Consider the following 57093-nt stretch of genomic DNA (forward strand, 5'->3'; position numbering starts at 1 on the left):
GCCGCCACGTCGACCTGATGCGGGTCGCGGGCGCCACCTGTCGGATCTGACCGGCGTCCTGCCGGGCGCCCCGCCCACCCGACCCGCCCCGGCCGTCCACGACGGCCCCCGTCCCGGCCGCCGCGTTCCGCGCCGCCCCGACGTCCTTTTCGTCCCGTCGTGCCCCCCCCGGGCGACGAGAAAGCGATGCCGTATGTCCACATCGGACACCACCACCGGTGGCCCCCTGCACCTGGCCGTCGCCCTCGACGGCGCCGGCTGGCACCCCGCCGCCTGGCGCGACCCCGCCGCGCACCCCCGTGCGCTGTTCACCGCCCGCTACTGGACCGACCTGGCCCGCACCGCCGAGCGCGGGCTGCTGGACCTGCTGACGATCGAGGACGCACTCGGCCTGCAGTCCGGGGACCACCTGAGCGGCGCCGGGCGGCGCACCGACCGGGTGCAGGGACGCCTCGACGCCTCGCTGGTCGCCGCCTTCCTCGCCCCGACGACGTCGCGGATCGGTCTGGTCCCGACCGTCACCACCACCCACACCGAGCCGTTCCACGTCGCGTCCGCGCTGTCGACGCTCGACCACGACAGCCACGGCCGCGCCGGGTGGCGGGTGCAGACCTCGGTCCGCGCCGACGAGGCCGCCCACTTCGGGCGCCGCACCGTCCCCGGGGTCCGCCGCGAGGACCTGGGCACCCCGGCCGGGCGCGAGCTCGTCGCCGAGCTGTTCGGCGAGGCCGCCGACGCCGTCGAGGTCGTGCGCAGGCTCTGGGACTCCTGGGAGGACGATGCCGAGATCCGCGACGCGCTGACCGGGCGTTTCGTCGACCGGGACCGGCTGCACCGGGTCGACTTCGCCGGGGAGCACTTCGGCGTCGCCGGGCCGTCGATCGTGCCGCGCCCGCCGCAGGGCCAGCCGCTGGTCGTGTCGCTGGCGCACGGCTACGACCCGGCGCTGCTCGCCGCCCGCGTCGGCGACGTCGTGTTCACCAACCCGCACGACGCCGACGACGCCGCCCGCATCGTCGCCCAGGTCCGGGCCGCCGAGGCCGCCGTGGGCCGCACCGCACCGCCGCTGCGGGTCCTCGGCGACGTCGTCGTGGTCCTGGAGGCGACCGAACGCGCCGCCCGCGACCGGCTCGCCCGCCTCGACGCCCTCGACCCGCTCTCCTCCGACGCCGCCGTCCTCGCCACCACCCCGGCCGGGCTCGCCGACACCCTGCTGTCCTGGCGCCGTGCCGGCCTCGACGGCTACCGCCTGCGCCCGGCCGTCCTCCCGACCGACCTCGACGCCGTCGTCGACGGCCTGGTGCCCGAGCTGCAGGCGCGCGGCGCCTTCCGCACCGCCTACGGCGAGACCACCCTGCGCGCGCGGTTCGGCCTGACCCGCCCGGTCAGCCGCTACGCCGCGGGCGCCCGGGTCGACGCCGTGACCGCGTTCAACCCCGCACTCTCCGGAGCGACCGCATGACCAGGACCGGCAGGAAGCAGATCGTGCTCGGCGCCTACTTCCCGGGCGTCAACCACGACACCGTCTGGAGCGACCCCGCCTCCGGCAGCCACATCGACTGGGAGTCCTTCGAGCACTGGGCGCGCACCGCCGAGCGCGGGAAGCTCGACCTGCTGTTCCTCGCCGAGGGGCTGCGCCTGCGCACCCGCGGCGGCGAGGTCTTCGACCAGGACGTCGTCGGACGCCCGGACACCTTCACCGTGCTCGCCGCGCTGGCCGCGGTCACCGGGCACATCGGTCTGGCCGGGACGATCAACTCGACCTTCAACGAGCCCTACGAGCTGGCCCGGAAGTTCGCGACGCTGGACATCCTCTCCGGCGGGCGCGCGGCGTGGAACGTCGTGACCAGCTCCGACGCCCCCACCGGCGAGAACTTCCGCCGCGGTGCCTACCTCGGCCACCACCAGCGCTACGAGCGCGCCGGGGAGACCCTCGCCGCGGTCCGCGCGCTCTGGGACTCCTGGGGTTCCGACGCCGTCGTCGCCGACCCCGCGTCGGGCACCTTCCTGCGCGACGGCCACGTCGGCGACTTCGCGGTCGCGGGCAACCAGTTCGACATCGCCGGGCGCTTCACCACCCCGCACAGCCCGCAGGGCCACCCGGTGGTGCTGCAGGCCGGCGAGTCCCCGGCCGGTCGCGACTTCGCCGCCGCGTCCGCCGACGCGATCTTCTCCCGGTACCAGAAGTTCGACGAGGCCCGCGCCTTCTACGACGACGTCAAGGCCCGGGTCCGCAAGGCCGGCCGGGACCCCGACGAGGTGCGGATCCTGCCCAGCGCCGGCGTCGTGCTCGGCGACACCGACGCCGAGGCCCGCGAGCGTCACGAGCACATTCACGACCGGCAGGTCGACCCGTGGACCTCGATCGTGCTGGCCGAGATGGTCTGGAACCGCGACCTGTCCGGCTACGACCCGGACGGACCGCTGCCCGACGTCGAGCCCACCCCCGAGGCCCCGACGTGGATCGAGGGCCGGGCCCCGCTGACCCAGGACGCGCACGCGACCGTCGCCGCCTGGCGCGAGCTCGCGCAGGCCCACGGGTACTCGCTGCGCGAGACGGTCAAGCACGTCTTCGACCGCGCGGTGTTCGTCGGGACCCCGGAGCACGTGGCCGACGAGATCGACCGCTACGTGCAGAACGACGCCTCCGACGGGTTCATCCTCGGCTCCCACGTCAGCCCGTCCGGGCTCGACGAGGTCGTCGACCGGGTCGTGCCGATCCTGCAGGAGCGCGGGGTGTTCCGGACCGACTACACCCCGGGCGCCACGCTGCGGGAGAACCTCGGGCTCGCGCACCCGTCGCGTTTCGGCGAGCGCCGTGCGGCGGTGGCGTCGTGAGGCGCCGGTTCCGGCTGTGGCGGGACCTGCCCGCCGGCCGCTCGGCCGTGCTGCTCGCCGCCACCGCGCTCACCCTGACCGCCTGCGGCTCCGGCGCCGGTGGCGCCGCCGCCGACGCGGGCCCGCCGCAGCCGGGCGGGACGCTGGTGTTCGCGGTGTCCTCGGACCAGGGCTGCGCCGACCCGCAGCAGGTGCAGAGCAACGACTCGATTTACTCGCTGCGCCAGGTCGTCGACTCGCTCACCGACCAGGACCCGTCCACCGGCGCGATCGTGCCCTGGCTGGCGACCCGCTGGTCGTCGAACGCCGACGCCACCGCCTGGACGTTCACCCTGCGCCCCGGCGCCACCTTCTCCGACGGCGCGCCCGTCGACGCGGCCGCGGTGAAGACGAACCTCGACCGGGCGGTGCAGCTGGGCGCCCGCGGCAGCCTCCCCAAGGGCTACCTGGCCGGGTACACCGGCACCGACGTCACGAGCCCCACCGAGTTCACCGTCCGGTTCTCCAAGCCCAACGTGCAGTTCCTGCAGGGCACCTCCACCCACAGCCTCGGCCTGCTCTCCCCGGCCAGCGCCGTCCGCTCCGACGACGAGCGCTGCGCCGGCGTCGTCGGCTCCGGTCCGTTCACCCTCGAGCGCTACGCCAAGAACGACGTCACCGTGCTCGTGAAGCGGGCCGGCTACGACTGGGGCTCGCAGCTGTTCACCCACCCCGGCGAGGCCTGGCTCGACCGGGCCGAGTTCCGCGTCGTCCCCGAGTCCGGGGTGCGGGCGGGCAGCGTGCAGTCCGGCGAGGTCGACGCGATCGCGAGCGTCGGCCAGCAGGACGAGGCCCCGCTCACCGGGGCCGGGGTCCAGCTCCCGGCCCGGCCGAACCCGGGCCTGCCGTTCGGGATCACGTTCAACCAGGGCACCCCGCTCGGCGCCGACGCCGCCGTCCGCGAGGCGGTGAGCCGGGGCATCGACCGCAACGAGGTCGTCGCCGCGGTCTACCCGACCCAGACGCGGGCGGCGACGAGCCCGCTGTCGTCGACGACGCCGTCCTACGCCGACCAGTCCGCGCTCGTCGGCTACGACCCGGCCGCCGCGACCGCCGCGCTCGACCGCGCCGGGTGGGTGCCCGGCCCGGACGGCATCCGCGCCAAGGGCGGGCAGCGCCTGACCGTGCCGCTGACGTTCGCCCAGAACATCGGCACCACCAAGCCCGCGCTGGAGCTGATCCAGCAGCAGCTGCGCCGGATCGGGATCGACGTGGCGCTCCGCGAGATCCAGATCGCCGAGACCCAGGCCGTCCTCGACGGCGGGGACTTCGTCGCCGCGTGGGGCAACCTGACCCGGGCCGACCCGGACATCCTGCGGTCGACCTACGGCACCGACGGGACCAACCGCTACCGGCTGCCCGCCGGGCCGCTGCAGGCCCCGCTGGCGGAGCAGGCCGCCACGGTCGACCCGGCGCGACGCGCGGCACTCGCCGGGCAGGCGCAGAAGCTGCTCGCCGAGCGGTTCGACACCGCGCCCGTCGTCGAGCTCACCACCGTGCTCGGCGTCGGCCCGGACGCCCACGGCGTCGCGTTCGACGCGTCCTCGCGCATCCAGCTGCACGACGCCTGGAAGTCCGACGCGCGATGACCGTCCCCTACCTGCTGCGCCGCCTCGGGCTCGCCGCCGTCGTGCTGTGGGCGGCGTGGACGGTCAGCTTCATCGTGCTCTACCTGCTGCCCGGCGACCCGGTCGCGACCATGGCCTCGGGCGACGGCGAGCCGGTGTCGCCGTCCGAGCTGGACGCCCTGCGTGCCCGCTACGGCCTCGACCAGCCGCTGCCGGTGCAGTACGTGACGAAGCTCTGGGCGGCGCTGCACGGCGACCTCGGCACGTCGTTCGCCAGCGGGCAGGACGTGCGGACCGCGGTCGCGCAGGCCCTACCCCCGACCCTGCAGATCGCCGCCGCCGGGCTGCTCGTCGCCGTCGTCGGCGGCACCGCGGTCGCGCTCGCCGCGACCTGGGCCCGGACGCCGTGGCTGCGGCAGGTGCTGGCGTCGCTGCCGTCGCTGGCCGTGTCGCTGCCGGTGTTCTGGGTCGGGCTGATGCTGGTGCAGCTGTTCTCGTTCTCCTTGGGCTGGCTGCCCTCGGTCGGCGACCGTGGACCGGAGTCGCTGATCCTCCCGGCGGTCACCCTCGGCCTCCCGACCGGCGCGCTCGTCGCCCAGGTGCTCGCGAAGAGCCTCACCCAGGCGCTGGACTCGCCGTACGTCACGACCGCCCGCGCCAAGGGGGTCGGCGCGGCCGCGGTGCACCTGCGCCACGCGCTGGGCAACGCCGCGATCCCCGCCCTCACCGTGCTCGGCTACGTCGTCGGGAACCTGCTCGCCGGGTCGGTCGTCGTCGAGACGGTGTTCACCCGGCCCGGCCTGGGCCGGCTCACCGTCGCCTCGGTCGGGGCGCAGGACATCCCTGTCGTACAGGGCATCGTCCTGTTCGCGGCGCTCGCCTTCGTCGTGGTCAACCTGCTCGTCGACCTGGCCTACCCGCTGCTCGACCCGCGGGTCGCCGTCGCCCCCGGGAGTTCCCGATGACCCTGCTCGACCGCGCCCCCCTCGCCGCGCCCGGCGTCCGTGACACACCGCCTCCGGCCGGTCGACGGCCGCGGGCCCGGCTCGGGCGGTTCCTGCGCTCCCGGCCCGGGCTGGTGCTCGCCGGGGCGGTCGTGCTGCTCGTGCTGACCGCGGCGTTCGTGCCGTCGCTGCTCGCGCCCGGCGACCCCGCGGTCGGTGACACCGCACGCCGGCTCGCCCCGCCCGGGCCCGGCCACTGGTTCGGCACCGACCACCTCGGCCGCGACGTCTGGACCCGGGTCGTGCACGGCGCCTCGCTGTCGCTGCAGGCCACCGTGATCGCGGTCGCCGTCGCGCTCGTCGCGGGCGGGCTGATCGGGCTGCTCGCCGGGTTCGCCGGCGGCTGGGTCGACGAGGTCCTCATGCGCGGCGTCGACGTGCTGCTCGCGATCCCCGCGATCCTGCTGTCGCTGGCCCTGATCACCGCGCTCGGCTTCGGGACGGTGAAGGTCGCGATCGCGGTCGGCGTGGCGAGCGTCGCGAGCTTCGCCCGGGTGATGCGCGCCGAGACCCTGCGGGTGCGCCGCGCCCTCTACGTCGAGGCCGCCCGCGCGGTCGGCACCCGCTGGTACGTCTCGCTGTGGCGGCACGTGCTGCCGAACGCGGCCGGGCCGGTCGTCGTGCTCGCGGTGCTGGAGTTCGGCCTGGCGATCCTGGCGGTGTCCGCGCTGAGCTTCCTCGGCTACGGCGCCCCGCCGCCCGCCTCGGAGTGGGGCTCGCTGGTCGCCGACGGCCGCAACTACCTGGCCGTCGCCTGGTGGGTGTGCGCGATGCCCGGCCTGGTCATCGCCGCAACCGTCCTGTCGGTCAACCGCATCTCCCGCGCCCTGGACGGCGAGTGGGGGCGGTCCGCATGAGCGCCCTGCTGCAGGTCGAGGGCCTGGAGGTCACCTACGCCGGGAGCGGGGGGACGGTGCACGCCGTGCGCGGGGTCGACCTGACCGTCGCACCCGGGGAGGTCGTCGCCGTCGTCGGGGAGTCCGGGTCGGGCAAGACCACCCTCGCCGCCGCGTTGCTGGGGCTGCTGCCCGCCGCCGGTGCCGTCGCCGCGGGCACCGTCTCCCTCGACGGCACCACCCTCACCGGGCTGTCCGAGCGCGCGTACCGGTCGGTGCGCGCCGCCCGGATCGGGCTCGTCCCGCAGGACCCGGGCGTCGCGCTGAACCCGGTCCAGAAGGTCGGCGTGCAGGTCGCGGAGGTGCTGCGCACCCACGGGCTCGCCGACCGCCGCTCCGCACCGGCCCGTGCCGTCGAGCTCCTGGGGCAGGCCGGTCTCGACGAGCCGGGGACCCGCGCCGGGCAGTACCCGCACCAGCTGTCCGGCGGGATGCGCCAGCGCGTGCTCATCGCGATCGCCATCGCCGCCGGGCCCGCGCTGGTCGTCGCCGACGAGCCGACCAGTGCGCTGGACGCGACCGTCGCCCGGCGGATCCTCGACCACCTCGACACGCTGCGCCGCGACCTCGGCACCGCGCTGCTGCTGATCACCCACGACCTCGCCGTCGCCACCGACCGGGCCGACCGGATCGTCGTGATGCGGCACGGGCGGGTCGTGGAGCAGGGCACCCCGGCCGAGCTGCTCGCCGGGGCGCAGGACCCCTACACCCGGGAGCTGCTCGCCGCCGCCCCCGGTCTCGCGCTCACCGCCCCGCCGGTGCTGCCGCCCGTCGACACCGCGGGCACCCCGGTCGCCGAGGTCCGCGACCTGGTGAAGGAGTTCCCGCTGCCCCGCGCCCGCGGCTCCTGGACGCGGCGCACGCACCGCGCCGTGGACGGGGTGTCGTTCACGATCGCCCGCGGCGAGACCGTCGCGCTGGTCGGGGAGTCCGGATCGGGCAAGTCGACGACGGCGCGGCTGCTGCTGCGCCTGGAGGACCCCACCTCCGGGCAGGTGCTGCTCGGCGGCCACGACGTGACCCGCGTCCGCGGTGAGGCGTGGCGGGCCCTGCGCCGCCGCGCCCAGCTGATCTACCAGAACCCCTACGCCTCGCTGGACCCCCGGTTCACCGTCCGGGAGATCGTCACCGAGCCGCTGCGGGCGTTCTCCGTCGGTTCGGCCGCCGAGCAGGCCGATCGCGCCGCGGAGCTCGTCGACCGGGTCGCGCTCCCGTCCGGGACGCTCGACCGGCGGCCGGGGGAGCTGTCCGGCGGGCAGCGTCAACGCGTCGCGATCGCCCGGGCGCTGGCGCTGTCGCCGGATCTCGTCGTCGCCGACGAGCCGGTGTCCGCGCTCGACGTCTCGGTGCAGGCCCAGGTGCTGGAGCTGCTCGCCGAGCTGCAGGAGCGCGACGGCCTGTCCTACCTGTTCATCTCGCACGACCTCGCCGTGGTCCGGCGGGTCGCGCACCGTACCGGCGTGATGCGCGACGGCCGGCTCCGCGAGCTGCGGCCCACCGCGGAGCTGTTCGACGACCCGCGGGACGAGTACACGCGAGAGCTGCTCGCCGCGATCGCCGGTAGACGGGCGGGGGTGGTGCAGTGACCCGCACCGTCCTGTCCCGGCGGCGTCACATCGACTACGTGCGGATCTCCTCGACGCTGTGTCGGCCGGTCGATCGACCCGACGGATCGACACCGACACCCTCGTCACCAGGAGACACCATGAGCGTTCCGACCCTGCCCTCCACCGATCCGGGCACCCAGCTGCTCGACGGGCTCGACGCCCTCGTCCGCCGGCACCGCGCGCTGCGCGGCGGCGGCGACCCGGGCAACGACGCCCTGCACGCCGAGCTGATCACCGCCGAGGTGGCCCAGCAGCTCGCGGCGGCCCGCACGGCGCTGCGCCGCCGTCCGCGCGTCGCCTGACCCGTTCCGCCGGGACGCGGCACACCCCGCCGTGCCGCGTCCCGGCGGATCCGGGCGCGCGTCCTGGTGCCGGTGTGCGGATCACCGCGCGCCCGGACGTCATCGAGATGCAGCGCAGGGCTGCCCGGGGCGGCCCACGACAGCCCTGGGCTGCATCTCGGCGCGCTGCTCAGGACGTCGCGATCCGGCCCAGGACGGCGACGGTGCGGGCCCGCTCGGCGGCGTCGCCCAGCGGGCTGACGAGCAGGTCGGTGGCGCCGGCGTCGGCGTAGCGGGCGATCCCGGCCGCGATCACGTTCTCGTCCCCGGCGACGACGAGCCCGCCCGGCGAGCTCAGTCCCTCGCGTTCCAGCACCCCCTCGTAGGACGGCAGCCGGGCGTAGCCGGCGTAGTCGCGGGCCGCCGCGGCCCGCACCCGGTCCGGCTCGGCCGTCGCCGACACCGGCACCCCGACCACGACCCGCGGCGACGGCCGCCCGGCCGCGGCGGCGTCGAGCAGCGGCCGGACGTGCCCGGACACCGTCCGCGGCCCGGTGAGGAAGGTGATGGTGCCCGCCGTCCGCTCGCCCGCCAGCCGCAGCATCCGCGGTCCCAGCGCGCCCAGCAGCACCGGGACCTCCGGCTCCGCGCCGGGCACCGCGGTGTCCGCCGGGTCCGACCCCGGACCCGACGAGCCGGGGACCCGCTCGCCGCGCAGCAGCGGGGCCAGCACGTCGAGGTGCTCCGACAGGGCCGACACCGGCCGGGCGAACGGCAGCCCGTACACCTCCAGCAGCCCCGGGTGGCTGACCCCGAGCCCCAGCGTGAGCCGCCCGCCCGACGCCGCCTGCACGGTCAGCGCCTGCGCGGCCAGCACCCGCGGGTGCCGCGGCTGCACGACGACGACCGACGCGCCCAGCTCGACGTCCGGGACCTCCCGGGCGAGCGCGGCGTACAGGGTGAGCGCGTCGTAGCCGTAGCCCTGGGGCAGCCACACCGACCGCAGCCCGGCCGCGGCGACCGCACGGGCGCGACCCACGATCTCCTCGACCAGGTTCGCCGACCCGGAATCCTCGAGCCCGGCCGCGAGGTTGACACCGATACCGATCATGGGCCCACCGTGCGACGACGGCCGGGCCCGGACCAGGAGCGAACCGATGGGGGTACCCGTGGTGACAGGATCGGCGGCCCCTCCGCGGGCCACGACGGCGGACCGCCGCCGGGAGCTCGGCGCCTGCCTGCGCTCCTACCGCGAGCGCGTCGCCCCGGCGACCCTCGGACTGCCCGACCGGGGCAGGCGGCGCACGCCGGGGCTGCGTCGCGAGGAGGTCGCGGTGCTCGCCGGGGTGGGCCTGACCTGGTATACGTGGCTCGAGCAGGGCCGGGTCACCGCCTCCGACGAGGTCCTCACCGCGGTCGGCCGGGTGCTGGGCATCGACGCCCCCGGCGTCGCGCACCTGATCCGGCTGTCCCGCGACGGGGGACCGGCCGTGGGCGCCGCACCGGAGGAGCTGGCCCCGGTGCTCGCGAGCTGGCCCGCCCACCCGGCGGTGCTGCTGGACGCCCGGCTGGGCGTCGTCGCCGCCAACGACGCGTGGGAGGCCGCGGTCGGCCGTCCCGCCGACGGCGACCCCGGCCGGCGGCACGTGCTGTGGCAGCTGGCCGCCGACCCCGCGGCGCGGGCCCGGTTCGGCCCCGGCCCGGACCCGGCGGTGCCGAGGTTCGGGCCCGGCCCCGACGAGCTGCTCGCCGCGCTGCACCGCCGGTTCCGGATGGCCTCGGACCTCGACCCCGCCGACCCGGGCACCCGCGGGGTCCGCGACGCCCTGCGCACCGACGCGCCGGAACGGGCGCCGCTGTGGGAGTGCCGCGGCGTCGGCGCGTTCGGGCGGCCCCGGGTGCGGCTGGGCGGTGCCGACCGGACCGCCTACCTGCTGGGCGAGGCCGGGGCGCCGGGCGCGGCGGTCCTGGTCCTGCTGCCGTCCTGACCCGGCTGCTCCGTCGCACCGCGGCCGTTCCCGGACGGCGCGGTCGGCCGCCGCACCCCTCGTGGGGCGGCCGCGCCGCGACGGCGGTCGTCGCACCCGTCGCGGCGGGTGCGACGACCGCACGCGGGGTGCGACGGGGCTACTCCACCTCGGTCAGCCGCCCGGTCGCGACGTCGAACACGAAGCCGCGGACCGCGTCGGTGTGCGGGACGAACGGGTTCGCCCGGATCCGGGCGACCGACTGGCGGACGTCGGCGTCGAGGTCGTCGAACGCCTCGGCGGCCCACTCCGGCTTGATGCCGGTCTCGTCGCGGATCGAGGCCTTGAACGCGTCGTCGGTGAAGGTCAGCATCCCGCAGTCGGTGTGGTGGATGAGGATGATCTCCTCGGTCCCCAGCAGCCGCTGGCTGATCGTCAACGAGCGGATCTCGTCGTCGGTGACGACACCGCCGGCGTTGCGGATGACGTGGGCGTCGCCCTCGGCCAGGCCGAGGATGCGGTACACGTCGAGCCGGGCGTCCATGCAGGCGACCACCGCGATCTTGCGGGCGGGTGGCAGCGGCAGCGGGCCGGAGAAGCTCTCGGCGTAGCGGGCGTTGTTCTCGAGCAGTTCGTCGGTGACGGACACGGGGTCCTCCGGAGTGGGCGGTCGGTGGCGCGGGCGTCGTACCCGCGCACGGGGCACGGGGCGGCCACGCGGCGACCCCACGGGGTCGCTACGCGGCCCACCGACAGAGCTCGTCGAACGCCACGACGCGCCGGCCCGGCCAGAACGGCTCCAGCAGCGTGCGCATCACCGCATGATTCGATCGCGATACCCGGTCCGGAGCAAGGAACCGTCCACCGGCTGGGCGGGGTGCGGGGCGTGTCCGGACACTCCCCGCACCGGCTCACTCCGGCCCGGTGAAGAACTCCAGGGCGATGTTGTCCGGGTCGCGGAAGGAGACGCCGCTGCCGTAGTGCGCCTTCTTGACGCCCTCGTGGGCGATGCCCAGGTCGGTCAGCTTCTGCGCCCACTGCTCCAGCTCGGCGTGCGAGCCGACCGCGAAGCCGACGTGGTCGAGGCCGGTGCGCTCCTCGCTGAACGGCTCGCCGGACTCGCGGCCCTGGTGGGTGTGCAGACCGAACAGCATCCCACCGTCGAGGGCGAAGACGGTGTGGTGGAAGCGGCCGCCCTCCTCGTCCTCGTCCAGGACGGGCTCGGCGCCGAACAGCGCCGCGTACCAGCGCGTGCTGCGTTCGAGATCGCTGACGGTCAGGGCGACGTGCTGCAGACCGGGGAAGGCCACGGTGTCCCTCGCTTCGTTGCGTGCGGGTGTCCGCATGTGTCTATCAGCCGGACGCGGCCGCGGGGCCCCTCCGACCGGAGGGTCGTCACGGTGCCGGAAGGGCCGGGTACCCGACCGGGGTCCGGTCGCCCTCCCAGCCCCAGCGGCGCACCGGGACCGAGGAGACGTCGTAGGCATCCACGGCGAGGTCGGTGTCGATCCGGGTGACCGAGCCCCAGTCGGCCTGGTCCGGGTCGTCGGCGGTGTCGATCCGGGTCGCGACGACCTGCTCGGTGGTGGTGCGGCGCATCGCCGCGAAGCTGCCCCCGGCGACGTCGGCGAACGACACGTCCACGGCGAACCCCAGCGACGACGGGCCCAGCACCAGGTAGCGCGGGGTCTGCACCAGCCCGGCCCGGACGGCGGGCAGGTCGCGCAGGCAGGGGGCCGACCAGAGGATCGACCAGTCGACGTAGACCGGGCCGTCGGCGTCGCGCAGCATCGGCACCACCGGCGCCGGGGTGATCATCCGCGGGGCGGCCGCGGCCACCCAGCCACCCGGCCCGACGGCGGTGTCGACGGCGTGCACCCGCACCCGGTCGACGTCCGCCGGGAACGCGGAGACGGGCACCCGCACGGTGCGCCAGCCCGGCCGGTCCAGCGGCACGGCCTCCTGCACCCGCTCGGTGGGGTAGGTGCCGCGGGCACCGGTCGCGGTGTCGTCGAGCGACACGCGCCCGTCCGGACCCGGCGACCCGGCCCGGGCGTACTCCAGCTCCAGGGTGTTGCCCTGCCCGGTCCGTCCGGCGACGTCGACCGACAGGACCCGCTCGCCCGGTCCCGGCGCGACGGCGAACCAGCGGGTGCGGAGCTCGCCGGTGGTGCCCGGACCGCCGTCGAGACTGCCCCAGGCGAGCCCGCCGCGCGGCGGGGCGTCGACCCAGCCGCGGCCCTCGGTGAACCCGGTGCGGGTGTCGGCGCCGCCCGCGGCGGGCAGCGCGCCCGCGTCGACCGGGACCGTGACGTGGTCGAGGATCCCGCAGGTGTCGCGGCCGGTCAGCTCGCTCCACATCTGTCCGCCGACGCTGTAGCCGCCGCCCTGGCGCACCGGGGCGACGACGAAGGACGCCACCACGACCGACACCCCGGTGACCAGGGCGATGACCACGATCCCGGCGGGCAGCGCCGCCGCGGCCCGGGCCGCGGAGTCCCGCCGTGTCCGGTGTCCTCGGCGTCCCGCCCGGTGTACCGCGACGGCGGACACGGCCGGCACCGCCGCCGCCACCACGGCCCACACCGCGGGGGAGTTCAGCGGCGCGAACGGCCCGTCGGCGCGCGGCACACCCCAGCCCGACCACAGGAACCACTCGTTGCGTCCGGAGAAGGCCAGCGCGACCAGCACGACCGCCGCCAGGGTCCCGGCGGCGGCCGCGCCGCGCACGGTCGGGTCGGCGGGCCGCCGGGCCGCGGTCACCACCAGCACCGCCCCCGCGGCGACGGCGAGCGCCCCGGTCCCGGCGAGCGTCCCGAAGTAGTGGGTCCACTTCGACGGAGCCGGGGTGAGCAGCACGAACCCGAGTGCGAGTCCGGCCAGGGGGACCGGTGTCCACCGCAGACCGGGACCCCACCGGTGCGCGCCGCGCGCGACCAGCGGCAGCGCCGCGACCAGCATCGCGACGGCGAGCAGCACCGGCACCCGGCGTCCGAGGCCGCCCTGCTCGGTGCCGAACCCCAGCAGGTAGCTCCAGCGGCGCAACTCCTGGAACCACGGTGTGGCCGGGCCGTAGAACCGGTGCATCTCGGTGGCCCGCGCGACCGTGTACAGGCTCTGCCCGGTGAAGACGGGGGTGAGCCCGGCCGCGGCGATCCCGGCCGCGGCGACGGTCGCCGCGACCCCGACGGCGAGCCCCCCGCCGCCGTGGCGGGTGACCCGCCGCCACAGCGCCGGGAGCAGCAGCACCAGCGGACCGGCGACGGTCACCGCCGACGGCGTCACCGCCAGTGCCAGCCCCGAGGCCAGGGCGGCGGCCGCGGTCCACGTGCCGCCGCGGCGCCCGGGCCGGGCGGCGGCGCGCAGCGCACAGCACAGCGCCGCGGTCGTCGCGAGCGCCGCGAACGGCTCCGGGCGGACCCCGAGGTTCAGCGGTAGCCACCACGCCAGCAGCGCGACGCCGAGCGTGCCCCGCACCCAGGCCCGGCGGTGGTGGCGTGCCAGCACCGCGGGCAGCGCGACCCGCGACAGCAGCAGCCACACCGTGATCCCGGCGAGCACCGAGGGCACGCGCAGCACCAGCGGCCCCACCCCGGTCTCGGCCAGCGCCCGGACCAGGCGGATCACCAGCGTGTACGGCGCCTCCGAGGCGTTGCCCCAGCGGTAGACGTTGCCGAAGTCGCCGGTCGCGGTGCCGGTCGCGTTGCGCGCGATCGCCTCGGTGAAGCCGTCGTCGGTGGACAGCGGCCCGAGCACCGTCCACACCGCGAGGGTGACGACGACGAGCACGTCCGCGGCGGCCCGCCCGAGCCCGGCCGGGGTGCCCACCGCGGCCAGCCGGGCCCGCCGGAGCCGGGCTGCGCCACGGCGGCGCCGGAACCGGTCACCGGCCAGGCGGGCCAGCAGCACCGCGGCGACGGCGGCGGCGAGCCACTGCAGCCCGATCAGCACGGTCTTGGCCGGTGACGACGCGGCGGCGAACCAGTCCGCGGTGCGCGCGGTGACCCGCAGGCCGTCGGCGTCGGCGGGGGAGAGCTGGGTGGTGAACGCGGCGACCGCGCGCACGACGTCGCCGGGGAAGGCACGCGGGGCGCCGTCGCCGAGGGTGACCCGGGACCCGGCCTCGTCGGTGTCGAGGACCAGCCCGCAGTCGTCGCCGGGCGGGACGGGGGCGCGCAGCAGCTCACGGCCCCCGACCTGGACCCGCAGCTCCCCGCCCGGTCCGGTGAGCACGGCGAACCCGATCCCGGTGGCACCGGGCCGCTCCGAGGCCACGACGGTCGTCGCCGTCCCGGTGTCGGCGGAGCGGGCCTGCGCGGCGCGCAGCACCCGGCAGCCGACGTCGACGCGTACCGCCTCCGGTGCGTAGGGCTGGAACGCCGCCGTCGTCGACACCGGCTGCTCGCCCGCCCGGGGCCAGGTCACGGTCGTGCTGCGGGTGTCGACGGGGGCGAACGGCACCAGCGCGGCGAGCAGGCCCGCGAGCAGGCCGGCGAGCAGGGTCGCGACCACCAGGCGGCGGGGGACGGACGGCGGGGCGGGGTGGTCTGAGGGGTGCATCGACTTCCGGATCGACTCGGCGGGGGAGCGCGGCGGGGCCGGCCCGCCCGTCAGACCGCGGTGACCGGCACCGTGTGCCGGCCGGTCGCGCCGTCGGGGATCGAGACCTGTTCCCGTTCCGTCTGCACCGTGCCGGTCCGGTCGGTCGCGCGCACGCGCAGGGTGTGCTCGCCGGGTCCCAGTTCGATCTCGGTGCGCCACATCCGCCAGGTGTCGGCAGCGACGTCGGCGCCGAGGCGGGCCGGGACCCAGGTCCCGCCGTCGACGGCGACCTCGACCCGGGTGATGCCGACGTGCGGCGCCCACGACGTCCCGGCGACGACGACCCGCCCGGCCGGGACCGACGCCCCGGCCGCCGGGGTGTCGATGCGGGACTGGGTCTTCACCGGGCCCTCGCGGGCCCAGCCGCGCTCGGCCCAGTACGGGGTGGCCGCGTCCCAGGTGGTCACCTCGATGTCGGTGATCCACTTGCAGCCGGAGACGTAGCCGTAGAGGCCGGGGACGACCATGCGCACCGGGAAGCCGTGCTCGACCGGCAGCGCCTCGCCGTTCATGCCGAACGCGAGCAGGGCGTCGCGGCCGTCGGTGACGACGTCGACCGGGGTGCCGGTGGTGAACCCGTCGACGCTGGTGGACAGCAGCTGCTGGGCCCCGGGTCCGACCCCGGCCTCGGCGAGCAGGTCGGCCAGGCGCACCCCGGTGAACCGCGCGTTGGAGATCAGCGCGCCGCCGACCGGGTTGGACACGCACACCATCGTGATCGGCACCTCGACGACCCGGCGGGCCCGCAGCTGGTCCAGGGAGAGCGTCAGCTCGCGCTCGACCATGCCGTGCACCCGCAGGGTCCACGACGCGGTGTCGACCCGCGGGACCTGCAGCGCGGTGTCGATCCGGTAGAAGTCCGCGGTCGGGGTCAGCCAGGCCGGTGCGCCCGGCAGGGTCGCGTCCGGCGGGAGCGCCGGTACCGGCGGGGCGGGCGGCAGCGCGAGTGCCGCGGGCCCGGACGTCGACGGCGCGGCGGCGAGCAGCCGCCCGGCGACGGTCGCCCCCAGCGACACGACGGCGACCCCGCCGGCCAGCGAGAGGGCCCGCCGGCGCGACAGCGGCGCGGCGGCGCCCAGGCCGTCCCGGGCCGCCCGGGTGAACGCGGCGTGCACCGCGAGGAACACCGTCGGCCCGACGAGGAGCGCCACGGCGGGGGCGAGCAGGTCGACCGGCCGGAACGCGGGCGCGAGCACCGTGGTGACCAGGGCGGTCACCCCCATCGCGACGACGACCGCCACGCCCGGGGCGGGTCGTCGCCGGGCCAGGAGCCCGGCGGCCACGGCCAGCCCGGTGATCACCAGCGCCATCCCGGTCAGCAGCGCGAGCTTGTCGGCGGTGCCGAACGTGGCGATCGCGAACTGCTTCAGCCACTCCGGGGTCAGCCGGACGAACTGGTCGCCGACGGTCAGGAACGGCGACGACGCCGGCGCCACCAGCCCCGCGACGAGGTCGCCCACGGCGAGGGCCGAGCCGACGCCGAGCAGGCCGGTGACCACCGCCCGCGGCCGGGTGAGGGACGCGGTGGGGCGGATCGGGGTCGCGGTCACACCAGGGTGTTCGTACGACGACGGGCCCGGGGTTCGCACCCCGGGCCCGTCGTGTCGTGCCGGCGGTCGTCAGCTCGTGGGCATGAGGACCTTGTCGATCACGAACACGGTGGCGTTCGCGGTCGGGATGTTGCCGCAGAGGATGTTGGCGGTGTTGCCCTGCCCGTCGGTGACGGTGGGGGCCTCGGCGGTGCCGCCGATGGTGAGGTCGCCGCCCGCCAGCTGGGTCAGGGTCTTCTTCTCCACGAGGCCCGCGGCGTCCAGGCGCTCCGGGGTCACGTGGTAGGAGAGCAGGCCCTGCAGCTGGGTGGTGTCGGCGAGCAGGGCGTTGAACTTCTCCTCGCCGAGCTGCTGCTGCACCGCGGTGAAGGCGTCGTTCGCCGGGGCGAAGACGGTGATGCCCTGCTGCTGGTTCAGGGTGTCGGCCAGGCCGGGGACCTTGCCGACGGCGGTGACCAGCGTGGTCAGCAGCGGGTTGGTGCTCGCGGCGGTGGCGACCGGCTGCGGGCCCATCGAGTTCAGCGAGCCGGGCTCGTCGCCCTGCGGCAGCTGGCTGCAGGCCGGGCCGAAGACGTCGTCGTTGGTGGTGACGCCGTCGGCGGCGGCGGTGGTCGCCGGGGCCGAGGAGGAGGCCGGGGCCGCCGCGGGCGGGGCGGAGGTGTCGCTGCCGCCGCCACAGGCGGTGAGGCCCAGCGAGAGGGCGGCGAGCAGGCCGACGGTGGCGAGGGTGCGAGAGGCGCGCATGGCTGATTCCCTTTCCAGGAAATTGTCTGTCCTGTATGGATTTCACTGAATTGTTCGGGCGGTGGGTCCGGGCGGTTCGGCGGTTCCGGAAGTTTTTTCGGATATTTCTTCCGGGGGGCGTGGAACGATTCAGACGACGGTGATGATCGTGCTCGGCCACCCCGTCGCGCCGTCCGGGATCGGGTCGACGCGGACGTCGGTCTGGACGAGCCCGCGGCGGTCGGTGGCCCGGGCGGTGAGGGTGTGGCTGCCGGGGGACAGGTCGAGCTCGGCCCGCCACATCCGCCAGGTGTTCGGGTTGACCTCGGTGGCCAGCTCGGCCCGCACCCACGGGCCGTCGTCGGCGCGGACCTCGACGGCGGTGATCCCGACCGGTTGCGCCCACGCGACCCCGGCGACCTGCACACGTCCGGCCGGGAGCCTCGAGAACCCGACCGGGGCGTCGATGCGGCACTGGGTCTTGATCGGGGCGCGCTCGGCCCAGCCCCGGTCGCGCCAGTACACGCTGCGCTCGGCGAAGGTCGTCAGCTCGATGTCGGCGAGCCACTTGGTGGCCGAGACGTAGCCGTAGAGACCCGGGACGACCATGCGCACCGGGAAGCCGTGCTCGACCGGCAGCGCCTCGCCGTTCATGCCGAGTGCGAGCAGCGCGCCCCGGCCGGGTTCGAGCACGGTCGCGGTCGGGGTGCCCGCCGTCCAGCCGTCGCGGCTGGTGGAGACGATCTGGTCCGCGGACGGGTCGACCCCGGCTTCCAGCAGCAGCGGGGCCAGCTCGACGCCGACGAAGTCCGCGGTCGACACCAGGTTCCCGCCGACCGTGTTGGACACGCAGGTCATCGTGATCGTGCGCTGCACCAGCGGGCGTCGCAGCAGGTCGTCGACGGTGAGGACGAGCTCGCGCCCGACCCGGCCGTGCACCCGCAGCGACCAGTCCTCGGCCCGGACAGTGGGGATCGTGAGGGCGACGTCGATCCGGTAGAAGTCGGCGTTCGGCGTCACGAACGGGAGGGTGCCGAGCTGGGGGAACGCGGCCGAGGCGGGTACCGGCGGGGCGGTCTCGGCGAGCGTCGCCGCGGCCAGCCTGCCGGTCAGCGCGGCCCGCGAGGCCGCGATCCCGCTGCCCGAGGAGGAGAGCGCCAGGCCGGCCCCGCCCGCGACGAGCGTCCCGGCGACGGTCGCCGAGGCCCCCGCGAGCACGGTGCGCCGGGGGACCCCGGCACCGCTCCCGCCGCTCCCGGTGCGGGTCCCACCGTGACGGCGGGCGAGGCGGTCCAGCCCCCGCTGCACCACCACGCCCACCACCAGCGCGACGACCGGGGCGGCCAGGTCGGTCGCGGTCGGCGCCGGACCCGTCAGCACCGCGGCCACCGCGAGCAGCCCCAGCGCGGCGACGACCGCGGTCCCCACCGCGGGCCGTCGCCGCGCCGCGAGCCCGGCCAGTGCGCCGAGCAGCACCAGAAGCACGCCGATCCCGGCGAGCAGGACCGGCTTGTCGGCCGTCCCGAACGCGGACTTGGCGAACTCCACGACCGGCTGCGGCGAGAGCCGCACGACCGCGTCGCCGACGGCCACGAAGGGCGACGACGCCGGTGCCACGAGGGCCGACACGAGGTGTCCCGATGCCACCGCCGCGGAGATCGCCAGCAGTTCCACCAGGATCGCCACGGAACGCGACGGAAGGGCCAGGGGCCCGTTTCCCTCGGTCCGGTTCTCGGTCAGCACGACCGTTCTTCGGAACCGGCGGCGGAAACGGTTCGACCGGGTTCCGACGATTCCTCCGCGGAACGGGTCAGGCCAGGCCGAGCGAGTCCGGCTGCACCGGGATCGGGGCGTCGGCGCCGAGCCCCTTCTGCGCCGCCGCGGTCCGGACGGCCTCGATCACCAGCGGCAGCGCGGCCCGTCGTGCGGTGGTGGTGCGGTAGGCCAGTGACACCGTGCGGGTCAGGGCGTCGCCGAGTGCGACGATGTCGACCCCCGGCGGGCGCAGCGCCAGGCCCAGGTCGGTCACCAGGGTGACGCCGAGCCCGGCCGCGACCATCGCCATCGCGGTGGCCTGCTCCTCGACCTCGTGGTCGATCCGCGGCTCGAAGCCCGCGCTCTGGCAGGCCAGCCGGGCCGCCTGCCCGAAGTGCGACCGGGCGGGCGACACGATCCACGGGTGCTCGGCCAGTTCCGACAGCATCACGCTCGCGGCCGGCACGGCCCCGGCCGGCACCGCCGCGTAGACCCGCTCGACGGCGATGACCGCCCGCTCCAGGCCCTTGTCCCACGTCATCGGGTAGTTCGAGTAGTCGATGACGAAGGACAGGTCGAGCTCGCCGTCGCGCACCGCGGCCGCGGTCTCCTCCGGGGCGAGCTCGCGGGTGCGGACCTCGACACCGGGGTGGGTACGGGCCAGCGCGGTCAGTGCGTCGGGCAGCAGGCCCGAGGCGACCGAGGCCCACACCCCGGCGGTGAGCTTGGCCGCAACGGTCTCGCCCGCCCCCTCCAGGGCCTGGGTGGCGCGCTCGACCGAGGCGAGGATCTCCTCGGCGTGCTCGGCCAGCAGGACCCCGAGGTCGGTGAGCTGGACCCGGCGACCTCTCCGTTCGAACAGGCGGGTCCCGACGTCGCGCTCGAGCTGCGCGAGCTGCTGGGACACCGCCGACGCCGTGTAGTGCAGCGCGGTCGCCGCTGCCGTGATGGTTCCCCGCCGGTGCAGCTCGCGCAGCATCCGCAGCCGAGACAGGGACAGCTCCATGTGGCCGAGCCTATTGCGCTGTGCAGGAACGGTGAACAGCGCCGTGAATGATCCGTAAATGGACGCGGGGCCGGGTGCGACCCCAACCTGGGGCCACCGGTCGGGAACGACTGCGGCCGGGGGACGACGAGGTCCGCGATGTCGACGAGACCGGAACGGCCCCTGGCGGCGACGACCGGTGCAGCACGAGCAGGAGGTGGGTCGCCATGACGACGATGCAGAACCCGGCCGGGAGCACCCCGCAGACGGCGGCCACGGCCGTCCCGTACGTCGCCGGCGCCCCGGCGCCCACCGTCGCTCCGGTCGTCCGCCGCCCCGAGCCGTACATGCGCCTGCAGTGGAACGACGCCGTGACCGGTGCCGTCGGCTACCTGGTCGTGCACACCCTGCGGGCGGGCCTCGCCACCGGCGGCACCCGGATGCGGGCCGGCTGCACGTTGTCCGAGGTCGAGGACCTCGCACGGGGCATGGCCAACAAGACCGCCACCTTCGACCTGCCGATCGGCGGGGCCAAGGGCGGCATCGACTTCGACCCGAAGGACCCGCGCGCCGTCGAGGTGCTGGAGCGGTTCTGCGAGGCCATGCGCCCCTGGATCGACGCGCACTGGGTGACCGCGGAGGACCTCGGCGTCCCGCAGCACCTGATCGACGAGGTCTTCGAGAAGATCGGCCTCGGCCAGAGCTACCACGCCGCGATCAGCCGTGCCGCCGACCCGGCCGCCACCCTGGAGCGGGTGCGCACCGGGCTGACCGCCGAGGTCGACGGCGGGTTCGAGCTGGGCGACGTGATCGGCGGCTACGGCGTCGCGCACGCCTGCCTGGCCTCCGCGGTGTCCTGGGGCCAGATCCCGGCCGACACCACGGTCGCGATCCAGGGCGTCGGCACGATGGGCGGTGCGGCCGCCTACTACCTGCACGAGGCCGGGATGCAGGTCACCACGCTGGCCGACGCCGCGGGCACCCTGCACTGTGCCGACGGGCTCGACGTGCCCGCGTTGCTGGACCTGCGCGACGGCTTCGGCGAGATCGACCGCGCCCGGCTGCCCGCCGGTGTCGAGCAGCTCCCGCGCACCGCGATCCTCTCCGCCGAGGTCGACATCCTGGTGCCGGCCGCGATCTCCTACGCGATCACCCCGGACAACTCCTACGACGTCCGCGCCCGTGTGGTCGTCGAGGCCGCGAACGCCGCGACCACCCCGGAGGCCGAGGCCATGCTCGCCGCCCGCGGCGTGCCGGTGCTGCCGGACTTCGTCGCCAACGCCGGTGCGGTCGCCTGGGCCTGGTGGCTGCTGCTCGGTGAGGTCGACGACGACCCGCAGAACTCCTTCGACCGGCTGCGCACCGTGATGCACGCCAAGGTCGCGCAGCTGCTGGCCGCGTGGTCCGAGGACGGCGTCACCCCGCGCGAGACCGGGCACCGCTGGGCCGACGACCCCGCCCCGACCACCGGGCCGGTCGTCATCCCCTGACCCGCTCCACCCGCGGCGCCCCGTGACGTCGCGCGGCACCCCGTGCACCGGGGGCCGCGCGCCGGGACGGGGAGCCGCGGCGTGCCCGTCAGCCGGCGAGGGCGGCGATGCGGGCGGCGAAGGCGCCCAGGTCGTCGAGACCGCCGTCGCGGATGCTGCGGGCGAGCAGGTCCCGGTAGCGCTCCAGCATCACCAGCAACCGGCGCACGCGATCGGCGTCGACCATCAGCGCAGCCCCTCCCGCGCGACACGGGCGAGGAAGGAACGGGTCATCTCCTCCAGGACGGGGCGGAACTCGATCCAGCGCATCCGGGCGTCCACCTCGAACCGGACCCGTGCGACCTCGTCGGCGCTGAACAACAGCCGGCCGGACTCCGCGACCCGGCCGCGCAGCTCGAGGCCCGCCCGCCCGAGGTCGACGACGTCCACCCCGGTCCCGAGCCGGGCGGCCAGGTCGGCGGCGAGCAGCTCGGTGGCGACGGGAGCCGGCTCACCGGCGAACAGCACCGCCACGTCGTGGTCGCTGTCCGGCCGCGCGGTCCCGGTGGCGCGCGACCCGAACAGGTAGGCCACCGCGACGTCGTGCGCGGTGAACACCGGGCCGAGATCGGGATCCACGACGGTCATCGTGGCACACCCCCGCGCCCCGACGTGGGCATCGACCCGGACCGGCCCGGCCCGACGGCGCGGCGGGACCGCGGCCGGGGCGCGCCGCGGCGGGGGTGCTCAGCCCCGGCGGTCGTCCCGGTCGCGGTCCGCCCCGAACTCCCGGTCGTGGCGCAGCCGGGCGTCGACGTGCTGTTCGGCGCGCCGCGCCTCCCGGGTCGACGCGGCCGCCCCCACCGGGTAGCCGGCCTTCATCACCCGGGTCTCGCACGCCTCGACCACGTAGACCATCGAGTAGAAGTAGCCGATCACCGCGCCGGAGGCGATGGCGCCCAGCCGCACCCACGCCGGGCCGGGCACCACCAGGAACAGCAGGGCCAGCAGCGGGATCAGCTGGACCGTCGTACGGAGGAAGTGGCGCAGCACCCAGGTGCGGGTCGTGACGTCGTGCAGCACCCAGCGCCGGTTCCGATCCGGCAGCCGGGCACCGAAGGCGTAGGCCACCCAGCGGAACGGGTTCGGACGCCGGATCCGGTCGTCCATCGGACGTTCCCCCTCATCGGATCGCGCACCCGGGTCAGACACCCGGATGCCGGACGAGCACGGCGAACGGGTCCGTCCAGTGCCGTCCGCCGTTCTGCGGGGCGACGGTCACGCCGTCGGCACCCGGCAGCGGCTGCGGCAGCGGCCTGCCCGTCGCCGCGTCGGCCACGAGTTCGCGGACCCGCTGCCCGGCCCGATGGTAGAACTCCAGCTGCACCGCGCGACCGAACAACCCGAAGCCGAGCCGGAACAGGGGGTTCGGGATGTGCGCGGGCCGGGAGAACGCGCGGATGACGAACTCGACGTCGCCGGTCGCGAGGTCCTTGACCACCTCGTAGGTGAGCCGGCCCTCCTCCAGGTGCCCGTGCAGGGTCTCGTAGGTCCAGCCCCAGACGCGCCGGCCGTCGACGGTCTCGTCGACCAGACCGGTCACGCGGACGCCGAGGTGGAAGCGCATCGGCCCGAACCGGCCCTCCAGCAGCATGTCCCGCCCCAGCAGCGGGTCGGACGGGCGGAACACGCCGCGCAGCCGGTTCGGGGCGGTGAACTGGTAGTCGCGCAGCACCGCGCAGGCACGTTCCCACGGCCCGTCGGGGACCGGGTCGCCGGGCGGCTCGGTGCCGACCAGGGCCCGGCCGTGGTCGACGTGCCAGCGCGGGTCACGGGTGTCGGTGGGGGTCTCGGCGTCGTCGAAGTTCACGCCGCGTGCGGCGAGTCCGTCCAGGTCGGCGCGACGGTCCCCGGGGGCGGGGCGCTTCAGGACCGACGGCCCTTCTCCTCGCGCCGCATCGAGTCGCCGATCAGCCAGAACATCGACGGCCACAGGCCGACGAAGACGGCGCGGCGTTCGGCGTTGCCGCGCTCGTCCTGGTCCACGGTCTTCGCGCGCAGCCACAGCGCGATGGAGAAGCCCACCGAGCCGAGGGAGAACCACTGGAGCTGGGCACCGCGCAACCCGACCCGGTGCAGGACACGTCCGACCGTCATGGCGGTTCCTTCCCCGCTCCCGGCGGATGTAATCCCGCAGAGGGGGTATGTCCACGCCGTGCGGACTTCCAGGACGGCCACGACGAGAGATCGGTCCACCCCGGTGACGGGGGACCGGCGGTCCCGGCGGGTGTCGGCGGTGCTGCGCTGGCCGGTGGGTCTGGCCCTGGTGTCGTGGCGCTACTTCTGGCGCACCACACCGATCCACCGCAGCGACGTCGTCGGGGACCTGGGGGACCTGCCGCCCGCCTCGCCGCAGGGCGCCGAGGGCGACGACGTCCAGCGCCCGTCGGACGGGGTCGGGACCCTGCTGCACCGGCGCTACAGCGTGCGCATCCGCGGGTCCCGGCTGAGCCCCGAGGAGCTCATGACGCGCCTCGCCGCGGACCCCGACCGCTGGTCACCGGAGTTCGCGGTGTTCCGCCGCACCCGTGGTGAGCCCGGCGGGATGGCGGTCGGCGACGAGTTCCTGATCCGCATGCCCGGCCCGTGGGACGGCCCGGTGCGGGTGGCCGCCGCCGGGCCGAGCGAGTTCTCCTTCGTCACCCTCGACGGGCACCTGGAGGCCGGCCGGATCGAGTTCCGCACCCGTCGCGACCCGGACCACCCGGAGATGCTGCGCTTCGACATCGAGTCCTGGGCGCGGCCCGGGGACCGGCTGTCGCACGTGCTCTACAACACCCTGCGGGTGGCCAAGGAGGTGCAGTTCAACATGTGGACGCACGCCTGCATCCGGGCGGCCGCCATCGCGGGCGGCCGCCCGGACGGCGGCGTGACGGTGCGCACCCGGCGGTTCGCGACCGCCGGATGACGCGGCGGGCCTCACCGGGCGGCCCGCACCTCGCGGATCATGACGACCCCGAGCCCGGCGACGGCGATCCCGCGCAGCAGCTCCACGTGCAGCCCGCTGAGCACCGGGGCCTCCGGCAGCGGCACGAACAGCAGCAGCGCCCCGGTCAGCGCGGCCGCGCCGATCCAGCGCGGCACCCCGGTGGTACGCATCAGCGCCACACCCGTCAACGCCAGCCCGGCCAGGAGAACCAGCCCGCCGACCATCTGCAGCAGCGCGAAACCGGGGGCGGCGAGGATGCTGCCGTCGTCGGGGACCAGCTCCGGGGCGGCACGGGCGATCTCGGGCGCCACCAGCCCCTCGACGACGAGGTGGCCCTGCGCGCTCAGCGCATTGCCCAGGAAGTACAGGCCGAACCCGAGCGTGCCGAGCACACCGGCCCGCGGGGCGAACCAGCCCCAGGCCGCCGGCAGGCCCATCATCAGCGCGAGCGCGCCGGCGTAGATCGACAGCTGCGCCCACGGCGAGCCGGGGGCGAGCAGGGACGCGACGGAGTGGGCGTTCCCGTCGACGACGGGGTGGGCGACGCCACCGGCGAGCGAGAGCACGGCGGAGGCGAGCAGCATCACGCCGCCGCCCACCACCAGGCGTCGCCGGGTGGGGTCGACGGCGGGGACGGCCGGGGTGGTGGGGGTGGTGGGGGCGTCCTGCACGGTCACGGTGGGTCCTTCCGGAGGGGCGCGTCCGGTCGGTCCGGCGCGGCGGGACCACCGTGCGCCCGGCCGCTTGCAGCCCACTTGCGGACCGGCTGCGGGCGCCGCGGGCACTGTCGCCCGGGCGCGGGGCGGGGCAGACTCGCCGATCATGAGCACCGACGCTCCCGCCTTCACCGAGATCTCCTACGACGTCGACGACCGGGTCGCCACGATCACCCTCGACCGCCCGGACCGCCTCAACGCGTTCACCCCGACGATGGCCCGCGAGCTGATCGCCGCCTACGACCGCGCCGACGCCGACGACGCCGTCCGCGCGATCGTGCTCACCGGCCGCGGCCGCGGCTTCTGCGCCGGCGCCGACCTGGGCCGTGGCGGGGCGTCGTTCGATCCCACCGACCCGCAGCGCGCCGCCGACCGGGCGGGCGTCGGCACCATCGGCGGCGTCGTCCGCGACGGCGGCGGCACCGTGACCATGCGGATGGCGGCGCTGCGCACCCCGGTGATCGCCGCCGTCAACGGGCCCGCGGTCGGCATCGGGGCGACGATGACGCTGCCCGCCGACATCCGGCTGGCCGGCGCCTCGGCCCGGTTCGGCTTCGTGTTCGCCCGCCGCGGGCTCGTCCCCGAGGCCGCGTCGAGCTGGTTCCTGCCGCGCATCGTCGGAGTCTCCCGGGCCATGGAGTGGGCCGCGACCGGCCGGGTGTTCGACGCCGCCGAGGCCCTCGACGGCCGGCTGGTGTCCCGAGTCCTGCCCGACGACGAGCTGCTCGGCGCGGCGTACGCGATCGCCCGCGAGATCGCCGACAACACCTCCGCGGTGTCGGTCGCGCTGACCCGCCAGCTGCTGTGGGGGATGCTCGGCGCGCCCAGCCCGTGGGACGCCCACCGCGCCGACTCGGCCGCGATCGCGCACCTCGGGCAGGGCCGCGACGTCGGCGAGGGTGTCACCTCGTTCCTGGAGAAGCGCCCGCCCGCCTTCCCCGACACCGTCTCCGACGACTACCCCGGCCACGTCCTGCCGCACTGGCCCGCGCCGCCCGCCGACCTGACGGACTGAAATCCGGGTGCGCCGGCGACCCCGTCGCCCCTACCGTCGCCCCGTGGCCTCGATACGCCTGCGCGTCGCCCGACGGCGGCGCCACACCTGATCCCTGCCGATCTCCTGGCGCCGCCGTCCGAGCAGCCGGTCCTCGTACCCCTGCCGGGCGGCGCCCCGCCGCGCCCCCGGCTCCCACCCCGGGAGCCTCCTGTGCGATCCCCCCTACCCCGCCCGCTCGGCCGTCATGAGCACGGTCAGAACTTCCTCGTCGACGCCTCCGTCCCGGCCGCGCTGGCCGCCGTCGTCGCCGGGTACCCGCCCCGGCCGCTGCTGGAGCTGGGCCCCGGCGACGGCGCGCTGACCGCCGCGCTGCTGCGGCTGCCCGGCAGGCCGCTGACCGCGGTCGAACTCGACCCGCACCGGGTGGCCCGGCTGCGACGGCGGTTCGGCGACGCCGTCACCGTCGTCCACGGCGACCTGCTCGACGCCCGCCTGGACCGGCCCGTCGACGTGGTGTCCAACGTCCCGTACGCGGTGACCACCCCGCTGCTGCGACGTCTGCTGGGCGCCCCGCGCTGGGCGCACGCGCTGCTGCTGGTGCAGTGGGAGGTGGCGCGCAAGCGGGCGGCGGTCGGCGGCACCAGCGCGCTCACCGCCCGCTGGTGGCCGTGGTTCACCTTCACCCTGCACGACCGTGTCCCGGCCCGGGCGTTCCGGCCGGTCCCGGCCGTCGACGGCGGGGTGCTGGAGATCGCCCGCCGCGACGTGCCGCTGCTCGACGCCCGGCCCCGGGACCACCACCGGATGGTCGACGCGGTGTTCACCGGCCGCGGCCGCGGGGTCGTCGACGTCGTCGGGCGGCGGTTCGGCCGCGCCCTCGCCCGGGACTGGGCGCGCGAGTGCGGTCTCGGGCCGCGGGCACTGCCACGCGACCTCGACGCCGGGCAGTGGGTCCGGCTGCATGCCCGGGTGGCCGGGCGGGGGTGACCCCGGTCCCGCTCCGTTGCGCCGGGCGGGTGCCGTCTGTTCGGGTGGGCGGTGTGGAGCACTCGGAGCTGACCCGCCGGCGGTGGCTGGACCACGGCCGCCTGTCGTCGCACGCCTGTCGCTGACCCCGGCCTCGCGCACCGACTCCCCGCTCCGCCTCACCCACCGGCAGGTCCCGTGTCCAGCTCCGCCGTGTCCGATCCCGCCCCGACGTCCGGTGCCGCGCCGCGCCGCGCCGCCGTCGCGAGCCTCGTCGGGACCACCATCGAGTGGTACGACTTCTACCTCTACGCCACCGCCGCGGCGCTGGTGTTCGCCCCGCTGTTCTTCACCGACGCCGACCCGGCGACCGGAGTGCTCGCCTCGTTCGCGACCTACGCCGCCGGGTTCGGGGCGCGGCCGATCGGCGCCGTCGTCGCCGGGCACCTGGGGGACCGGATCGGCCGCCGCGCCGTCCTGGTCGGGTCGCTGGTGCTGATGGGCGTCGCGACGACGCTCATCGGGCTGCTGCCGACCTACCCGACCGTCGGGCTGCTGGCCCCGGTGCTGCTCGTGGTGCTGCGCCTGGCCCAGGGGCTCGCCGTGGGTGCGGAGTGGGCCGGTGCGGTGCTCATGGCCGTCGAGCACGCCGAGACCGAGCGCCGACGCGGCCTGTTCGGCAGCTTCCCGCAGATCGGCTCCTCGGCCGGGATGCTGCTCGCGTCGGGTGTCTACACCGCGGTGCTCGCGATCGCGGGCAAGGAGGCGTTCCTCGCCGGGGCCTGGCGGATCCCGTTCCTGCTCAGCGCGGTGCTCGTCGTGGTGGGGCTGGCCATCCGGCTCACCCTCGCCGACCCCGCGGTGTTCACCGCCGCCCGCGACGCCGGGACGCTGTCCCGCCGCCCGGTGCTGGAGGTGCTGCGCACCGACTGGCGCACCGTGCTGCTGACCGTCGGCAGCCGGATCGCCCAGAACTCCGTCTACATCCTGGCGACGACGTTCGCGCTGACCTACCTGGCCCAAGGCGACTCGGGCGCCGCCGAGGGCGCCGGTCTGACCGCGGTGATCATCGCGTCGGCGATCGGGCTGTTCTCGACGCCGTTGTGGGCGGTCCTGTCCGACCGGGTCGGCCGCAAGCCGGTCTACCTGGCCGGCGCGATCGGGGCGCCGCTGTTCCTCGGGGCCTTCTTCCTGCTGCTCGACACCGGGTCCACCGTGCTGGTCGTGGTCGGCATGGTGGTGCTGGTCAACCTCTTCCACGACGCGATGTACGGCCCGCAGGCGGCCTGGTACGGCGAGCTGTTCGACACCCGGCTGCGCTACAGCGGGGCGTCGCTGGGCTACCAGATCGGGTCGGTCATCGGCGGCACGACGCCGCTGGTCGCCACCGCGCTGCTCTACGCCGGCGGCGGGACCCCGTGGCTGATCTGGGGGTATTTCGGGGTGCTGTTCGCGATCTGCGTCGTCTCCACCGTCCTGCTCCCCGAGACCCACCGCGGCGGGCTGCGCACCGCCCGGGAGAAGGTGTCGGCATGACCGGCCGCATCCTGCTCAACGCCTTCGACATGGCCTGTGTGGGCCACCAGTCCGCCGGGCTGTGGCGCCACCCGTCCGACGAGGGGCACCGCTACACCGACCTCGACCACTGGACCTCGCTGGCCCGCATGCTGGAGGACGGCGGTTTCGACGCGCTGTTCCTCGCCGACGTCCTCGGCGTCTACGACGTCTACGGCGGCTCCCGTGACGCCGCCGTCCGCGCCGCCGCGCAGGTCCCGCTCGCCGACCCGCTGCTGCTCGTCCCCGCGATGGCGGGGGTGACCTCGCGGCTCGGGTTCGGGGTGACCGTCTCGGTCGCCTACGAGCACCCCTACGCGCTGGCGCGGCGGCTCACCACCCTCGACCACCTCACCCGCGGCCGGGTCGCGTGGAACGTCGTCACGTCCTACCTGGACTCCGCGGCGCGCAACCTCGGCCGGTCCGGGCAGATCCCGCACGACGAGCGCTACGAGCTCGCCGAGGAGTTCCTGGAGGTCTGCTACAAGCTGTGGGAGGGCTCCTGGGACGACGACGCCGTGGTCCGCGACCGTGCCCGCGGCGTGTTCACCGAGCCGGACCGGGTGCACGACATCGCCCACCACGGCCGCTGGTTCGACGTGCCCGGCCCGTTCCTGTCCGAGCCGTCCCCGCAGCGCACCCCGGTGATCTTCCAGGCGGGCGCGTCGCCGCGCGGTGCCCGGTTCGCCGGCACCCACGCCGAGGCCGTGTTCGTGTCCGGCCCGTCGCCCGCGGTGGTCCGCCGCTCGGTCGACGCCGTGCGTGCCGAGGCCGCCCGCGCCGGGCGGGACCCGCGCTCGGTGAAGGTCTTCGCCATGCTCACCGCGATCGCCGGGGAGACCGACGCGGCCGCCCGCGCGACGCTGGCCGAGTACCTGGAGCTGACCGACCCGTCCGCGGCGCTGGCGCTGTTCGGCGGCTGGTCCGGCGTCGACCTGGCGGGGGCCTCGCCGGAGCAGAAGCTCGAGTACGTGCAGACCGACGCGACCCGCTCGGCGCTGGCGTCGTTCACCGGGCCGGACCGCGACTGGACGGTGGGGGAGCTCGCGGAGTTCATCACCGTCGGCGGGCGCGGGCCGCTCCTCGTCGGGTCGGGGGCGGGTGTCGCCGACGAGCTGGAGCGCTGGGCCGACGAGGCCGACCTCGACGGCTTCAACCTGGCCTACGCCGTCACCCCGGGGACGATGGCCGACGTCGTCACCCACGTCGTGCCCGAGCTGCGCCGCCGCGGCCGGATGCCCGCCGCCGCCGACGCGGGCGGCCCCACCCTGCGCGAGCGCTACGGCACCGGCGACGGCGCCCGGCTCGCGAAGGACCACCCCGGGGCGGCGCACCGTACGCACTGACGCCACGCCATGACCACCGGGAGCGGAGCGCGGGGAGCAGCACCCGCACCCGGCCGCCCCACTCCCGGTGATCATGGTGCCGACGGTCGCGTTCCGCGGTGCAGGGCCACCCCGCAGAGGGACGTCGCGACCCCGACCAGGTGGCACTGCACCACCGACGCGTGACGCCCCGCGCCGTCGCCGTACCGCCGTGTTCATCTCGGTCCCGGCCGGGGTGGCGATCGGGGGAGTGCGGGCATGGTGGGGTGGACGGGCAGCCGGGGCGCGGCGGTGGCGGCGGCGGTCGTGATCGGGGTACTGGTACCGGCCACCCAGCAGGCGTCCGCGGCCCCCGCCCGGGAGGCGTACCCCGTCGCGGCCACCGCGTCCGCGGCATCGCCCGCGGCAGGGGCCGGGTCCGCCGCATCCGATTCCGCCGCACCCGGTGCCGCTCCGGGCCCGGCCGCGGCGCCCGTCGCCCCGGCCCCGCAGGCCCCCGCGATCACCCACCGCGAGGAGCGGGTCGACACCCCGGCCGGGCCGGTGACCGTCGACATCGTCGTCGCCGACCTGGACCGGGCCGAGCTGCGCGCCACCCTGCTCACCGGCGCAACGGTCGGGGAGCGGTCGTCGGTGCCCGCGCACGCCCGGCGCGGCGGCGCCGTCGCCGCGATCAACGGCGACTTCTTCGACCTGGCCCGCAGCAACGCCCCGGCCGGCCCCTCGGTCCGCGACGGCCGGGCACTCACCTCCGCCGTGCCGCCCGGGCGGCGGCTCGCCCCGGGCGTCCCCGGCGCCCAGCAGGGCGACGTCCTCGCGATCGACGACGACGGCACCCCCCGCCTGGACCGGCTCACCCTCGACGCGTCCGCGACCGGGCCGGAGGGCCGCCTGCGCATCGACACCCTCAACGCCTACGCCGTGCCCGTCGGCGGGATCGGGCTGTTCACCTCCGACTGGGCGGGCGACCGGGCCGCCACGCTGTGCGGCAGCGACACCGACCGGGACGCGCCGTGCGCACCGGACCGGTTCGAGGTCGTGGTCCGCGACGGTGCGGTCACCGCCGTCGGCCCGCCCGGCGGGGGAGCGATCCCGGCCGGGGAACAGGTCCTCGCCGGCCGCGACCAGGGCGCCGCCGCGCTGCGCGGGCTCGCCGTCGGCGACCGTGTCACCGTGCGGCAGGCGCTCACCGCCGCGTCGGGGACCGTGCCGCGGACCGCGGTCGGGGCGTCACCGATCCTGCGCGACGGCACACCCGTCGCCGGGTTGGACGCCCGCTCGCGCGACCCGCGCAGCGCCGCGGGCCTCACCGCGCAGGGACGGCTGATCCTGCTCACCGCCGACGGCCGCGAGTCGACCTCGGTCGGGATCACCCTGGCCGAGACCGCCGAGCAGTTGCGCCGGGCGGGCGCCGTCGACGGCGTCAACCTCGACGGCGGCGGCTCCTCGACGATGGTGTTCCGCGACCAGGTCGTGAACAGCCCGTCCGAGGACGCCTACCGGCTGGTGCCCAACGCGCTCGGCGTCGTGGAGAACTGAGCGTCCGGGTCGCGGGCGACGGTGACCCCGAGCATCGCGAACAGCTGCTCCACCAGCCAGTCCCGCAGCTCGGCGTGGGCGGGCACCCGGCCCGCCTCCAGCCACACCAGCACCGAGCCCTCGACCAGCGCGACCCAGCCGCGCAGGGTCATCAGCTGCAGCGGGGTCGGGTCGGGGACGCCGCCGCGCACGCACAGCAGGTCCACGATGTGGTCGCGCACGCCGTCGACCATGGCGTCGGTCTCCCCGGTGGAGACGACCGAACCGCTGCGCAGCAGCGCGATGTAGGCCCGCGAATGCCGGCCGACGACGTCGAGGAACACGTCCAGCGCGTCGGCCAGCTGCCCGTCCAGCGGACCGTCGGTGGGCAGCGCGACCCGGTCGATGAGCTCCTCGGCGACGCTGCCCAGCGCCGCGACGTGCAGCTCCTCCATCCCGGAGAAGTACCGGTAGAACAGCGCCCGGGACACGTCCGCGGCCCGGGTGACGTCCTCGACGGCCACCTCCTCCGGCGAGCGGGCGCCGTAGAGGTCGAGCGCGGCGGACACGAGCTGTGCGCGGCGGGCCTCGGGCGTCATACGCCGGGGTGGACGTGCGGGTGAGGTCATCACCGACGAGGGTACGGACCCCACGCCTCAGCGCCCGAGATCGACGACGATCGTCCCGTCCGTGGCCCGCCCGACACACAGCGCGGTCAGACCCGGCCCGGCCGGGTCGCCCACGGTGGTGCCCTCCACGAGCCGGACGTGGCAGGTCCCGCAGAACCCCTGCCGGCACGAGTACGGCACGTCCGGGCGCAGCGCGCGGACCGCGTCCAGCGCGGTGCGGTCGGCGGGGACCGCGACGTCCGGGCCACCGGCGATCCGGACGGTGAACGGGCGGCCGTCGCGGATCGGGGGCGGGGAGAACCGCTCGGAGTGGAACCGCTGCCCTGCGGGGAGCGCCCGGCGCAGAGACTCGATCATCGGCGGCGGGCCGCAGCAGTAGACGGCGGCGTCGGCGTCGGTCCCGGACAGCAGCTCGGCCGCCGACGGGACACCCGCGACGTCGTCGGGGCGGCGCAGGACCCGGTCCGGGGCCAGCACGGCCAGTGCGTCCGACAGTGGCATCGACGCCCGGTCCCGGCCGGTGTGCACCAGCCGCCACGGCACCCCGGCGGCGTGCGCGGCCCGGACCATCGGCGCGATCGGGGTGATCCCGATGCCGCCGGCGACGAACAGGTACGACGGCGCCGTGGCCAGCGGGAAGGCGTTGCGCGGGCCGTGCAGCCGCAGCCGCACCCCGGGGCGCAGGGTGTGCATCTCGTGCGAGCCGGTGCCCCCGGGCACCTGCCGTACCGCGATCCGGTACACCGACCGGTCGTCCGGGTCGCCGCACAGCGAGTACTGGCGCATGACCCCCGAGGGCAGCTCGACGTCGACGTGCGCGCCGGGCCGCCAGCCCGGAAGCGGCTCGGCGCCCGCCGGGACGAGGTCGAGCTCGGCGACGTCGGGGCAGGGACGGCGCACGGCGTGCACCTCGACGAGCAGCGTGCGGTCCACCGGGGTGACCGGGCGGCGGCGCCGGGCACCGGCCGTCGCGAGGGTCTGGGTCAGGGCGGTGAGCACCGACAGCGCGGTGGCCCCGCGGTTCGGGTGCGGCGGCGGCGCGGTCGAGCCCGTGCCGGGCAGCAGCGCGGGACTCATGCCGCGGACCCCTCGGCCGGGCCGGCGTGACCCGCCTCGGCGGCGCGGGCGGCGGGGGAGATCGCGAGATAGGCCACCGCGGCGTCGGTGTCGCCGTGCGCGGCCGGGTGGAACCGCGGGCTGAGGTAGGTCAGGACGGCGCGGGCGAACAGCCACGGCCCGGGCACCAGCCCGCGCCGGGAGTCCCGCAGGTAGTCGCGCAGCCGGGCCCGGCGCTGCGGTGTCCCGCGCAGGTGCGGGTCGCGGGCGCACAGGTGCCGGGTGCCGTCGACCCACAGCTTCGCCAGCGCCGGGCCGGCCACCGCCATCGCCCGGATCCGGCGCAGCCAGCGGCCGTCGAGGTGGGTGTAGAGGTCGTGCGCGACGTTGCGGTGCTCGACCTCCTCGGCACCGTGCCAGCGCAGCATGTCCAGCATGTGCGGGTCGGCCCCGGCCGCGTCCAGCGCGGCGGAGTCGAGGATCCAGGAGCCGAGGACGGCGGTGAAGTGCTCGATCGCCGCGATCAGCCCGACCCGCTCCACCAGCCACTCCCGGGCCGCGTCGCCGGTCAGACCGCGGTCGCCGAGCAGCTCCTTGAAGATCCACTCGACCTGCTCGACGAAGCGGGTCACGTCGACGCCCGCCTCGACGAGGTGGTCCAGCGCGCCCTGGTGCGAGGTCGCGTGCACGGCCTCCTGGCCGATGAACCCGCGGACGTCCTCGGCTAGCGCCTCGTCACGGACCATCGGCAGCGCGCGGGAGAAGACGTCCACGAACCAGCGCTCGCCCTCGGGCAGCAGCAGGTGCAGCACGTCGATCAGGTGCGAGGCGAACGGCTCGCCGGGGATCCAGTCGGTCCGCAGCTCGGTGAAGTCGAAACGGACGTCGCGGGCCTGGAGTGCGATCCGGTCCTCGGTCGGGTCGGCGGTCATCGTGGACGCTCCTCTCGTACTCAGCGGGTGCCGTCGACGCGGGCGAGCGCGCGGACGAGGCCGGGGGACAGCCGGGACGCGAGCAGCCCGACGTGCGCCTCGGCGGTGACCGGGGCGATCGGCAGGTCCCGCTCGACGGCGCGGACCAGCCGGGCGGCGACGCGCTGCGGGGTGTACCCGCGCCGGGTGTAGGCGGCCGCGGCGTCGCGGCGGCGGACGGCCTGGGTGGCGTCGTCGGTACCGGCGAAGCGGGTCGCCCCGGTGATCGGGGTGTCGACGAACCCGGGGCACAGCGCGGTGACCCCCACCCCGGCGCCCGCCAGCTCGGCGCGCAGGCACTGCGACAGCATCAGCACCGCCGCCTTGGTCGTGGCGTAGGCCGGCAGCGAGCGCGACGGGAGGTACGCCGCCGCCGAGGCGGTGTTGACGATCGTGCCGCCCTCGCCGTGCGCGGCGAGCAGCGCGCCGAAGTGCCGGCAGCCGTGCACGACGCCCCACAGGTTCACGTCGACGATCCGCTGCCACTCCTGCGCCGTGGTGTCGGTGAACGATCCGGCGACGGCGATCCCGGCGTTGTTGACGACGAGGTCGGGCACCCCGTGCTCGGCCGCGACCCGCTCGGCGAGGGCGGCGACGGCGGCCTCGTCGGCGACGTCGACGACCGCGGCCACCGCGCGCCCGGGCCCGTGCCGCCGGGTCACCAGGTCGACGGTCTCCGCGGCGCCGGCCTCGGAGACGTCGGCGACGACGACCCGGCCCCCCAGGTCGGCGACCTGACGGGCGATCTCGCGGCCGATCCCGCTACCCGCCCCGGTGACGACGGCGAGCCCGCCCTCCCAGCGCGACGCCCGGCCCGGCCGTCCCCCGGTGCGGACCAGGGCGGCGCCCCGGGCCCCCGCCCGGGCCAGCGCGGGCGCGGCGGTCCCGCCGCTGCGCTCGGCGACGAGCTCGCGGACACACCGGGCGATCACGCCCGCGCGCTTGCGGACGATCCAGTGCCCGCCGGGCAGGTAGCGGACCCGCAGGTCGGGGGCGTACCCGGCGGCACTCGTCGCCATCGCGGGGGAGACGTAGGCGTCGCCGAGCGGAGCCAGGATCTGCACCGGGACGTCGGTGCGGCGCGGCTGCGGGCGGCCGAGCCGCCGCGGCAGGTTCCGCCGGTAGAGCTCCAGGCCGTTGACCGCGTCGCGCACCGAGGGGCGCGGGATCCGCTCGGTCCGCGCCACCAGCGCGCCGAGCAGCCCGCTGCGGATCATCAGCTCGGGCAGCACCGGCACCCGGAACGCCAGCGTGTACCAGGAGTGCAGCGCCTGGGTGAGCACCGGCCGCAGGTCGCGGAGCCCGCGGCGGCGCAGGAACAGCGCCACGTGGTCCAGGCACGGGCCGGAGATCGAGGTGAACGACGCGACCCGGCCGTCCATCGCCGAGGGGGTGCCGCCCTCGCGCGTGACGGCGTGCCAGGTCTGGATCGAGCCCCAGTCGTGGGCGAGCAGGTGCACCGGGGCGTCGGGGGAGACGGCGTCGGTCACCGTGCGCAGGTCGGCGGCGAGGAGCTCCAGGTCGTAGCCGGCCGGGGCGCCGGGCGCGGCCGAGCCCCCGTGGCCGCGCACGTCGTAGGTGACGACGTGGTGGTCGGCGGCGAGGTCCGCGGCGACGCGGTCCCACACGTGCCGGTCGTCGGGGTAGCCGTGCACCGCGACGACCGTCGGGTGCGACGGGTCGCCCCGCTCCTCCACGACCAGCTCCAGGCCGTCCTGCGTGGTCACCGTCCGGGTGCGGCTCGCGGACTCCACCTCGTTGTGAGACACGCCGTCATCGTAGAAAACGTGTCAACAAGGCGCCACCCCTGGCCCGTCACCCGTCCCGGGCGGCCGGGCGGGACCGGTGATCGCGACGAGCGAGGGGTGCGGTGCCGGACCCGGCACCGCACCCCTCGCAGAAGACGATCACCGCGCCGCCGACGGCTGCGCCCGGGTCAGCCCCGGTCGTCGGCAGTGCGGGTGGGGTGCGGCGCCCGACCGGCCGCCCACATCGTCCCGACCCGGGCGGCCACCGCCTCGTGCGCGGCTGCGGTCGCGGTCCCCGTGGTGCGGACCCCGGCCAGCGCGTAGAGCAGCTCGCCGTCGGCGCCCAGGTCGAGGTCCAGGACGCCGTGCACCCGGGCGAGCTCCAGCACGAGCGCCGGGGCCGTGGTGCCGGCCGCGGCGGCCGCCCGGCGCAGCGACCCCCCGTCGGCGCCGGGCAGCGTCCGGGCGCCCAGGGCGGCGGCGAGCAGGCCGAGCGCGGCGACGTCGGCCGACCCGACCGGGACCAGGCACAGGTCCGGGCACGGCCCCGGGCCGTACCCGGGGCGGTGCTGGGCGGCGCGCAGCGGACCGGCCATCCGGCGCCAGCCGCGCACCGCCGCCGCGGTCCCGGCCGGGGCGTCGGCGTCGCGCGCGAGCGACCCCAGCGCGCGCCCCAGGCGCCGGTCGGTGAGGTCCCACGCCCCGGGGTCGCGTGGCACGGCCCGCACCACCGTCCCCGTCGCCGCACCGGTCATCGCGCCTCCTCGTCGGCCCCTCGGTGACGCAGGTCGCCCGGCCCCGGTACCCCGTTACCCGGCGTGGTCAGAACTGACGAGGGGCGTAGGTTCGAACGGTCGTCCCCGTCCCACGAACAGAGGTCCCCGCGTGTCCACCGCTCCGCCCACCTGGTTCACCGACGCACTCGCCGAGCCGGGGGAGCCCGGCCGCACCGAGAGCGACGGCGTCGAGATCCGCTTCCGGAGCTGGGGCACCCCGGGCGGGCCCGGTGTGCTGCTGGTGCACGGCGGCGCGGCGCACCTGCACTGGTGGGACCACATCGCCCCGCTGCTGGCCGAGGGCACGCGCCGGGTCGTGGCGGTCGACCTGTCCGGGCACGGCGACTCCGGGCGGGCACCGTCCTACGACCTGGACCGCTGGGCCGTCGAGCTGCGCGCCGTGATCGACGCCGCGGGTCTCGGCCCCCGGCCGACGGTCATCGGGCACAGCATGGGCGGGTTCGTGACGCTCACCGCGGCGCTGCGCTACGGCGACGAGCTGGCCGGCGCCGTCGCCGTCGACTCCCCGGTCCGGGACCGGTCGCCGGAGGAGCGGGCCGCCCGTGAGCAGCGGGCGTTCGGCCCGGCGAAGGTGCACCCCGACCGCGACGCGCTGATCGCGCGGTTCCGCACCATCCCCGAGCAGCCCGGCGACCTGCCCTACGTGCACCGCCACATCGCCGAGCACAGCATCCGCGCGGTCGACGGCGGCTGGAGCTGGAAGTTCGACCCGGCCATCTTCGCCGGCATCTCGCTGACCCCCGGCGACCTCGGGCGTCCCGGCTGCCGGATCGCGCTGTTCCGGGCCGAGCACGGCCTGGTCCCGGCGGACATGGGGGAGATGGTCGTCGACCGGATGGGCCGGGCGGCACCGGTCGTCGAGATCCCCGGGGCCGGGCACCACGTGATGATCGACCAGCCGCTGGCTCTGGTGACCGCGCTGCGGACGCTGCTCGCGGACTGGGAGCACTCGGTTCCGGTGGTGGCCCCCGCGATCTAGGGTGGCCCCATGACAGAGCAGTCAGAGCTGACTCCTTCCGGACCGGTCGCTTCCGAGGAGGAGGTGCTCGTCGAGCGGCGGGACGGCGTCCTGCTGATCACGATCAACCGGCCCCGGGCCAAGAACGCGCTGAACGAGAACGTCGCGCGCTCGGTCGCCGCGGCCGTCGACGAGCTCGACGCCGACCCGGACCTGCGGGTCGGCGTGCTGACCGGGGCGGGCGGGGTGTTCTCGGCCGGGATGGACCTCAAGGCGTTCCTGCGCGGCGAGCGTCCGTCGGTGCCCGGGCGCGGGCTCTGCGGGATCACCCAGGCCCCGCCGGTGACGCCGATGATCGCCGCGGTCGAGGGCTGGGCCCTGGCCGGCGGGTTCGAGATCATGCTGGCCTGCGACCTCGTCGTCGCCGGGCGCGGCGCCCGGTTCGGGGTGCCGGAGGTGAAGCGGTCCCTGGTCGCCGCCGCGGGCGGTGCGCTGGAGCTGGCGAACCGGGTGCCCCGGGCGCTGGCGCTGGAGATGCTGCTGACCGGCGACCCGATCGACGCGACGCGCGCCGAGGCCGCCGGGCTGGTCAACCAGGTCGTCGAGGACGGCGGCGCGCTGGAGGCCGCGCTGGCGCTGGCCGCGCGGATCGCGGTGAACGGGCCGCTCGGCGTCGCCGCATCGAAGCGGATCGTGCGGGAGAGCCCGGACTGGGGCGCCGACCGCTGGGAGCGCCACGACGCGGTCGTCGGCCCGGTCCTGACCTCGGAGGACGCCCGCGAGGGCGCGACCGCGTTCGCCGAGAAGCGCGACCCGGTCTGGCGCGGCCGCTGACTCAGGCGACGAACGCCTCCCAGATCAGGAAGGCGTTCAGCCCCACCACGACCGCGGCGACGACGACCGCCGCGGTCGTGGTGACGCGGTGGTTGACCAGGTCGCCCATCACCTCGCGGCGGGCGGTCAGCCACACCAGCGGGACCAGCGCGAACGGGATGCCGAACGACAGCACGACCTGGGAGAGCACCAGCGCCTGCGTCGGGTCGATCCCGATGCCCAGCACGAGCAGGGCGGGCGCGAGGGTCAGCAGCCTGCGCAGCAGCAGCGGGATCCGGCGGCGCAGGAACCCGGCCATGATGACCTGCCCGGCGTAGGTCCCCACGCCCGAGGACGCGAACCCCGAGGCGAGCAGCGCGATCGCGAACCCGTACGCGGCGACGGCGTCGAGCTCGGTGCCCAGCCCGGCGAAGATCCCCTCCAGGGTGTCGGTGCCGGGGACGTCGGTCCCGGCGAACAGGGCGGCCGCCACGACCAGCATCGACAGGTTGACCAGCCCGGCCACGCCCATCCCGAGCGCGATGTCGGTGCGCCCGACCCGCAGCAGGAACCGGGTGTCCTCGGGCCCGCGGGCGACCAGACGGCCCTGGGTCAGCGCGGAGTGCAAATAGATCACGTGCGGCATCACGGTGGCACCCAGGATGCCGGTGGCGAGCACCAGCGAGCCGACGCCGTCGAAGCCGGGGACCAGACCCGCGGCCAGCGCGGGCCCGTCGACGTCGGTGCGCAGCAGGGTCGACACCAGCCCGACCAGGATGATCGCGAGCAGGAACACGATCGCCCGCTCGAACGGCCGGTGCCCGCGCGACTGCAGCCCCAGCAGCACGAAGGCGATCACGCCGGTGATCACCCCGCCGGTGAACAGCGGGATCCCGAACAGCAGGTGCAGGGCGACCGCGCCGCCGATCACCTCGGCCAGGTCGGTCGCGATCGCGACGAGCTCGGCCTGGGCCCACATGAACCGGTTCCGCCACGGGGTGAGGTGCTCGCGGCACAGCTCGGGCAGGTTCTTCCCGGTTGCGAGCCCGAGCTTGGCCGAGAGCGACTGGATGAGCATCGCCATCAGGTTGGCGACGACGATCACCCACACCAGCAGGTAGCCGTAGCCGGCGCCGGCGGAGAAGTTGGTCGCGAAGTTGCCCGGGTCGACGTAGGCGACGGCGGCGACGAACGCGGGCCCGAGGACGGCGAGCCTGCCGCGCCAGCCGCGCCGGCGCAGCTGCTCCACGGTGAGCGGTGCCGCCGACGCGGCCGTGTCCGTGCTCGTCATGTGCGCCCCCGCGAGGTGATGAGGTCCGGCGAAGACGCAGTGTAGGCACGACTAACTCCGCTGGTACAGACCTGCGACGGTGCGGGCCGTGCGGCTCACAGGTAGCGGTGCATCACGTGCAGGCCGGTGGTCGTGCCGTCGGGCAGGGTGAAGGCGTCGGGCACCGTGCCGACCGTGGCGAAGCCCAGCGAGTGCCACAGCGCGACCGCGCGGGTGTTGGTCGCCACGACGGCGTTGAACTGCATCGCGGAGTAGCCGTCCGCGCGGGCGAGGGCCAGCACGTGCTCGCCGAGCGCGCGTCCGGTGCCGCGCCCCGCCTCGCCCGCCTCGACCGCGAAGCTCGCGGTCGCGACGTGCGAGCCCGGCCCGGCCTGGTTGGGCCCGGTCTTCGCGGTGCCGACGACCCGGCCGTCCCGCACCGCCACGAGGACCCGCGCCGGCGGCGGGAGCATCCACATGCGGGTGACCCAGGCGTCGTCGGCGTCGGGCGGGACGGTGTAGGTGCGGCCCTCGGCGAAGATCGGGCGGAGCACGGCGAGGACGGCGGGGAGGTCGTCGTCGGTGGCGGCGCGGATGTGCATGCGCTCAGGGTAGGTAGAGGTCGCGCGGGCCGGCGTCGAGCGCCTCGACGCCGCCGCCGGTGTGTTCGGCGAGCCAGTCGGCGAAGGCGCCGGTCTCCGGCTCGGCGACGGCCACGGTCAGCGTGACGTCCGTGCCGTGTGTGACATCGCACAGCCGGTACGGGGAGTGGCGCAGGTCGTGCTCCAGGCGGCCGGCGCGGTCGTGGCCGACGGCGAGCAGCAGCTCCCGGTGCCGGACCCGGCGCAGCTCGCCGACCGCGTCCAGGGCCGCGGTCAGGGCGCCGGAGTACGCGCGGACCAGCCCGCCCGCGCCGAGCTTCGTCCCGCCGAACCAGCGCGAGACGACGGCGACGACGTCGGTCAGCCCGCGCCGGGTGAGCACCTCCAGCATCGGGACGCCGGCGGTGCCCGAGGGCTCGCCGTCGTCGCTGCTGCGGGCGGTGAGGTCCCCGGTGCCGGGGTCACCGATGCGCAGTGCGGTGCAGTGGTGGGTGGCGTCCGGTCCGGCCCGGCGGACGCGGTCGATCACGTCCTGGGCGGCCCCGACGTCGGCGACCCGGGCGACGGTGCAGACGAAGCGCGACCGGGCGATCTCGGTCTCCGCGCTCCCGTCGCGGGCGATCACCCGCACGCCGCGACCGGCCTCACACCGTGACCGCGCTCGCGATCGGCGGCGGGTCGGGATCGATTCAGTGCATCCTGGACGTGTCCGGTGACGAGGCCGCCCGCCTCACCCGGCGGTCTCCCTCGTCCACACCAGGCGGTTCCACCGCCGACATCGAAGGGACCCCCACCCATGAGCGACACCCTCCGCGTCCTGCGTTCCGGTCTGACCCGCGTGGCGCGCCGGATCGACGACTACACCCTCGCGGCGTTCAACCCGGTCTACCCGACCCCCGCCGACCGGGAGCGCTGAGGGCGCCCCCGGCCGGGGGAGTGCGGTCAGTCCTGCTGCTCCGGCGCGGCCAGCTTCAGCGGTCGCAGGTACACCCACAGCACGAACAACGCCCCGATGACCAGCATGCCGATGCCGGTGTCGAGGTTGAGGTTCGTCCCGCCGGTCTTGGCGAGGTTCTCCGGGTCGTCGCCCGACACGATCCCCATGACCAGCAGGACGATGCCGTAGACCCCGAACAGCAGGGCGATCACCGAGCGCAGGTCGAACAGGTTCGCCGCGGTCGAGGAGACCGGGGCGTCGGTCCCGTGGTGGTCGGGGTGGTTCTCACTCTTCGAGCTCATCGCAGGTCTCCGCTCAGCCGAACACGACGTAGAGGACGACGGTCAGGGCCAGCACCAGCGCGCCGAGGACGTTCGGACTGCGGTACCAGCCGGCGTCGTCACCGTCGGTGGAGTGGGTGCGCGCCTCCTTCGGGGTCAGGCTCCAGGTCAGCCCGACCAGCTCGGCGTCCGGCTTCGGGGTGGTCACCATCGAGACCCCCGCGGACACGCCGACACCGACGACGAACGCCGCGATGGCGCCGACGAAGCTGCCCGCCTGGCTGGACATCGTCCAGACCTCGGTGCGGACCAGGACGTCGACCAGCACCGCCGCGGTGGTGCCGGAGAGCAGCCCGATCCAGGCCGACGGCCCGGTCATCCGCTTCCAGAACAGGCCGAGGATGAAGATCGCGAACAGCGGCGCGTTGAAGAAGCTGAACAGCGACTGGATGTAGTCCATCAGGTTCGCCGACCCGGACGCGATGAACGCGGTGCCGATCGCGAGCACGCAGCCGACGATGGTGACCAGCCGGCCGACGCCGAGGTAGTAGCGGTCGGCGCGGCCCGGGCGCACCCAGTCCTGCCAGATGTCGTAGGTGAACACCGTGTTGAACGAGCTGATGTTCGCCGCCATACCGGCCATGAACGCGGCCAGCAGACCCGCGATCGCGACGCCGAGGATCCCGTTGGGCAGGACCTCCTTCATCAGCAGCGACAGCGCGTTGTTGTAGGTGATGCCCTCGACGGCGTCGCCGCCGCCCGCCTTCACCGCGGCGATCTGCGGGACCAGGATCCCGGCGATCATGCCCGGGGTCACGATCACCAGCACGACCAGCGCCTTCGGGAACGCACCGATGATCGGGGTCCGCCGCGCGGCGGACATCGACTTGGCCGACAGGGCGCGCTGGACCTCGGCGAAGTTCGTCGTCCAGTAGCCGAAGGACAGCACGAATCCCAGGCCGAACACGATGCCCAGCACCGACAGGAACGGGTTCGCGATCTCGGTGAGCGGGGTGCCGGGCCAGGCGTTCAGGTCCGCACCGGCGCTCGGGCCCTCGGTGACCGCGCGGGTCAGGCCGTCCCAGCCGCCGACCCGGTTGAGCCCGGCGACGGTCAGCGGGATCAGCAGCGCGAGGATCACGAAGAACTGCAGGACCTCGGTGTAGATCGCGGCCGACAGCCCGCCGAGGGAGATGTAGCCCAGGACGACGACGGCCGCGACCGGGATCGCCAGGTACAGCGACCAGCCGAGCAGCGCCTCCAGGACCAGGCCCAGGGAGAACAGGTTGACCCCGGCGATCAGGATCGAGGCCACCGCGAAGATCACCGCCTGCACCCGCTGGGTCGTCTTGTTGAACCGCTTGAGCAGGAACTCCGGGACGCTGCGGGCCTTGGAGCCGTAGTAGAACGGCATCATCACGATGCCGAGGAACACCATCGCCGGGATCGCGCCCAGCCAGTAGTAGTGCACCGTCGGGATGCCGAACTGGGCCCCGTTGGCCACCATGCCGATCAGCTCGATCGCACCCAGGTTGGCCGAGATGAACGCCAGACCGGTGATCCAGGCCGGCATCGACCGGCCGGACAGCAGGAAGTCGAGGCTGGAGGACACCGAGCGCCGCGCCGCGAAGCCGATGCCGAGCACCAGTACGAAGTAGAACGCGACCAACAGGTAGTCGACCAGGTTCGGGTTGAGGCGCAGGACCTCCTGGGCGGTCATGCCGCGTCCTCCCGGGACGTCCCCGGGGCCCGCCGGGCCGTCTCGTGATGATCCATCTCGGGTAGCTCCTCGCCGTCGAGTGCGTGCGCTGCCGGTCCGCCGGCCGGTGGTGCACGACGGCACGTTGCGCGGACCAACGCACAAGCTAGACCGCACTCGATCAGAAGTGAACACTTTCGCTCGAATTCGGGACCGCTCGGTGACCTCGGAGCGCCAGGGGGCCGGGTTTCGACACGCACGGTCGACCCTTGCCGCACGTTCGGTTGTGTTGCATTCTGTGCGGGTGAAGCCCCGACGGTGTCCGGCCCGGACGCGATGAGCCTGCTCGCCGAGCAGCGGCGCGAGGTGATCGTGGAGCAGGTCCGCAGCCGCGGCGCGGTGCGGGTGTCCGAGCTCGCCGACCACCTCGGCGTGTCCGAGATGACGGTGCGCCGCGACCTCGACGTGCTGGCCCGGCGACGCCTGGTGGACAAGGTGCACGGCGGCGCGACGGCCGTCGGCGAGCACACCACCTCCGAACCCGGGTTCGCCGCGAAGTCGGTGTGCGAGCTGGAGGAGAAGGACGCCATCGCCGCCGCGGCCGCCGAGCTGGTGCCCCCCGGCGCCGCGATCGGCCTGTCCGCGGGCACGACGACCTGGCGGCTCGCCCGGCTGCTCGCCGCGGTGCCGCGGCTGACCGTGGTGACCAACTCCGTCGCCGTCGCCGACGCGTTCCACACCGGTGGCGCCGACGCCCGCGGGACCACGGTGATCCTCACCGGGGGCGTGCGGACGCCCTCGGAGGCCCTGGTCGGCCCGGTCGCGATCACCGCGCTGCGCTCGCTCAACCTGGAGACGGTGTTCCTCGGGGTGCACGGCATGAGCGCCGCGGCGGGCTTCTCCACCCCCAACCTCACCGAGCGCGACACCAACCGCGCCCTCATCGAGTCCGGCAGCAGGCTCGTGGTCGTCGCCGACCACACCAAGTGGGGCACCGTCGGGATCTCGACGATCGCCGAGCTGTCCGAGGCCGACGTGCTCGTGACCGACTCCGGTCTGGCCGACGCCGACCGGGCGGTCCTCGAGGGCGAGGTCGACCACGTGATCATTGCGCGCCCCGGAAGGTGACGTACGTGCAGAAGGTGCAGAAGCTGACCACCCGGATGGCCGACGGCCGGGAGATCATCTGGTTCGACGGCCCCGACCACGCCCCCCGCGATCCGGCAGGCCTGGTCGACGCCCGTGACCTCCCGCGGGTCGTGCCCGCCTCGCAGCTGCGCTACGACGCCCTGGCCGGGGAGTGGGTGACGATCGCCGCACACCGGCAGGACCGCACCTACAAGCCGCCGGCCGACCAGTGCCCGCTGTGCCCCAGCCGCGACGGCCGCCACACCGAGGTGCCGGGCCCGGAGTACGGCGTCGTCGCGTTCGAGAACCGCTTCCCGTCGTTCGGGTCGGCGCCCGGCGCGCCGCTGCCCGAGCCGGGCCCGGTGCCGCAGGCGGCGTCGGGCCGGTGCGAGGTCGTCTGCTTCACCGACGACCACGACACCCCGTTCTCCCGGCTGACGCCCGACCGCGCCCGCCTGGTGCTGGAGGCGTGGGCCGACCGGACCGCCGAGCTGGGCGCCCGGCCGGGGGTCCGCTACGTCTTCCCGTTCGAGAACCGGGGCGCCGAGATCGGCGTGACGCTGTCCCACCCGCACGGCCAGATCTACGCCTACCCCTACGTCCCGCCGTTCCCGCAGCGGATGCTCGCCCACGTCGCCGCGCACCGTGAGGCGACCGGGGAGAACCTGTTCGACACGCAGCTGGCCGCCGAGCGGGCGGGGGAGCGGGTCGTCGTCGCGGGGGAGCACTGGACGGCGTTCGTGCCGCAGGCGGCGCGCTGGCCGGTCGAGGTGCACCTGTACCCGCACCGTCCGACCCCGGATCTGCCCGCCCTCGACGAGGCCCAGCGCGCCGAGTTCGCGACCCTCTACCTCGACGTGCTGCGCCGCCTCGACGCCCTCTACGACGACGAGCTGCCCTACGTCGCGGGCTGGAACCAGGCCCCGGTGCTGGAGTCCGACGGTCGCTCCGACGCCCGGCTGCACCTGCGCCTGCACTCGATCCGCCGGGCGCCGGGGAAGATCAAGTACCTGGCGGGGTCGGAGTCCGGCGCGGGCGCGTTCATCTCCGACGTGCTGCCCGAGGCGGTCGCGGAGCGGCTGCGCTCGCTGTAGCCGGGGGCGGACGGCGGGTGCAGGAACACGCGGTGCTCCGCCCCGACGTGCGTCGAGGCCGGTACCCCTCCCCAGGGGCACCGGCCTCGGAACTCGGTGACGCGGTCGGTCAGACCCGGACCGCGTTGTGGAACGGCATCGCGTCGATGTCGGAGTACTTGACCGGCTCGCCGCTGGTGGAGGCGTGGAGCACCTTGCCGTTGCCGGCGTAGATGCCGACATGGCTCACCGGGGAGTAGAAGAACACCATGTCGCCGGGCTTGAGCTGGCTCTTGGAGACCGGGGTGCCGTCCATCTGCGACTGTGCGCTGGAGGTGCGCGGCAGGTCGACGCCGATCTGCTCGAACGCCCAGACCATCAGGCCGGAGCAGTCGAACGCGCTCGGGCCGGTGGCGCCCCACTTGTAGGGCTTGCCGAGCTGCTGCTTGGCCTGGGCGAGCGCCTGGGCACCGTCCGAGGAGCCGGTCAGGCCGCCGACGATGTCGCCGAGCCCGCCGCCGTCACCGTCGTCGTCACCGCCGCCGCCGTTGCGGGCGGCCGCCTCGGCGGCCTTCGCACGGGCCTCGGCCGCCTTCGCCGCGGCCTCCTTCTGGGCGACGGCGGCGATGCGGGCCGCGTCGGCCTTCTCGAACGCCTGCGGGACCGACGCGGTGACGTGCTCGAAACCGCTGGTCAGGGTGGACGCGGCGTCGCTGGTGCCGGTGCCGCCGTGCTCGGAGCCCGCGGCCGGGACCGACAGCTTCATCGTGGCCTCGTGGGCCGCGCCGGTGAGGTCCATGTCCGCGGAGGTCTCGGGGGACTGCTCCGGCGAGCTGAGCGCCGACACGACGCCCATGACCGCGGTGGCGCCGACCAGCGTGGCCGACATGGTCGCGACGACCGCGCGCGGGTGACGCCCGAGCGGCCCGGTGTCCGAGGTGCCGCCGAGCAGGCCGATCGCGGTCCGCGAGGTGACGCCGGCGGGGGTGTCCTGCGCGTCGCGGGTGATGACGGTGTCGCCGCCGGACGCGGCGGGGAGGCCGGTCGCGGGGGTGTCGATGCGCTCCAGCTCCGGGCCGGGGGCCTCGGAACGGCGGGCTCGGCGGCTGCCGGGCGCGGGGGTGTCGAAACCGGCCTCGGAGTAGCGCGCGAGCAGGTCGGCGGCGGAGATGCCCGCGCCGGCGTCGCGGTCCCGGCGACGCCGGGGGACGTCGCTCTCGGGTGTATGGAGGTCCGGGGTCAGTGCAGTGGTCATTCGGGGGTCCTCGCCACCCCGGATCCGCCCCGGTCCTCGTGACCGGACACGGCTCCGCCCGCTGCGTGCTGGGTGGGCGCCAGGGGGAGTGTCGGCCAGCGGGGAGCGGGGGACCGACCAGGCGCACCAGCCGACATCTCGTCGACCAGCCAGGAGCGACCGTAACCGCTCCGTGACACGGACACCGAGCGGGCTCGCCGGGTGTGCGGCGAACGGCCGGTCCGGAGCGACCCACGCACCGGACCCGCGTCCAACGGTGGGTGCGGTGCGCCGTTCGGGTCGTACGGTCGGTGTGCTGCGCCGAACGGTACGTCTGAGGCGGTGACGCGGTGCGCACCGTGACCGGGACGGCCCCGGACGGACCAGCCCCCTCACGAACCCGGCACGCCCGCCGGCGACGCCCGGGCGGCACCGCGTCCGGTGACTGCGCCGGGAGGCGGTCCGGGCCGTGGCGGACGGAGCAGCACGCGGGAGGCGTCCCGTGCCTGGTGAGCGCGGGTACCGGGTGCTCTGCGACGATCGGGGGGCGTGCCGGCCGTGACCGGTGCGGCGTGCACCGGCCGGCTCGACGCCGGGGTCCGGTGCCCGGGGCGGACCCGGTGCGGCGCAACGTGACGTCGGCCGCACACGGTGAACCGGGCGGCGGTCCGCGACGTAGGCACACGGGGACACGTCTGCGAGCGGACGGGTCCCGGGGCCGGACCACCGACACGGACCCACCGACGAGGACCCACGACCCGGGAGGTCGCAGCAGTGCCGGAGCGAGCAGGCGGCCCCGTCTGGGTGGGCGAGCTCGTCCACCACCGTGCCGTGCACGGCACGGGTCGTGGGGCCGGTGACCTCGTCGTCCCGCCGCGGTTCGGCTCGGCCCGGCTGCTGGTCACCGACGGCGGCGTCCCCGTCGGGCAGGCCGAGGTCCCGCTGCACGAGGGCCGGGCGCGCGCCGCCGACCTGGCCCGGGCCGCCGCGGCCGTCGCCGGGCGTGAGCCGCCGGGGGAGCCTGCGGTGTCGGCCGAGCCGCTCACCGTCGTGGTCGCGACGCGGGGGCGGCCGGAGAGCGTACGCCGCTGCCTGGCCGCGGTGCTGGCAGGCGACCACCCGGACGTGACCGTGCTCGTCGTCGACAACGATCCGCCCGACGAGCGCACCCGCGAGGTCGTCCGTGACTGCGCGGACCCGCGGGTCCGCTACGTCCGCGAGCCGCGCCGCGGTGTCTCGGTCGGGCGCAACCGCGGCCTCGCCGAGGCCCGAACCGCGGTCGTCGCGTTCACCGACGACGACACCGAGCCCGACCCGCGGTGGGCGTCGCGGATCGCCGGGGCCTTCGCCGAGGACCCCGGTCTCACCGCGCTGAGCGGGCCGGTGCTCGCCGCGCGGCTGGAGACGCCCGAGGAGCGGGCCGCCGACGTCGCGCTGGCCTGGAACAAGGGCTTCCTGCCGCGCCGGTTCCGGCTCGACGACCCGCCCGCGGACTCCCCGGTGTTCCCGTTCTCCCCGGGCCTGTTCGGGATCGGGGCCAACCTGGCGGTGCGTGCCGAGCCGGTCCGTGCGCTCGGCGGGTTCGACGAGGCGCTCGGCCCGGGCCGGCCCACCCGCGGAGGCGAGGACATCGAGCTGCTGGTCCGGATCGTGCTCGACGGCGGCACCCTGGCCTACCTGCCCTCGGCCTGGGTGTGGCACCACCACCGGCCGTCGCCGGGGGAGCTCCGTGAGCAGATGGGCGGCTACGCGCTGGGTCTGGGCGCGTTCCTGGGCAAGGTCGCGCTGGATCCGCGGGCGCGCCGGCTGGCGGTGCGCCGGTTCCCGGCCGCGCTGGGGCGGCTGCGCGACATCGTGCGCCGCGAGTCCTCGACGCCGGCCACGGTCGCGCGGGCCCGGCAGGAGCCCGCGCCCACCGCGGTCGGCGCGCCCGGCCCGACCCCGGGTCCGGCCCCGATCGCGACCGAGGAGCGCCCGGCGCCGCAGGACGTCGCCGCGCTGCCGGGCGGCGCGGGCGCCCGCAAGCTGCGCGGGCTGGTGTCCGGTCCGGCGCTCTACCTCCAGGCGCGCCGCCAGGTGCAGGCCGAGGGTGGGACGACCCCGCCGCTGACCGGCCCGGCCCGGCCACTGCGGCGGCGCTGACCGCCCTCCGGGCCCGGCGGACCCGCCCTCCGGGCTCCACGGACCCGCCACTCGGGCCCGACGGCCCGGCGCCGACCCCGGTCACCGGTCCGAGGGCGGACCGGAGCCCCGGATCAGGTCCCGGTCCAGCTCGGGGTGCCGCCCTGCCCGAACCCGGCGACCGTCGTGCGGAAGTCGGTCGAGCCGTAGACCCGGTCGACCACCGCGGTGTCGTCGGCGGACCGGTCGTCCAGCAGCCGCTTGGTCGCCCAGACCGTCAGCGGTGCGCCGGTGGTGAGCCGCCCGGTGAGCGCATCGAGCCCCGCGTCGAGGTCGTCGACGACGGCGTGCAGGAACCCCGGCACCCGCGCGGCCTCCTCGGCCTCCAGCATCCGCGCGGTGAGCAGCAGGTCCGCGGTCAGCGGGCGGCCCAGGGCCTCGACCATCAGGTCCAGGGTCCGCGCGGACAGGCAGTTGCCCAGCGTGCGGGCGATCGGCACGCCGAACCGGGACCCGGGCGTCGCGATGCGCAGGTCGGCCGCGCAGGCGATGCCCAGCCCGCCGCCGACGCAGTACCCGGCCACCGCGGCCACGGTGGGCACGCCGACGGCGCGGACCCGGTCGAGCACGGCGGTGACCCGGCGCTCGTAGGCCACTCCGTCGGCGCCCGAGGTGAACGCGCGGAACTGGCCGATGTCGGTGCCCGCGGCGAAGGCCCGGCCGCCCTCGCCGCGCACGACGAGCGCCCGGACCTCCGGGTCGGCGTCGGCCCGCTCGCACGCGGCCACCAGCCCCTCGTACATGCCCCAGGTCAGGGCATTGCGCCGCTCGGGACGGCGGAAGGTCACGGTGAGCACCCCGGCCGCGAGCTCCGCGGTCACCTCCGGGCTCACGCGTGGCCCCCGCGGGCGGGGTCGGACAGCTCGGCGAGGACGTCGTCGGTCGCCGCGCCGAGCGGGGGCCCGGCGGTGCCCCGCCGCGCGGGGGTGCGGGAGAAGCGCATCGGCGACCCCAGCTGGCGGACCGCGGGCAGGGTCGGGTGCGGGGCGTCCCAGAAGAAGTCCCGGCCGGTGAGCAGCGGGTCGGTGAAGACCTCGTCGTAGCCGGCGATGGACGCGCAGGGGACCCCGGCCGCGTCGAGCGCGGCGAGCACGTCGGACGACGACCGGGTGCTCGTGACCGTCTCGATGCAGTCGATCAGCGCCACCCGGTTCGCCAGCCGCGAGCCGGGGTCGGCGAAGCGCGGGTCGCGCTCGAGGCGTTCCAGCCCGAGCGCCGCGCACAGCGACGTCCAGAGCCGGGTGGTGTTCGCACCGACCGTCACGTGCCCGTCGCGGGTGCGGACGGCCTGGTAGGGGGCGTAGCGCTGGTGGGCCGAGCCCTGCCGCGTGGGCACCTCCCCGTCGCCGAGGTACATGCCGGCCTCCCACACCGCGAGCGAGACACCCGACTCCAGCAGCGAGACGTCGATGTGCTGACCGGTCCCGGAGCGGTCCCGCTCGCGCAGCGCCGCCGTCACCGCGAGCGCCACGTAGAGCGCGGTCACCAGGTCGCAGACCGGCACGCCCACCTTGACCGGGTCGCCGTCGGGCTCCCCGGTCACGCTCATCAGCCCGCTCGCGGCCTGCGCCATGATGTCGAGCCCCGGCCGCGTCGCGGCCGCACCGTCGACACCCCAGCCCGACGCCGAGGCGTACACCAGCTCCGGACGGCGCTCGGCCAGGGCTGCGTAGCCGAGCCCGAGCCGGTCCATCGCGCCCGGACGGAGGTTCTCCACGACCACGTCGGCGCGGTCGACCAGCGCCAGGAACGCGGCGCGGCCCCGCTCGTCCTTGAGGTCGAGGACGACGGACTCCTTGTTGCGGTTGAGCCGCAGGAACGGGGAGCTCTCGCCGTCGAGGAACGGGCCCGCGGACCGGGTCGGGTCGCCGGTGCCCGGTGGCTCGACCTTGACCACCCGGGCTCCGAGGTCGGCGAGCTGCATCGTCGCGAACGGCGCGGCCATGAAGGCCCCCACCTCCAGCACGAGCACTCCGGTCAGCGGTGGGTCGGTCTGCATCGGCAGCCCTCCGGGGTCGTCGGCGTCGGCCTTGATATACGGTATACGGAAACGCGGGAGAGGTGGGTGCGGTGACGGCGGTGCACACGGGTACCGGTGGCCGGATCGTCGCGCCGCCGTCCATGGCGGAGCTGGCGACCGACGCCCTGCGCGCGATGATCTTCTCCGGCGAGCTCGCGCTGGGGGAGCGGCTGGTCGAGGCGCGCCTGACCGAGCGGCTCGGGGTCTCCCGCCCGCCGCTGCGTGAGGCGCTGCAGACGCTGACCCACGAGGGCCTGGTCGTCGCGCACCCGCGGCGTGGCGCGACCGTGCGCACGCTGACCCGGCACGACGTCTACGAGATCGTGACCCTGCGCGAGGACCTGGAGGCACTCGCCGTCCGCCTCGGCGTGCCGGTACGGGTGCCCGAGCGGCTGGAGCGCTGCCGGGCGGCCCTGGCGGCGTTCGAGGAGGTCGGCCGGGCCGGCGACGAGAGCCGGTTCCTGCACCACAAGTTCGAGTTCCACCTGTCGCTGGTCGCACTCGCCGGGCACTCGCGGCTGACCGAGGCCTACCGGGCGCTGTCGTTCCAGATGCAGCTGTGCATGGCGATGAACCGCACCGCCCGTCGCGAGTCCCTGCTGGAGAACGTCGAGCGGCACCGCGAGCTGCTCGCCGTGGTCGAGGCGGGGGACCCGGAGGTCGCGCAGCGGGCCCTGACCGAGCACGGCCACACGTCGTTCCTGCTCGACCTCGTCGACCGGCTCGACGGCGGCACGCCGGAGTCCGAGGAGTGGCTCGCCCGCCGGCGTGGGGCCTGAGCTCCGGTCGGCGCTCACGCGAGCGTCCCGCCGATGCCGTCGGCGGCGGCCCGCAGCAGGGCGGCCGCCTCGGCGACACGGTCGTGCCCGAAGCGGTGGATCGGTCCGGACACCGACAGTGCCGCCGGGCTGGACACCCCGGCGAGCGGGACGGCCACGCAGAACACGCCGACCTCCTGCTCCTCGGCGTCCACGGCGAACCCGGCCCGGCGGATGCGGTCGAGCTCCCCGAGCAGCCGGTCGGGGTCGACGACGGTGTGGTCGGTCGCCGCGGGCAGCCCGGTGGAGCCCAGCAGCCGCCGGGCCGCGGGCGCGGGCAGCTGGGCGAGCAGCGCCTTCCCGACGCCGGTGCTGTGCAGCGGCACCCGTCGCCCGACCTCGGTGAACGTGCGCATCGAGTGCGGACCGGGCACCTGCGCGGTGTAGACGGCGCGCTCCCCGTCGAGCACGGCCATGTTGGCGGTCTCGCCGAACCGCTCCGCCACCGCGCGCAGGTCGTCCCCGGCGCGCACCCCCAGCACCCGCGACGCCCGGTCCCCGAGCCCGATCAGCCGCGGCCCCAGGGTGTAGCGGCGGTTGGTGACCTGGTGGGCGTGGCCGAGCTCGCGCAGGGTCGCGACGATCCGGTGGATCGTGGGCTGCGGCAGGTCGACGGCCACGGCGAGCTCGCTGATCGACAGCTCCCCGTCCGCCTCGGCCAGCACGTCGAGGATCCGGAAGGCCCGGACGACGGACTGGACGCCGCCCGGGCCTGCTCCCGTTCCCGGCACCGGATCAGCCCCAGCCGGGGACGACGAAGATCAGCCAGCTCAGCAGCGGTGCCACCGCGCACATGCTGAAGCCCCAGATCATGAGCCCGCGGAACACCCGGTCGGTCTGGTCGGCCGGCGCGTTCGCGACGACGAGCGCCCCGCTGGTGGAGAACGGCGAGGAGTCCACCACCGACGACGACAGCGACAGCGCGATGATCAGGCCGACCGCGCCCACCTCGCCGGCGAGCAGGAACGGCACGGCCAGCGGGATCAGGGCGCCGAGGATGCCGGTGGTCGAGGCGAACGCGGACACGATCGCGCCGATCAGGCAGATGATGATCGCGGCCAGCAGCGGGGACCCGATCGTCGTCACGAGGGTGCCGAGCCAGTCGATGGTGCCGACCCGCTCCATCAGCGACACGAAGGTCACGATCCCGCAGATCAGCAGCACCGTCGGCCACGCGACCTGCCCGACGGCCGCCTTGGCCGACGACGGCGAGATGATCGAGAGGACCGCCGCCACGGTGAGCGCGGTGAAGCCGACGTCGAGGCCGAACGCGAGTGCGCCGACGGCCAGTGCGACCAGGCCCAGGATCGTGAACACGTGGTCGCGTTCGAGCGGGCGGTGCGGCTCGTCGTCGTCCGGGCCGACCGGCTCGGCGGCTCCGGACCCACCCGACCCGGCCCCGCCGGTGACCGTCCGTGACCGACCGTGCGGCACGGCGCCGCCGCCCAGGGCGAGCGAGGTGCCCGGCTCGGCGGCCACGGCGACTCGGTCGTCGCCGGCGCCCGAGGATCCCGCGGCATCCCGGGAACGGCGGAGCAGTTCCCGCCCGCCGAACATCAGGAACACGACGATGCTGAGCGCGAGATTGAACACGAACGACGAGAAGAACAGCAGCCCCGGATTGCTCGGCAGGTTGTTGCGGGCGACGACGCCGTTCACGATGCTGCCGAAGATGCTGATCGGCGAGAAGCCGCCGGCGCTCGCCCCGTTGATGATGAGAAGGCCCATCAGCATCGGGTTGATCTTGTAGCGCTGGGCGAATCCCATGCCGATCGGCGCGATGATGGCGACCGCGGCGGGGACGACGGCGCCGACCGCGGTCAGGACGGCGGTGACGCCGAACATGACCCACGGGATCAGGGCGATCCGGCCACCGACGGCCCGTACCGCCAGCTGGACCAGGCGATCCACCGTCCCGTTGCCCTTGGCGATGGCGAACAGCAGGGTCACGCCGACGAGGATCACGAACAGGTCGCCGGGGAACCCGCCGACGATGTCGTCGGTGTCCTCCCCGACGAACGCCGTGCCGACGACGAACGCGGCGACGAAGGCCAGCGCGCCCATGTGGACCGGGAGGATCGTCGCTATCAGGAACACCAGGGCGAGTGCCACGATGGTGATGAGTTCGATGGACATCGTTTTCCTCTGGGGTCGGCACTGACGCAGACAGGAACTGATGACGCGGTCCGCGCGACGTCGCCGGGCCGCATTTTCCGCAATGCGGAAAACGAATTCGATATCCCGAGTATCAGCAGGATCACACACGCCCGTCAAGCGGCGTCGATGCCGCTCGACGGGATGTGGGAAGGCTCTGCAGCACCCTCTCGACGGCAGACTGTAGACGGTATACCGTCATCAGCGCGAGACCCGGATTCCGCCATCCGGAACCATCGGTCACCGAGCGTGGAGAACCTCATGACGTACGCAGCCGGTCGGCACTTCCTGCAGATCCCCGGCCCGACGAACGTGCCGGACTCGGTGCTGCGCGCCATGTCGGCCGCGACGATCGACCACCGCGGTCCGGACTTCCAGGCGCTGGGGACGGAGCTGCTGCGCGACGTCCGCCCGGTCTTCGGCACCACCGGTCCGGTCGTGATGTACCCGGCCACCGGCACCGGCGCGTGGGAGGCGGCCCTGGTCAACACCCTGAACCCGGGGGAGACGGTGCTGTGCTTCGAGACCGGGCACTTCGCCACGCTGTGGCAGGAGATGGCGGGCCGGCTCGGGCTCCGGGTGGACCTCGTGCCCGGCGACTGGCGGCACGGGGCGGACCCCGCCGTCGTCGCCGAGCGGCTCGCCGCCGACACCGGCCGCCGGATCGCCGCCGTCTGCGTGGTGCACAACGAGACCTCGACCGGTGTCACCAGCCGGGTCGCCGAGATCCGCGCCGCGATGGACGCCGCCGATCACCCGGCCCTGCTGCTGGTCGACACCATCTCCTCGCTCGGCTCGATGGACTACCGGCACGACGAGTGGGGTGTCGACGTGACCGTCGCCGGCTCGCAGAAGGGGCTGATGCTGCCACCGGGGATGAGCTTCAACGCGATCAGCGCCAAGGCCCTGGAGCGCTCCCGCACCGCGACGATGCCGCGCACCTTCTGGGACTGGGGCCCGATGCTCGCGGCCAACGAGCGCGGCTTCTTCCCCTACACCCCGAACACCAACCTCATGTACGGGCTCAAGGAGGCGTTGCGCCTGCTCCACGACGAGGGACTGGAGAACGTCTTCGCCCGCCACACCCGCCACGCCGAGGCCACCCGGGCCGCGGTGCGGGCGTGGGGCCTGGAGGTGCTGGCCCTCGACGAGCGCGAGTACTCCAGCGCGCTCACCGCCGTGCTCGTCCCCGACGACGTCGACGCCGACAAGGTCCGCGCGGTGATCCTCGACCGCTTCGACATGTCGCTGGGCGCCGGTCTCGGCCGCCTCGCCGGGCGGATCTTCCGGATCGGCCACCTCGGTGCGTTCAACGACCTCACGCTGGCCGGGACCCTCGCCGGTGTCCAGATGGGCCTCGGTCTCGCCGGGGTGCCGGTCGCGGGCTCCGGCCTCGACGCGGCGCTGGAGCGGCTGCAGACCGACTGACCCGCCCCGACCGCCCCCGCACCGTCGCGAGAGGACGCCCCCCATGACCGCCGAGCTGACCCGTCCCGCCACCGCCACCACCGCCGTCCCGGGTCTGGAGGAGACGCTCCGGTCCCGGGTGACCGGCGAGGTCGCCTTCGACGACTACAGCCGCCACCTCTTCTCCCGTGACGCGAGCATGTACGCGATCACCCCGCTCGGAGTGGTCTTCCCCCGTACCCACGACGACGTCGCCGCGGCCGTGCGCACCGCGGCCGAGTTCGGCGTGCCGGTCGTCCCGCGCGGTGCCGGCACCAGCCTGGCCGGCCAGACCGTCGGACCGGGGCTCGTGCTCGACCTGTCCCGGCACCTCAACCGGATCGTCGAGCTCGATCCGGTGGCGCGCACCGCCGTCGTCGAGGCGGGGGTGGTGCAGGACCAGCTCAACCGGGCCGCGGCCGCGCACGGGCTCATGTTCGGCCCGGACACCTCCACGAGCAACCGGGCCACGATCGGCGGGATGATCGGCAACAACTCCGCGGGCAGCGGGTCGCTGACCTTCGGCATGACGATCGACCACGTCCGCGCGCTCGACGTCGTGCTGTCCGACGGCTCCACCGCCCGGCTGGAACCCGTCGACGCCGACGAGCGCCGTCGTCGCGCCGCCGCGGACACCCTGGAGGGCGCCCTCTACCGCGAGCTCCCCGCGCTGGTCACGGAGAACGAGGACGCGATCGCCGCGGGCATGCCGCTGTTCTGGCGCCGGGCCTGCGGCTACCGGCTGGACCGGCTCGCGGGCTTCGCGGAGTCCGGGACGTTCGACCTGGCGACGTTCGTCGTCGGCGCCGAGGGCACGCTGGTGCTGGCGACCCGCGCCGTCGTCGACCTGGTGCCCAAGCCCGCGCGGACGGTCTACGCCGTCGGCCACTTCGACACCGTGCACGGCGCCATCTCCGCCACCGCCGACGCGCTGAGCTGCGATCCGCACCAGGTCGAGATGATGGACAGGACCATCCTCGACCTGTCCCGACGCAAGATCGAGTACGCCGACCTGGGCAACCACCTCGTCGGTGACCCGGCCGCGCTCCTGTTCGTCTCGTTCTCCGGCGACGACGAGGCCGGGCTGGTGGCGAAGCTGCGCGCACTGGCGGCGCTCTGGGAGCGCCACGGCCACGGCTACCACACCCTGGAGCTGGTCACCCCCGCCGAGCAGGCCGCGCTGCTCAAGGTCCGCAAGTCCAGCCTCGGGCTGCTCATGGCGGCGGGGGAGGGCACCCGGCGCCCGCTGGCCTTCGTCGAGGACACCGCGGTGGCCCCCGAGCACCTGGCCGAGTACACCGCGCGGTTCAAGCAGATCCTCGACGAGAACCGTCTCGAGGCGGGGTTCTACGGCCACTGCTCGGTCGGCTGCCTGCACATCCGCCCGTTCGTCGACCTCACCGACCCGGCCCAGGTCGCCACGATGCGCCGGGTCGCGGAGCGGATCAAGGACCTGGTCGCCGAGTACGGCGGCGTGAACTCCTCCGAGCACGGCGACGGGCTGGCGCGCTCGGAGTTCAACCGCGAGATCTTCGGCGACGAGCTGTACGAGGCGATGCGCCGGGTCAAGGCCCTGTTCGACCCGGGGAACGTCATGAACCCCGGCAAGATCGTCGACGCCCCGTCGATGACCGAGAACCTGCGCGACCGCGACGCGCTGCCGCCCGCCCCGCGGCTGACCACGGCGCTGTCGTTCGAGGTGATCGGCGGCCCCGGCGCCACCGGGATGCGCGACGCCGCCGACCGCTGCATGAACATCGGCCTGTGCCGCAAGACCACGGCCGGGGTGATGTGCCCGTCCTACCAGGTCACCCTCGAGGAGGAGCACTCCACGCGCGGCCGGGCGAACGCACTGGTCAAGGCGCTGTCCGAGCCGGACCCGGCCGCCGGGCTCGCCGACGGGCGGCTGCACGAGATCCTCGACCTGTG

Annotated in this window: 53 protein-coding genes (2 of these 53 cut by a window edge); 24 read left to right on the plus strand and 29 right to left on the minus strand. The window is 75.4% G+C overall.

The window, feature by feature from the left end:
- From DMP15_RS11580 to DMP15_RS11615, 8 genes are all read left to right on the plus strand, one after another.
- Window positions 1–50, plus strand: the 3' portion of a protein-coding gene (locus DMP15_RS11580) for a putative leader peptide (protein WP_337825869.1). The gene continues 49 nt to the left of window position 1, outside the view; the window shows 50 of its 99 coding nt (coding positions 50–99); its start codon lies beyond the left edge, outside the window; the stop codon is at window positions 48–50.
- A gap of 143 nt (window positions 51–193) precedes the next feature.
- Window positions 194–1462 (plus strand): LLM class flavin-dependent oxidoreductase, encoded by a 1269-nt coding sequence (locus tag DMP15_RS11585; RefSeq protein WP_337825870.1) that lies wholly within the window; start codon window positions 194–196, stop codon window positions 1460–1462.
- On the plus strand, window positions 1459–2838 hold the full coding sequence (locus DMP15_RS11590) for an NtaA/DmoA family FMN-dependent monooxygenase (RefSeq protein ID WP_337825871.1): 1380 nt from the start codon (window positions 1459–1461) through the stop codon (window positions 2836–2838). The genes DMP15_RS11585 and DMP15_RS11590 overlap by 4 nt, the downstream gene beginning before the upstream one ends.
- Window positions 2835–4466 carry an ABC transporter substrate-binding protein gene (locus DMP15_RS11595; protein ID WP_304580043.1) on the plus strand — a complete coding sequence of 544 codons (1632 nt, stop codon included), beginning with the start codon at window positions 2835–2837 and terminating at the stop codon, window positions 4464–4466. Before DMP15_RS11590 ends, DMP15_RS11595 begins: the two co-directional genes overlap by 4 nt.
- Window positions 4463–5410, plus strand: coding sequence for an ABC transporter permease (locus DMP15_RS11600; protein WP_161151711.1), 948 nt, complete (start codon window positions 4463–4465; stop codon window positions 5408–5410). The genes DMP15_RS11595 and DMP15_RS11600 overlap by 4 nt, the downstream gene beginning before the upstream one ends.
- Window positions 5407–6306 carry an ABC transporter permease gene (locus DMP15_RS11605; RefSeq protein ID WP_073574345.1) on the plus strand — a complete coding sequence of 300 codons (900 nt, stop codon included), beginning with the start codon at window positions 5407–5409 and terminating at the stop codon, window positions 6304–6306. Before DMP15_RS11600 ends, DMP15_RS11605 begins: the two co-directional genes overlap by 4 nt.
- Window positions 6303–7931, plus strand: coding sequence for a dipeptide ABC transporter ATP-binding protein (locus DMP15_RS11610; RefSeq protein WP_073574457.1), 1629 nt, complete (start codon window positions 6303–6305; stop codon window positions 7929–7931). Before DMP15_RS11605 ends, DMP15_RS11610 begins: the two co-directional genes overlap by 4 nt.
- A 119-nt stretch (window positions 7932–8050) precedes the next feature.
- Window positions 8051–8254 (plus strand): hypothetical protein, encoded by a 204-nt coding sequence (locus tag DMP15_RS11615; RefSeq protein ID WP_073574344.1) that lies wholly within the window; start codon window positions 8051–8053, stop codon window positions 8252–8254.
- Between the two features lie 169 nt (window positions 8255–8423).
- On the opposite strand, the gene DMP15_RS11620 is transcribed toward DMP15_RS11615, so the two are convergent.
- The gene (locus DMP15_RS11620; protein WP_073574343.1) at window positions 8424–9344 is read right to left on the minus strand and encodes a TIGR03564 family F420-dependent LLM class oxidoreductase; all 921 of its coding nucleotides are present in this window, start codon (window positions 9342–9344) and stop codon (window positions 8424–8426) included.
- Window positions 9345–9390: 46 nt separating this feature from the next.
- Here DMP15_RS11620 and DMP15_RS11625 point away from each other — a divergent pair, with 46 nt between their 5' ends.
- Window positions 9391–10221, plus strand: coding sequence for a helix-turn-helix domain-containing protein (locus DMP15_RS11625; protein ID WP_073574342.1), 831 nt, complete (start codon window positions 9391–9393; stop codon window positions 10219–10221).
- 139 nt (window positions 10222–10360) lie between these two features.
- Here DMP15_RS11625 and DMP15_RS11630 read toward each other — a convergent pair whose 3' ends face one another.
- The 7 genes from DMP15_RS11630 to DMP15_RS11660 all read right to left on the minus strand — a co-directional run bounded on the left by DMP15_RS11630 (window position 10361) and on the right by DMP15_RS11660 (window position 19836).
- A complete protein-coding gene (locus DMP15_RS11630; RefSeq protein ID WP_073574341.1) occupies window positions 10361–10849 on the minus strand; it encodes a beta-class carbonic anhydrase in 489 nt (162 codons plus the stop codon).
- A gap of 262 nt (window positions 10850–11111) precedes the next feature.
- Window positions 11112–11510 carry a VOC family protein gene (locus DMP15_RS11635; protein ID WP_337825872.1) on the minus strand — a complete coding sequence of 133 codons (399 nt, stop codon included), beginning with the start codon at window positions 11508–11510 and terminating at the stop codon, window positions 11112–11114.
- Between the two features lie 85 nt (window positions 11511–11595).
- Window positions 11596–14760: an arabinosyltransferase domain-containing protein gene (locus DMP15_RS11640; RefSeq protein ID WP_337825873.1), complete on the minus strand. Its 3165-nt coding sequence runs from the start codon at window positions 14758–14760 to the stop codon at window positions 11596–11598.
- A gap of 50 nt (window positions 14761–14810) precedes the next feature.
- Window positions 14811–16352 (minus strand): sulfite oxidase, encoded by a 1542-nt coding sequence (locus DMP15_RS11645; protein WP_337825874.1) that lies wholly within the window; start codon window positions 16350–16352, stop codon window positions 14811–14813.
- Between the two features lie 69 nt (window positions 16353–16421).
- Complete coding sequence (locus tag DMP15_RS11650; protein WP_073574338.1) at window positions 16422–17096, minus strand: fasciclin domain-containing protein; 675 nt, start codon at window positions 17094–17096, stop codon at window positions 16422–16424.
- Window positions 17097–17225: 129 nt separating this feature from the next.
- Window positions 17226–18761, minus strand: coding sequence for a molybdopterin-dependent oxidoreductase (locus DMP15_RS11655; RefSeq protein WP_337825875.1), 1536 nt, complete (start codon window positions 18759–18761; stop codon window positions 17226–17228).
- A 124-nt stretch (window positions 18762–18885) separates the two neighbouring features.
- The gene (locus tag DMP15_RS11660; RefSeq protein WP_073574337.1) at window positions 18886–19836 is read right to left on the minus strand and encodes a LysR family transcriptional regulator; all 951 of its coding nucleotides are present in this window, start codon (window positions 19834–19836) and stop codon (window positions 18886–18888) included.
- Window positions 19837–20162: 326 nt separating this feature from the next.
- Here DMP15_RS11660 and DMP15_RS11665 point away from each other — a divergent pair, with 326 nt between their 5' ends.
- Window positions 20163–21305 (plus strand): Glu/Leu/Phe/Val family dehydrogenase, encoded by a 1143-nt coding sequence (locus tag DMP15_RS11665; RefSeq protein WP_337826692.1) that lies wholly within the window; start codon window positions 20163–20165, stop codon window positions 21303–21305.
- Between the two features lie 88 nt (window positions 21306–21393).
- Here DMP15_RS11665 and DMP15_RS11670 read toward each other — a convergent pair whose 3' ends face one another.
- The 5 genes from DMP15_RS11670 to DMP15_RS11690 all read right to left on the minus strand — a co-directional run bounded on the left by DMP15_RS11670 (window position 21394) and on the right by DMP15_RS11690 (window position 23441).
- On the minus strand, window positions 21394–21531 hold the full coding sequence (locus tag DMP15_RS11670) for a hypothetical protein (protein ID WP_337825876.1): 138 nt from the start codon (window positions 21529–21531) through the stop codon (window positions 21394–21396).
- On the minus strand, window positions 21531–21932 hold the full coding sequence (gene mntA, locus DMP15_RS11675; protein ID WP_073574335.1) for a type VII toxin-antitoxin system MntA family adenylyltransferase antitoxin: 402 nt from the start codon (window positions 21930–21932) through the stop codon (window positions 21531–21533). Before mntA ends, DMP15_RS11670 begins: the two co-directional genes overlap by 1 nt.
- 99 nt (window positions 21933–22031) lie before the next feature.
- Window positions 22032–22454, minus strand: coding sequence for a DUF5313 family protein (locus DMP15_RS11680; RefSeq protein ID WP_073574334.1), 423 nt, complete (start codon window positions 22452–22454; stop codon window positions 22032–22034).
- 34 nt (window positions 22455–22488) lie between these two features.
- Window positions 22489–23154, minus strand: a complete 666-nt coding sequence (locus DMP15_RS11685) for a DUF1990 family protein (protein WP_304580040.1) — start codon at window positions 23152–23154, stop codon at window positions 22489–22491.
- A gap of 56 nt (window positions 23155–23210) precedes the next feature.
- Window positions 23211–23441 (minus strand): hypothetical protein, encoded by a 231-nt coding sequence (locus DMP15_RS11690; protein WP_062403384.1) that lies wholly within the window; start codon window positions 23439–23441, stop codon window positions 23211–23213.
- A 103-nt stretch (window positions 23442–23544) separates the two neighbouring features.
- Between DMP15_RS11690 and DMP15_RS11695 the strand changes: the two genes are divergently transcribed.
- Window positions 23545–24252 carry a DUF1990 family protein gene (locus tag DMP15_RS11695; protein ID WP_073574333.1) on the plus strand — a complete coding sequence of 236 codons (708 nt, stop codon included), beginning with the start codon at window positions 23545–23547 and terminating at the stop codon, window positions 24250–24252.
- 11 nt (window positions 24253–24263) lie between these two features.
- Here the strand turns inward: DMP15_RS11695 and DMP15_RS11700 are convergent, their stop codons facing one another.
- Complete coding sequence (locus tag DMP15_RS11700) at window positions 24264–24950, minus strand: hypothetical protein (RefSeq protein ID WP_083658084.1); 687 nt, start codon at window positions 24948–24950, stop codon at window positions 24264–24266.
- A 145-nt stretch (window positions 24951–25095) separates the two neighbouring features.
- Here DMP15_RS11700 and DMP15_RS11705 point away from each other — a divergent pair, with 145 nt between their 5' ends.
- The 5 genes from DMP15_RS11705 to DMP15_RS11725 all read left to right on the plus strand — a co-directional run bounded on the left by DMP15_RS11705 (window position 25096) and on the right by DMP15_RS11725 (window position 31370).
- Window positions 25096–26004 carry an enoyl-CoA hydratase-related protein gene (locus tag DMP15_RS11705; protein WP_073574332.1) on the plus strand — a complete coding sequence of 303 codons (909 nt, stop codon included), beginning with the start codon at window positions 25096–25098 and terminating at the stop codon, window positions 26002–26004.
- A 192-nt stretch (window positions 26005–26196) separates the two neighbouring features.
- Window positions 26197–26973, plus strand: coding sequence for a 23S ribosomal RNA methyltransferase Erm (erm, locus tag DMP15_RS11710; RefSeq protein ID WP_062396191.1), 777 nt, complete (start codon window positions 26197–26199; stop codon window positions 26971–26973).
- Between the two features lie 177 nt (window positions 26974–27150).
- Entirely contained in the window at window positions 27151–28488 is a 1338-nt protein-coding gene (locus tag DMP15_RS11715; protein ID WP_304580039.1) for an MFS transporter, read from the plus strand.
- A complete protein-coding gene (locus DMP15_RS11720; protein ID WP_073574331.1) occupies window positions 28485–29852 on the plus strand; it encodes an LLM class flavin-dependent oxidoreductase in 1368 nt (455 codons plus the stop codon). The genes DMP15_RS11715 and DMP15_RS11720 overlap by 4 nt, the downstream gene beginning before the upstream one ends.
- 237 nt (window positions 29853–30089) lie before the next feature.
- Window positions 30090–31370 carry a phosphodiester glycosidase family protein gene (locus DMP15_RS11725; protein WP_337825877.1) on the plus strand — a complete coding sequence of 427 codons (1281 nt, stop codon included), beginning with the start codon at window positions 30090–30092 and terminating at the stop codon, window positions 31368–31370.
- Here DMP15_RS11725 and DMP15_RS11730 read toward each other — a convergent pair.
- From DMP15_RS11730 to DMP15_RS11750, 5 genes are all read right to left on the minus strand, one after another.
- The gene (locus DMP15_RS11730; RefSeq protein ID WP_246352729.1) at window positions 31328–31978 is read right to left on the minus strand and encodes a TetR/AcrR family transcriptional regulator; all 651 of its coding nucleotides are present in this window, start codon (window positions 31976–31978) and stop codon (window positions 31328–31330) included. The genes DMP15_RS11725 and DMP15_RS11730 overlap by 43 nt on opposite strands.
- A gap of 27 nt (window positions 31979–32005) precedes the next feature.
- Entirely contained in the window at window positions 32006–33055 is a 1050-nt protein-coding gene (locus DMP15_RS11735; RefSeq protein ID WP_337825878.1) for a PDR/VanB family oxidoreductase, read from the minus strand.
- Complete coding sequence (locus tag DMP15_RS11740; protein WP_179762307.1) at window positions 33052–33966, minus strand: metal-dependent hydrolase; 915 nt, start codon at window positions 33964–33966, stop codon at window positions 33052–33054. The genes DMP15_RS11735 and DMP15_RS11740 overlap by 4 nt, the downstream gene beginning before the upstream one ends.
- 20 nt (window positions 33967–33986) lie before the next feature.
- A complete protein-coding gene (locus DMP15_RS11745; RefSeq protein WP_337825879.1) occupies window positions 33987–35774 on the minus strand; it encodes an SDR family oxidoreductase in 1788 nt (595 codons plus the stop codon).
- 167 nt (window positions 35775–35941) lie between these two features.
- Window positions 35942–36508: a hypothetical protein gene (locus DMP15_RS11750; protein ID WP_337825880.1), complete on the minus strand. Its 567-nt coding sequence runs from the start codon at window positions 36506–36508 to the stop codon at window positions 35942–35944.
- Window positions 36509–36638: 130 nt separating this feature from the next.
- Here DMP15_RS11750 and DMP15_RS11755 point away from each other — a divergent pair, with 130 nt between their 5' ends.
- Both DMP15_RS11755 and DMP15_RS11760 read left to right on the plus strand, forming a co-directional pair.
- Entirely contained in the window at window positions 36639–37529 is an 891-nt protein-coding gene (locus DMP15_RS11755) for an alpha/beta fold hydrolase (RefSeq protein ID WP_073574327.1), read from the plus strand.
- A 9-nt stretch (window positions 37530–37538) separates the two neighbouring features.
- Entirely contained in the window at window positions 37539–38342 is an 804-nt protein-coding gene (locus DMP15_RS11760; RefSeq protein ID WP_073574326.1) for a crotonase/enoyl-CoA hydratase family protein, read from the plus strand.
- A gap of 1 nt (window position 38343) precedes the next feature.
- Here DMP15_RS11760 and DMP15_RS11765 read toward each other — a convergent pair whose 3' ends face one another.
- The 5 genes from DMP15_RS11765 to DMP15_RS11785 form a co-directional block, all read right to left on the minus strand.
- A complete protein-coding gene (locus DMP15_RS11765) occupies window positions 38344–39612 on the minus strand; it encodes an Nramp family divalent metal transporter (protein ID WP_073574325.1) in 1269 nt (422 codons plus the stop codon).
- Window positions 39613–39707: 95 nt separating this feature from the next.
- Window positions 39708–40193, minus strand: coding sequence for a GNAT family N-acetyltransferase (locus DMP15_RS11770; RefSeq protein WP_337825881.1), 486 nt, complete (start codon window positions 40191–40193; stop codon window positions 39708–39710).
- Between the two features lie 4 nt (window positions 40194–40197).
- Window positions 40198–40824 carry an IMPACT family protein gene (locus DMP15_RS11775; RefSeq protein WP_337825882.1) on the minus strand — a complete coding sequence of 209 codons (627 nt, stop codon included), beginning with the start codon at window positions 40822–40824 and terminating at the stop codon, window positions 40198–40200.
- 311 nt (window positions 40825–41135) lie between these two features.
- Complete coding sequence (locus DMP15_RS11780; protein WP_224402010.1) at window positions 41136–41432, minus strand: hypothetical protein; 297 nt, start codon at window positions 41430–41432, stop codon at window positions 41136–41138.
- 13 nt (window positions 41433–41445) lie between these two features.
- A complete protein-coding gene (locus DMP15_RS11785) occupies window positions 41446–43131 on the minus strand; it encodes a sodium:solute symporter family protein (RefSeq protein ID WP_337825883.1) in 1686 nt (561 codons plus the stop codon).
- Window positions 43132–43446: 315 nt separating this feature from the next.
- Here DMP15_RS11785 and DMP15_RS11790 point away from each other — a divergent pair, with 315 nt between their 5' ends.
- Window positions 43447–44238 (plus strand): DeoR/GlpR family DNA-binding transcription regulator, encoded by a 792-nt coding sequence (locus DMP15_RS11790; RefSeq protein WP_100880559.1) that lies wholly within the window; start codon window positions 43447–43449, stop codon window positions 44236–44238.
- A gap of 14 nt (window positions 44239–44252) precedes the next feature.
- Entirely contained in the window at window positions 44253–45332 is a 1080-nt protein-coding gene (galT, locus tag DMP15_RS11795; protein ID WP_100880558.1) for a galactose-1-phosphate uridylyltransferase, read from the plus strand.
- Between the two features lie 109 nt (window positions 45333–45441).
- On the opposite strand, the gene DMP15_RS11800 is transcribed toward galT, so the two are convergent.
- Window positions 45442–46566, minus strand: coding sequence for a C40 family peptidase (locus DMP15_RS11800; protein WP_073574320.1), 1125 nt, complete (start codon window positions 46564–46566; stop codon window positions 45442–45444).
- Between the two features lie 753 nt (window positions 46567–47319).
- Here DMP15_RS11800 and DMP15_RS11805 point away from each other — a divergent pair.
- Entirely contained in the window at window positions 47320–48687 is a 1368-nt protein-coding gene (locus tag DMP15_RS11805; protein WP_337825884.1) for a glycosyltransferase family 2 protein, read from the plus strand.
- A gap of 113 nt (window positions 48688–48800) precedes the next feature.
- On the opposite strand, the gene DMP15_RS11810 is transcribed toward DMP15_RS11805, so the two are convergent.
- A complete protein-coding gene (locus DMP15_RS11810; protein WP_073574318.1) occupies window positions 48801–49559 on the minus strand; it encodes an enoyl-CoA hydratase in 759 nt (252 codons plus the stop codon).
- On the minus strand, window positions 49556–50725 hold the full coding sequence (locus DMP15_RS11815) for a CaiB/BaiF CoA transferase family protein (protein ID WP_208822047.1): 1170 nt from the start codon (window positions 50723–50725) through the stop codon (window positions 49556–49558). Before DMP15_RS11815 ends, DMP15_RS11810 begins: the two co-directional genes overlap by 4 nt.
- Before the next feature lie 71 nt (window positions 50726–50796).
- Here DMP15_RS11815 and DMP15_RS11820 point away from each other — a divergent pair, with 71 nt between their 5' ends.
- Window positions 50797–51525, plus strand: coding sequence for a GntR family transcriptional regulator (locus DMP15_RS11820; protein ID WP_374107473.1), 729 nt, complete (start codon window positions 50797–50799; stop codon window positions 51523–51525).
- A gap of 14 nt (window positions 51526–51539) precedes the next feature.
- Here the strand turns inward: DMP15_RS11820 and DMP15_RS11825 are convergent, their stop codons facing one another.
- Together DMP15_RS11825 and DMP15_RS11830 are read right to left on the minus strand one after the other, a co-directional pair.
- On the minus strand, window positions 51540–52295 hold the full coding sequence (locus DMP15_RS11825) for an IclR family transcriptional regulator domain-containing protein (RefSeq protein WP_161151396.1): 756 nt from the start codon (window positions 52293–52295) through the stop codon (window positions 51540–51542).
- 4 nt (window positions 52296–52299) lie between these two features.
- Window positions 52300–53700: an SLC13 family permease gene (locus DMP15_RS11830; RefSeq protein ID WP_100878175.1), complete on the minus strand. Its 1401-nt coding sequence runs from the start codon at window positions 53698–53700 to the stop codon at window positions 52300–52302.
- A gap of 279 nt (window positions 53701–53979) precedes the next feature.
- Between DMP15_RS11830 and DMP15_RS11835 the strand changes: the two genes are divergently transcribed.
- Complete coding sequence (locus tag DMP15_RS11835; RefSeq protein WP_100880556.1) at window positions 53980–55146, plus strand: pyridoxal-phosphate-dependent aminotransferase family protein; 1167 nt, start codon at window positions 53980–53982, stop codon at window positions 55144–55146.
- Window positions 55147–55189: 43 nt separating this feature from the next.
- Window positions 55190–57093, plus strand: the 5' portion of a protein-coding gene (locus tag DMP15_RS11840) for an FAD-binding and (Fe-S)-binding domain-containing protein (RefSeq protein WP_337825885.1). The gene runs 1060 nt beyond the window's last position; only the first 1904 of its 2964 coding nucleotides appear in the window; the start codon lies at window positions 55190–55192; its stop codon lies off the right edge, out of view.

It is taken from the genome of Pseudonocardia sp. UM4_GMWB1, from assembly GCF_017312155.1.
Lineage (GTDB): Bacteria > Actinomycetota > Actinomycetes > Mycobacteriales > Pseudonocardiaceae > Pseudonocardia > Pseudonocardia alni.

Coding starts and splice junctions, on each gene's coding strand:
- DMP15_RS11585 (WP_337825870.1), top strand. CDS start 194: ATGTCCACATCGGACACCACCACCGGTGGCCCCCTGCACCTGGCCGTC.
- DMP15_RS11590 (WP_337825871.1), top strand. CDS start 1,459: ATGACCAGGACCGGCAGGAAGCAGATCGTGCTCGGCGCCTACTTCCCG.
- DMP15_RS11600 (WP_161151711.1), top strand. CDS start 4,463: ATGACCGTCCCCTACCTGCTGCGCCGCCTCGGGCTCGCCGCCGTCGTG.
- DMP15_RS11605 (WP_073574345.1), top strand. CDS start 5,407: ATGACCCTGCTCGACCGCGCCCCCCTCGCCGCGCCCGGCGTCCGTGAC.
- DMP15_RS11610 (WP_073574457.1), top strand. CDS start 6,303: ATGAGCGCCCTGCTGCAGGTCGAGGGCCTGGAGGTCACCTACGCCGGG.
- DMP15_RS11615 (WP_073574344.1), top strand. CDS start 8,051: ATGAGCGTTCCGACCCTGCCCTCCACCGATCCGGGCACCCAGCTGCTC.
- DMP15_RS11620 (WP_073574343.1), bottom strand. CDS start 9,344: ATGATCGGTATCGGTGTCAACCTCGCGGCCGGGCTCGAGGATTCCGGG.
- DMP15_RS11625 (WP_073574342.1), top strand. CDS start 9,391: ATGGGGGTACCCGTGGTGACAGGATCGGCGGCCCCTCCGCGGGCCACG.
- DMP15_RS11640 (WP_337825873.1), bottom strand. CDS start 14,760: ATGCACCCCTCAGACCACCCCGCCCCGCCGTCCGTCCCCCGCCGCCTG.
- DMP15_RS11650 (WP_073574338.1), bottom strand. CDS start 17,096: ATGCGCGCCTCTCGCACCCTCGCCACCGTCGGCCTGCTCGCCGCCCTC.
- DMP15_RS11660 (WP_073574337.1), bottom strand. CDS start 19,836: ATGGAGCTGTCCCTGTCTCGGCTGCGGATGCTGCGCGAGCTGCACCGG.
- DMP15_RS11665 (WP_337826692.1), top strand. CDS start 20,163: ATGCGCCTGCAGTGGAACGACGCCGTGACCGGTGCCGTCGGCTACCTG.
- DMP15_RS11670 (WP_337825876.1), bottom strand. CDS start 21,531: ATGGTCGACGCCGATCGCGTGCGCCGGTTGCTGGTGATGCTGGAGCGC.
- mntA (WP_073574335.1), bottom strand. CDS start 21,932: ATGACCGTCGTGGATCCCGATCTCGGCCCGGTGTTCACCGCGCACGAC.
- DMP15_RS11680 (WP_073574334.1), bottom strand. CDS start 22,454: ATGGACGACCGGATCCGGCGTCCGAACCCGTTCCGCTGGGTGGCCTAC.
- DMP15_RS11690 (WP_062403384.1), bottom strand. CDS start 23,441: ATGACGGTCGGACGTGTCCTGCACCGGGTCGGGTTGCGCGGTGCCCAG.
- DMP15_RS11705 (WP_073574332.1), top strand. CDS start 25,096: ATGAGCACCGACGCTCCCGCCTTCACCGAGATCTCCTACGACGTCGAC.
- DMP15_RS11720 (WP_073574331.1), top strand. CDS start 28,485: ATGACCGGCCGCATCCTGCTCAACGCCTTCGACATGGCCTGTGTGGGC.
- DMP15_RS11725 (WP_337825877.1), top strand. CDS start 30,090: ATGGTGGGGTGGACGGGCAGCCGGGGCGCGGCGGTGGCGGCGGCGGTC.
- DMP15_RS11730 (WP_246352729.1), bottom strand. CDS start 31,978: ATGACCTCACCCGCACGTCCACCCCGGCGTATGACGCCCGAGGCCCGC.
- DMP15_RS11735 (WP_337825878.1), bottom strand. CDS start 33,055: ATGAGTCCCGCGCTGCTGCCCGGCACGGGCTCGACCGCGCCGCCGCCG.
- DMP15_RS11740 (WP_179762307.1), bottom strand. CDS start 33,966: ATGACCGCCGACCCGACCGAGGACCGGATCGCACTCCAGGCCCGCGAC.
- DMP15_RS11750 (WP_337825880.1), bottom strand. CDS start 36,508: ATGACCGGTGCGGCGACGGGGACGGTGGTGCGGGCCGTGCCACGCGAC.
- DMP15_RS11760 (WP_073574326.1), top strand. CDS start 37,539: ATGACAGAGCAGTCAGAGCTGACTCCTTCCGGACCGGTCGCTTCCGAG.
- DMP15_RS11765 (WP_073574325.1), bottom strand. CDS start 39,612: ATGACGAGCACGGACACGGCCGCGTCGGCGGCACCGCTCACCGTGGAG.
- DMP15_RS11770 (WP_337825881.1), bottom strand. CDS start 40,193: ATGCACATCCGCGCCGCCACCGACGACGACCTCCCCGCCGTCCTCGCC.
- DMP15_RS11780 (WP_224402010.1), bottom strand. CDS start 41,432: ATGAGCTCGAAGAGTGAGAACCACCCCGACCACCACGGGACCGACGCC.
- DMP15_RS11785 (WP_337825883.1), bottom strand. CDS start 43,131: ATGACCGCCCAGGAGGTCCTGCGCCTCAACCCGAACCTGGTCGACTAC.
- DMP15_RS11790 (WP_100880559.1), top strand. CDS start 43,447: ATGAGCCTGCTCGCCGAGCAGCGGCGCGAGGTGATCGTGGAGCAGGTC.
- DMP15_RS11800 (WP_073574320.1), bottom strand. CDS start 46,566: ATGACCACTGCACTGACCCCGGACCTCCATACACCCGAGAGCGACGTC.
- DMP15_RS11815 (WP_208822047.1), bottom strand. CDS start 50,725: ATGCAGACCGACCCACCGCTGACCGGAGTGCTCGTGCTGGAGGTGGGG.
- DMP15_RS11830 (WP_100878175.1), bottom strand. CDS start 53,700: ATGTCCATCGAACTCATCACCATCGTGGCACTCGCCCTGGTGTTCCTG.
- DMP15_RS11835 (WP_100880556.1), top strand. CDS start 53,980: ATGACGTACGCAGCCGGTCGGCACTTCCTGCAGATCCCCGGCCCGACG.